Raw genomic sequence first — 55348 nt, forward strand, 5'->3', positions numbered from 1 at the left:
GAGGCGATTACTGGAGGAAGCCCGCCTCTTTGGCCGCGGTGCGGTAGGCGGCCTCGACGTCGGCCAGGGCCTGCTCGGCGCTTTCGGTGCCCTGCATGAAGTCCGACAGTTCGGCCCCGAGCGCAGTGTGCATCAGGCCCATGTAGGGCGACATCGGGTAGGGCTTGGCCCCCGCAGCGGCGGTGCCCAGCACACCCTGCGCGGAGGCGGGTGCGGCGAAGTCCTTCATCAGCCATGTCGCGGCGGAGGGGTTCTCCTGCGCGATTTCCGGGCGGATGCCGTGGACCATCGCGATGAAGGAGGCCTCTGCATCCTCGTCCGAGATGTTCCTGGCGATGGTGAAGCCGTCCCACCACAGCGCCGCCGCCGGGACCGAGCCGCCGCCGACGGTGGGCGCGGGGGCCAGCACGGTGGCTTCGCCGATCTCGGGGGCAGGGCCCGCGGGGTCGATATGTCCGTTCACCATGGAGCCCCACTGGGTCATGATCGCCACGTCGCCCGAGAGGTACATCGCCTTCATCTCGTCGGCGGTGAAGGTCATGTACTCGGGTTCCATGTACTCGGTCATGGCCTTCATCATCTCGAGCGTCTTGATGCCCGCCTCGCCGGAGATCGCCGGTTCCGCGCTGCCGGCGGCAAAGAACTCGCCGCCGTAGCCCAGGTAGGTGTTGACGAATTCATTGGCCAGGTACCAGCCCGCCTGATCGGCGGCGGCCAGCGGGTATTCCATGATGCCCTTCTCGCGGATGATCTTCGCCGCCTCGAGGATGCCCTCCATGGTCGTCGGCTGCTCCAGACCGGCCTCTTCCAGCACGTCGCCGCGGATGAAGAGGTGCTGGCCGTTGCCCATGAAGGCGATGGCCATGGTCTGCCCGTCGATCTTGATGAGCTGCGAGGGCTGGAGCGTGTCGCCGTATTTCTCGACGAGGTCGTCCAGCGGACGGATCAGGCCGTTGTTCAGCAGCGGCACGATCGAGTTGTTGGCCACGACCGCGACCGTGTACTGCGCCGGATCGACGGTGAGCGCGGGCACCTGAAGCGCCTTGTGTTCGGTCGTCATGTTGCTTTCGACGGTGACGCCGTCGCCGGCGCAGGTTGCGGCTTCGTCGATCACGATGCCGAGCGCGTCGAAGTCGTTGGCGAGGATGCGGACCGAACCGCTCTCGATGCCGCAACCCGCCTGAGCGGCTCCGGCAGCAAGGATCACGGCCAGCGCCGTGGAGGTCAGTGTTTTCATGGGCTCACTCCTTGTCGGGGTCCGGCGGCGTGTTGGTGCCGCCGCTCGGATGTGGTGCGTGGGGTCATCCCCACGCTTGTTTCAGTTGTCCAGCGCTTCTTCGGCGGATGGTTTGTCGGCAAGCTGCGCGATCCTGATCTGCGCGAGCAGGGCAAGCTCGTCGTAGACCGTCCATTCGTCGACGATCTTGCCGTCCTTGTAGTGGTAGTGGCTCATCCCCATGACCTGCACACGCTTGCCGGTGGGACCGCCCAGAGAGTCGAGCCCGCCGAAGCCCAGGTGATGGCCTTCCATGACCCAGCGCACGGCAACCTTGGTGCCGCCTTCGTTGCAGGGGGTGGAGCAGATGTGTTGTGGCGCGAACTGGGCATCGGGGAAGGCGCCGACCAGCGCAAGCGCCTGATGGGTGACAGAGGCCACGCCGTAGAGCTCCTTCATCAGCGGGCCGTGCCACATGACGGTGGGAGCATAGATGTCGCGATAGCAGCCGAACATCTTCCTGTTGAACGACTCGTGCAGCCAGGTCAGCGTGTGGCGTTCGAGGTCGGTGTGCGCGATCGACAGATCGGCTTTCTCGGCAGGCGGGTACTGTCCCAGCATCAGGCCGGTCTCGCCGATGTCGAGCGTTTTGAACCCCTGTGCCAGCCGGCCCTCGGCGATCTTCGTCGCGTAGGCGTCCACGTCGAGACCGAGCTGCCGAATGATCGCCATCTGGTCGGACACCACCCATTCGCGGTAGATCTTGTTGCGGTGGATCATGCAGTCGGCCACCGTCCGGCTGACGAAGGGACGGCCGTTCGCCGGGCCGTAGTGGCCGTTCTGCGTGTAGCGGCCCGACCCGGTGACGAGGTGCGAGGTGTAGAACCCGTCCTTGTCATTGCCGTTCCAGACGACCTGGGTGGCATTGCCGCGCCGCTCGGGCAGGGAGACGAGCCGCTGGATGGTGTCGCGCACCACGTCCTCGCGGTTGTAGATCGTCATCGTCGGCAGGTAGAGCACGATATTGTGGGTGTAATGGGTGTAGATCAGGCCCACGTCCCGCTCGTCCCAGATCTTGTGGGTGCAGCGGATGATGTAATCGACGATATCGCTGTAACAGGGATCGAAGCCCTCCATTCCCTGCACGGGCGCGCGGCCCTCAGGGACAAGGTCGGTGAAATCGGCGCGCTCGACATTCATCACGTTGCCATTGTGCGGGCCATCGTCGCGTTTGTCCCGCGTGGTGACGGATTTCGCCGATTTGGCAAGTGTTGCGCTGTCGTCGTGAGAAGCCATGTCGTCCTGTCCATTTCGCGGGATGTCCCGCGTCTTGCATACCTATTCAATCCAAGGTGACGCAGGTGCGGGCGGCAAGCAACAAGAAAATGAATACCTATGCAAAATATTCATCCGGCGGACAGGATAAGCGAACTGACGCTTGCGCACCGGCTGTTGAATACATATGCAAAATCAGGACGTACGCGGGTTTCGAAAGGGATCGGGATGACTGCCAGGGACTTTGCCGAATTGTTGCGCGCCGCCGGGATTGTGCTGTCCGAGCAGGAGGTTCAGGCCGCCTGGCCTTCGGCCCGCAAGCTGCTGGACCTCGCGAATCAGCTTCCCGGGCCGCGCGATGATTGACGCCCCGATCCGCGCGCAGGCCGCTGCCGTGGCTGACGGCACGATCAAGGCCACTGATCTCGCGCAGGCCACGCGCGACCGCATCGCCGCACGGGACACCATTCTGCGCAGCGTGGTGCATCGGGCCGACCCCGCGGCGCTGGACGGACCGCTGCACGGTGTGCCTTTCGGGGTGAAGGACATCATCGACGTGGCGGGGCAGCCGACGCGCTGTGGTTCGCACGCGCACGCCGAGACAGGGCCGGAGGCCACCGCCGTCACCCGGCTGCGCGCGGCGGGCATGGTGCCGATGGCGAAGCTCGCGACTTATGAATACGCGCTCACCGGCCCGGCATGGGACCAGCCGAACCCGCCCGCGCGCAACCCGCGGAACCCGGAGCACATCACCGGCGGATCGTCGTCCGGCTCTGCGGCGGCGGTGGCGGGGGGCCTGTTCCGCGTGGCGCTGGGGACCGACACCGGCGGCAGCATACGCGCCCCGGCGGCCTATTGCGGTATCGTCGGCCTGAAGCCGACGCATGGCGCGGTGCCGGAGGACGGATGTTTCCCTCTGTCCCCCAGCCTCGACGTGATCGGCCCGCTGGCCACCACGGTCGAGGACGCCGCTGTCGCGCTGGAGGTCATGGCGCCGGACACCCGTGCCGCGCAGGCGCTGGGTCAGGGGATCGACGGTCTGCACATCGGCTACGCGCGCGACTGGTTCGCCGAGGACCCGGCCTGCGCGCCCGAGGTGCTGCGTGCGCTGGACGACACAGCCGCCTTGTTGTCCCGCCTCGGCGCGCGGATCGAGCTGGTGTCATTGCCGGACTATCCGCAGCTTGAGGCCGCCGGGACCGTGATCCTGCAATACGAGGCGTGGCAGGTGCATCGGTCGCGGCTGGCCGGGCGCTGGGACCGTTACGGCGTGGACGCCCGGCGCAACCTCGTCACCGGCGCGGTGCTGACCGAAGACCATGTCGCACGGGCGCGCGCCGTGGCCGTGGCATTCAGGGCTGCCGTCGACACGCATTTGGCGCGCCACGCCGCGCTGCTGACGCCGACGACCCTGTCGCCGGCGCCCAGGTTCTCGGATTTCGAGGATGGGCCGGTCTGGACAGCGATGCGCACGTTGCCGTTCAACATGAGCGGGCATCCGGCGATCTCCGTGCCCTGCGGCTTTGCCGACAACGGGATGCCGCTTGGCGCACAGTTTGTCAGCGCACACGGGCAGGAGGCGCTGCTCTGCCGGATCGCCGCCGCCTTCGAAAGCGCCTGCGCCGCAACCGCCTGCAGGGCCATGCCCGCCGACCCCGTTGTGATCGGCGCATGAGGCGGGGCACAGCGTCGGGCGGGGATTGACGCAAGGGGCGGATACGGGTTCGCTGACGCGAAAAGGAGATCGCCCATGCCGGAAGAGATCTACGAAGGCGGTTGCCTCTGCGGGGCGTTGCGCATCACGGCGCGCGGACAACCGCAGCGCGTCGGTATCTGCCACTGCCTCGACTGCCGCAAGCACCATGGCGCGCTGTTCTATGCCGCCGCGCAGTACGCCCCCGAACAGGTCGCCGTGACCGGGCTTTCCCACAGCTTCAAGGGGCGTCACTTCTGCCCGACCTGCGGCGGTTCCGTCTTCGCGGAAAGCGACGGTGAGGTCGAGGTGCATCTGGGCGCACTGGACGAACCCGACCGGCTGACACCCGACTACGAGCTCTGGACCGTGCGCCGCGAAGGGTGGTTGCCGCCCTTCGCGGCGATGGCTCACTATGATCGGGATCGAGAGGAGCCGGGCGCGGCGACGGATGGCGCGCCCGGCTTCCCGTGACGGATCAGGCCTGAACCTGCATCCTGTCCAGCCGCAGTTGCGCGGCGCGGCGGTGACCTTCGAGCGTTTCCGAGGCCGCCTGACGTGCCGCCGGGGGCGCCACCTGCTTCACCCCCTCTTCGGTCAGCCACTGGTGGGTCACCGTCTTGATGTAGGTGCCGACCCACAGCCCGCCGGTGTAGCGACCGGCGCCCATGGTCGGCAGCGTGTGGTTCGTGCCGGAGCATTTGTCGGAATAGACCACAGAGGAGTTCGTCCCGATGAAGAGCGAGCCGTAGTGGCGCAGCCGTTTGCCCAGCCCGTGCGCATCCTCGGTGTGGACCTGCAGGTGCTCGGCGGCCACGATGTCGGAGTAGGCGATCATCGCCGCCTCGTTCTCGCAAACGACGATCTCGCCGTAGTCGCGCCACGCCTGACCCGCGGTCTCGGCGGTCGACAGGGTTTCGAGCTGGGCGTCGACTTCCTTCAGCACGGCATCTGCCAGCGCGGCATCGGTGGTGATCAGGCCGACACGGGTGCGGGTGTCATGCTCGGCCTGCGCGAGGAGGTCGGTGGCCAGCATCTCGGCATCGCCGGTGTGGTCGGCAAGGATGAAGATCTCGGACGGGCCGGCAAGCTGGTCGATGCCCACGGGACCGAAGACCTGGCGCTTGGCCTCGTTGACGAAGGCGTTGCCCGGCCCGACGATCTTGTCCACCGCCGGAACGGTTTCGGTGCCCAGTGCCATGGCGGCGATTGCCTGCGCGCCGCCGATGCGGAAGATCCGGTCGGCGCCGGACAGGTGGCAGCCGGCGATCATCGCCTCATGCGCGTTCGGCGGCAGGCAGGCGATGACCTCTTCACAGCCGGCGACCTTGGCGGGGACGATGGTCATGATCGGCGCCGACAGCAGCGGGTAGCGTCCGCCCGGTACGTAGCAGCCGACGCGCTCCAGCGGGATGTTGCGGTGGCCGAGGTGGACGCCCGGGCGCACCTCGATCTCGATCTCCGACAGCGACGCAAGCTGCGCCTCGGCAAAGGCGCGGACGTTGGCAATGGCGAACTCCGTGTCGGCGCGGGTCTGCGGGTCGAGGTTGGCCAGCGCCTGTTCGCGTTGCTCGGCAGTGACCTCGAAGCTCTCCAGCTCGGCCTTGTCGAAGCGGGCGGAGTAGTCGCGCACGGCGGCGTCGCCCTCTGCTTCGACCCGGGCGAGGATCTCGGCAACCAGCTTCTCGACCGGCGCGTTGTCGGCGACGGCGTCGCGGGCGGGGGATTTGACGAAGGTCAGGCCTTCGGGAAGGGGGAGACGGGGCATGTGTGTCCTCTGGCGTTACAGGTAGGGGCGGTCCGGAGGGCCGCCTCAGGTTCTGGCATTCTCGAAGGCGGTCCAGGCCGCCTCGAAGCTCTGGAAGTCGAAGTCGGGGGCGCCGGCCGCCTCCATCACGATGGATTCCGTCCGCTGCATCTTCGCGATGGCGGCGGGCAGTTCGGCAAGGTGCGTCTCGGGGATGACCAGCGCGCCGTGGCGGTCGGCATGGACCCAGTCATCGGGCCGGACGGTCAGACCGAAGACTGTCACCGGACCCGCGACCTCGACCACGTGGACGAAGGCGTGGGAGGGCCCGATGTGCCCGGCGACGACAGGGAAGCCCGGGGCCAGGTCGCCCAGGTCGCGCATCACGCCGTTGGTCAGCGCACCGCTCAGGCCGAAGCCCTTGTGCACGGTGGTGTTGAGTTCGCCCCAGTAGGCGCCGACCGGGTGCGGGTCGATGTCCTCGACCACGGCAACGCGCGGGCCCGCGCCGTCCGCCATGTGGCGGTAGTAGTCCATGCGGCGGGCGCGGATCGTCGCGGCGGGTTCGGAGGGGGGCGCGGCGGCGCTGATCCGCGCGGTACGCGCCCGGCCGACCATGACGCCTTCGGGATCGCTGGACAGCGGGGTGCCCCGGGTGAAGGCATCGAAGCCGCGCTTGCCGTCGATCACCTCGATGGCGTTGCAGACGGTCGGCGTGTCGACGCTGCGCAGCAGGGCGAGGATGTCGGTCAGGTCAGCCATTGGATCAGGGCCTCCGTTGTCGTGTCGGGTTGTTCGAGCGTGGGCAGATGGCCCGCCCCGTCGATCACGCGATAGGTGGCGTGAGGCATGCAGCGGTGCATCAGGTCGTGCCTGTCGCGCGGACAAAGCCTGTCCTCCGCTCCGGTGAGGATCAGCGCCGGTCCCTTGTAGGCGCGCAGCGTGTCGCATTGGTCGGGCCGGTCGCGCAGGGCGATGCTCTGTCGGGTGAAAACGTCTGGCCCAAGGTCCAGGGCCATGTCGAGGCAGGTCCGCTCGATCCCGGCATCGGGCGCGGCGAGGTAGCGGGGAATGAAGGTGTCGCGCATCATCGCCGCCAGTTCACCGGCCTGCGCACGGGCAATCTGGGGGCCGCGGCCAGCCTGAACCGCCGCCGTCTCAGGCAGGGGGTTGGTGTCCAGCAGGGCCAGCCGTGCGACGCGGTCGGGGGACTGGCGGACGACCTCCATCGCGACGATGCCGCCCATGGAAAGCCCCGCCAGGGCGAAGCGGTCGGGGGCGTCGGCCAGCACCCGGGTGGCCATCTCCTGCACCGTGTCGTCGCGCGACAGGTCCGCGCAGAGGGGAGCATGATCAGACATCGCGGCCATCTGCGGCGCAAAGAGCCGGTCGTCACACATCATGCCGGGCAGGAAGAGCAGCGGCAGCGTCATGCGGCGGTCCATCCGCCGTCCACCATCAGCGCGGTGCCGGTCACCAGCCGCGAGGCGTCGGAGGCGAGGTAAAGCGCGGCTCCCATCAGGTCCTCGACCTCGCCCACGCGGTCCAGGGCGATCTTGCTCATCACCCATGCGCGCTTGTCCGGGTCGTTGAAGGTCGGCTCCGTCAGCGGGGTGCGGACGAAGGTCGGGCACAGCGTGTTGATGCGCACGCCCGCCGCGCCCCATTCCAGCGCCATCGCCTTCACCATACCCTCCAGCGCGTGTTTCGAGGCGCAATAGACCGCGCGATCCGGCCCGCCGACATGACCCATCTGCGAGGAGACGTGGATGATCGACCCTGGCTTGCCCGCCGCGATCAGCGACCGCGCTGCATGCTGCGACAGGAAATACGCGGCGCGCAGGTTCACCGCCATCACGGCGTCGAAGTCCGCGCCGGTGGTGTCGAGGGCAGGGGAGTGCCGTGCCATGCCGGCCGCGTTGACCACCACGTCGAACGGCCGGTCGAAGAAGGCCGCTACCTGATCCGTATCGGCAATGTCGCAGGCCTGTTTCCGGACCGCCCATCCTTCGGCCTGCATGGCCTCGACCGCTTCGGTCAGAGGGGCGGGGCGGCGTGCGACGCAAGTGACCTCCGCCCCGGCCTCGGCCAGTGCCACGGCGCACCCCAGCCCGATCCCCGAAGAGGCCCCGGTCACGAGCGCGCGGCGCCCGTCCAGTCGGAAGGAAGGTGTACGGGGCAGCATCGTCGGGTCCTCGGCAGTCGTGTTGAATACGTTTGCAATATCGGTATCCGCGACGCCGCATTCCTGCAAGCGATTTTTGCATACGATTGCAAAATGAGATGGGACCCAGCTGCGCTTGTCGGTCTCATGAGCGTGAAGACCGGCGGGCAGGGCCCTTGGCAACAGTGAGGAAAGGCCCCCGGTCGGACGGTCGCACATCAGCGATACGCCATTGTTCGCAGGGCCGGGAGCACCGCCGACGAACCAACTGACCGGCGCCCGACGCATGCCGGGATGATGCGCCGGAGCGACATGTGTCACTTTCCTCGCCAAACCTTGATTGGCGTTTGAGGCAGGCTGTCGTTAGATCGGGTTGGTCCGACAACAACAGCAGGCAATCTCATGCGAAGGCTTCTCTCACTCGGGATGGCGATCTGGATCGGACTCGCCGGCAGCACGGCTGGCGCAGAAACCACCCATCCTGTTGTCGTGGAGTTGTTCACCTCGCAAGGTTGTTCATCCTGTCCTCCCGCCGACGAACTGCTGGCGGAACTCGCCGACCGCGAAGACGTGATCCCCCTTGCCCTGCATGTCGACTACTGGGATTACATCGGCTGGAAGGACGTGTTCGCGACGCCAAAGGCCACCAAGCGCCAGAAGGGTTACGCCCGCGCCAACGGCTGGAAGATGATCTACACGCCGCAGATCATCGTGAACGGGCGCGAGGACGTGGTCGGATCCCGTCCGGGCCAGGTCGCCGCGCTGATCGAGGAGCACCGCTCCGATGTCAGCCACGTCGAACTCTCGCTGGAGCGGATGGGCGACCGTGTGCTGATCCGCGCGACCGGCGACGGAACGGAACGCCCCTGTGACATCCACGTGGTGCGCTACCTGCCGTCCGAAGAGGTCTCGATCGGGCGGGGCGAGAATGCTGGCAAGACGATCACCTACACCCACATCGTGCGCGACTGGGACGTGGCGGCGCGCTGGGACGGGCTAGGCACTTTCGAGGGCGCGGTCCCGGTGCCTGCGGGCACACCGGTCGTGGTCATCCTGCAGGAGCCGAAGAACGGCGCGATCCTCGCGGCCCGTCGCCTGCGCTGAGGCGTGCAGGTCAGTCTGGCGGGGCGGTCTCTGCGGCGCGGTACTTCGCCACGCGCTTGGGTTTCCAGCGCCGATGCGTCCACATCCACTGGCCGGGATCCTCTTCGATCCGTGCCTCCAGCCGGGCCGTGACCTCCGTCATCATGGTGACCGGATCTGTGTGCGGCACCGGCTCCTCGAACACCGCGTCAAAGCCGTACCGGTCCGCGTGCCGGATGCCGAAGTAGGGCAGCAAGAGCGCGTTTGTCCTGAGCGCGATCTCGGCGGGCGACGTTGCGGTGGGCGCGGGCTGGCCGAGGAAGTCGATCAGTTCGCCCGAGGATTCGAAGACGTCGAAAAGCATCGCCGCCATGCCGCCGGCACGCAGGTACTTCATCAGCCCCAGCGTGCCGCGGCGTCCCTGCACAAAGACCTCTCCGCCGACGTCGCGATAGTTCTGCACGTAGCGCTCGTTCATGTAGGGGTTGGACATGGCCCTGAGGAACCCCGCCGTCTGGTAGCCGCGGGCCAAAAGGGCCGCACGGGGCAGGACGGGGCTGCCGTAATGGCCACTGATCAGCAGCACCGGGCGACCCGCGGCGCGCGCCTCTTCCAGCGCGGGCAGGCCCGGTCCGGTCAGCGGGTAGCGGCTGCCGCGGGCCAGCATCTCCTTGGGGTCGTAATTCTCGATCAGCGCGCGGGCGAGGTTGTCGATGGCCTGTTCCGCGATCTCGCGCCTGCGCTCGGGCGGGGTGTCCGGCCAGACGAATTCGAGGTTGGCGTCGGCCCGCTTGTACCATCCCAGCGGCGGCGCAAGGCATTTGCGCGTCGTCCACCCGGCGAGGGCCAGCCGCTGGCGGGCGGGGAGCAGCCGGATCGTTCTGATGAACACGCTGAAGGCGATGTCGGCGAGCCGCTCGCTGAACCGGCCTTCGGGCGCGTCCTTTGATGTGTCTTCGCCAGTCGCCAAGGTCTGCCTTCCCGCGTTTGGCGGTGTTTTAGGTCGGGCGCCGGGCAGCGGCAAGGGGGCGGGCGCAACCTGCCGCGTACAGGACGAAGCGGTCCGGACCGGTGCGCCAACCGGCTGGGATATCCCGGAGCGCGGCGGTACAACTGCTCGGGACAAGAGGGAGGCACAGGACAATGAAAAGCGCGATCACCGCGGGCGGCGCGATCTTCGGCAAGCTCAAGGCCTTGGGCATCGACTATGTCTTTGCCAACTCCGGCACGGATTTCCCGCCCGTGATCGAAGGGCTGGTGGAGGCGCGGCGTCAGGGGCTGGATCTGCCGATCCCGGTGACGGTGCCGCACGAGCACGCCGCCGTTTCGATGGCGCATGGCGCGTGGCAGGTCACGGGACGCCCGCAGGCGGTGCTGCTGCACACCAATGTCGGGTTGTCGAACGGGGCGACCGGGCTGATCAACGCCTGGTGCGACCAGGTGCCGATGATCGTGATGTCCGGGCGGACGCCGGTCACAGAACACACACGTTTCGGCGCCCGGACAGTGCCCATCGGCTGGGGGCAGGAGATGTTCGATCAGGAAGCGCTGATCCGCGAGACCACAAAGTGGCACTATGAACTGCGCTTCCCCGAGCAGATCTCCGACCTTCTGGACCGCGCCTGGGCGATTGCCAATTCAACGCCGAAGGGGCCGGTCTACCTCAGCCTCCCGCGCGAAGTGCTGTGCGAGCCCTGTCCGCCGGAAGGTCTGGACCGCCCGTCGCGGATTGCGCCCGTCGTCACCGCGCCCGAACCTGCCGCCGTTCAGCGGGCGGCCGAGGCGCTGGTCGGCGCGGAGCGGCCGCTGATCCTTTCCCAGCGCGGCGCCGGCAGCGCGGAGGGGTTCGCGGCCCTTTCTCAGTTGTGCGACGACTTTGCCCTGCCGCTTTCGCACTACTGGTCGAACCAGATCGCATTGCCCATCGCGCATCCCATGCAGGTCGGTAGCGATCCGGCGCCGTGGCTGGAAGAGGCCGACGTCGTGCTGGTGCTCGACGCGCTGGCGCCGTGGTTCCCGGACAAGGTGACCCTGCGCGACGATGTGACGGTGATCCAGGCGGGGCCGGACCCGTTGTTCTCGCGCACGCCGGTGCGGATGTTTCCGGCTGCCATCACCCTGTCCGGACCCGTGGACGGAACGGTTGCGGCGCTCGGGGCGGCGATGTGGGCGCTTCCGCCGGACGCCGCGCGGGTGGAGGCGCGGCGAACCGTTGTTGCACAGGCATCGGACGCGGCACGCACCGCTGTTCGGGCGCAGGCAGAGGCGGGCCGGGGCGCCCCCATGAGCAAGGAATGGGTGGCGCTGTGCCTGGGCGAGGTGGTGAAGGGGCGCAAGGCCACGGTCTTCCACGAGTTGGGCTGCCCCCTGCAATCGCTGATGCTGGACCAGCCCGACAGCTATTTCCAGGAGCCGCATTCCGGCGGGCTGGGTTGGGGGTTGCCTGCCGCCATGGGGGCAAAGCTTGCCGATCCGGAGCGGCTGGTCTTCGCCACGATCGGCGACGGCAGCTACATGTTCGCCAACCCGACGGCCTGCCATCTGGTGGCAGAGGCGCAGGGGATCGCGGTCGTCACGCTGGTCCTGAACAACGAGGAATGGGGTGCGGTCCGGCACTCGGTGGAGGGGCTCTACCCGGAAGGGCACGCGCGGGCGACGAACGAGGTGCCGCTGACCTCCCTCCGGCCCAGCCCCGACTTTGCGCTCACCGCCGCCGCCAGCCGTGCCTGGACGGAGACGGTGACGGATGGGGCCGATCTGCCCGCCGCGCTGGAGCGCGCGGTGGAGGCCGCCGATGCAGGACGGCAGGCGCTGCTGAACATCGCCATTGCGCGGGTGACTTAAGCTCCGGAGAGTCTCCGGGTGGCGGGGGTGACCGACGTGCAAATACCGGAGACCGCGGAACGGGCGCTTGGCTGGTTTCCCTGATGCACGCGATGGGCGGAGGGGCGCCAAGCGTCTCCTCTGAGAAAGAGGGTTGCCGTCCCGAGGGACCTCCGATCCAAGGCGGGCAATCCACCCCCGGCACGCAAAAGGCCCTCTATTCGTCGGCGTCGGGGTCCAGCAACTCGATCTCGCCAACCGAAACCAGGTCGCGGATGGCAGAGACGACCGCCGCCATGGCCTTTTCCCCGACCTTCGGCTTGACGGATCCCTTGTTGCCGGCCTCTTCGCGCAGGTTTTCCGCCAGGCGTTTCGACATGTTGGACAGCAGGAATTCCGCGGTGCGCCGGTCCTCGTCCGAGGTGGCGGCGGCGAGTGCCACAGCAAGCGTATCGGGCGGCACGTCGCGGGTGATCTTCGGCACGTCGATGGCATTCAGCCGCTCCGGGATGTTGGCGAAGGTGAAGATCGCCTTGCGCACCGCCTCCGCAAACTCGGCGTCTTCCTGTTCGAGCTGCTGGAGCAGTTCCTCGCGCACGGCGCTGTTGGAATAGTTGAGGATTGCGCCCAGCCGTTCGTCGGGGCGTTTGACGAAGGCCTTTTCCGGCTCCGCGTCGATCTGGGCGGCCAGCGACAGGCCGATCCGGTCAACCGCATCCGGCGTGACCCCGGTGGTCATCGACACCGCGTAGGAGATCCGGCGCGCCTTGTCGCCGGGCAGTTTTGCCAGCACCTGCGCGGCCTTGCCCACGTCGATCTTGGACATCATGACCGCCGCGACCTCGGTGCTTTCGGACAGCACGAGCGCCTCCAGCCGTTCTACGGCAAGATCGTTGATGCGGTCCCATGGATCGCCGGTCTGGCGCACGCCTGCTTCTTTCCTCAGGCGGGACGCGGTACGGGGATTGATCCGCCCGTCCAGCGCGGTCAGCGCACCGGCCATGTCGCCGGGGAACGACAGACCGACCGATTCCAGCTCGTCCGAGAATTCCGTCACCACCTGATTCAGGGTCTCGCGGTCGATGTAGCGCATGTTGCCGAGGAGCATGGTCAGCTCCTCCTGCAGGTCGTCGGGCAGCGAGGCGAGCGGCACATCGCTTTCCTCGTTCAACAGGAATTGCACGATGATCGCCGCCTTCGCCTTCCGTGAGAGGGGCAGTCTGCCACCGCCGAAGGACGGACTCGGCAGGGCGGCGAGCGCATGCATGTTGGTCATTTGCGATCTCCGGGATAGCAGTCCGGATCACTTGCTAGCGGCTCAAGGTTGCTGGCCCGTTAAGGACGGCGTCCGAGGGCACCGGATTCACGCGATCTCTGGAGAGTTCGAGACAAAGCCGCGTGGCTTCCCCCCGATCGCTTAAGACGGCGTTAGGGAGGCCCGGCACACGATGCGGCAAGGACCGGGATTTGATGTTCCGTGGGGCAAAGCGAGAGAGGTTTCAGATGCAACGGATTGCCCGAAAACTGGAGTTCCCCGAACCGCAGGCGGTCGCTACGCCGCGGACCCGTTGCCTTGTCGTGGACGACGATGTGTTCGACCGGGCGATGCTGGGCCGTTGTATCGGCAAGGGCGTGACAGAGGTGGAGGTGCTCGAGGCCGATTCCATCGCGGCGGCGCGCGCCCATCTGGACCGGGTACGGCCAGATATCGTGCTTGTCGATCACCGGCTGCCGGACGGGCATGGCACGGAGTTCGCCCGGGAACTGATGTCGGATGAGGCGTTTGCCGACGTGCTGATCTGCGTTGTCAGCAGCGTCGATCCCAGTCTTCTGGATCCCGCCGTCGCCACCTTGCCGAAAGACGCGCTGAGCCGTGTTGGCCTGACGCGCATGGTTGAGGAGTTCCTGGAGCGGCGGCGCCTTTCACGGGCATCCGCCGACGGCGCGCTCGTCGCGGATTTCGGCGCCCATGTGAGCGACAGCCTCGATGCCGCCGTGGCGCGGATGCTGCGGACATTGCGCCGCGCCAAGTCTGGGGCGCGCAGGACGATCCCGCGTAGCGCGATGAACGATCTCGATCAACTGGAGCAGATGCTTCTCGCGCTGTCCGACGTGCGGCAGCGAGTGCATTGAAGCGCGTGGACCGTACCGCGCAACGCCAGGGCGAGAGGGAAGAAGCCCCGGCGCCACCGCGATACGGGAAAGGGGTCAGCCGGTGACGACCTTGCAGCTATGGGTGTCGGCGTCGTAGGCGGAACCTTCAGCGCAGGTCATGGCCTGCTTCTCATGCCACTGGCAGGCAGAGCCCAGCACCGGGACAAGGGTCAGGGCGGCGGCAGTGAGAATCGTCGTGATCTTCATCGGGTCGTCCTCCTGTTGGGATGGACGAAAAGGTAGCACGCAAATGCAACTTCTCAAAACGCCGGAGCGGAGGAGGGCATCTCACCATTCCGTGATGGCGGGTCAGGGTGTTGAGATTGGGCAGTCCCAATGCGCGAGAAGTCCCAGAAACGACCAGAGGTCGGCCAACGGGCGGAACGACAAATTCTCGGTCGCGTCCGCCGGCACGTCGCTGGTTCACAAACGCCCGTCCGTTGCCAGCAAACCGGTCAAGGGCGCATGGCACGTCAGTAGGTGTAGGTCGTACCGGTGGTGATCGCGTCGCGGAGGGAGGCCTCGGCCCATGTGCCGCGCCCGCCGCGGGCGATGATCTCGTCGTACTGGCGCTTGGCACCGACCCAGTCACCTTCCAGCACGAGGCCCTGGCCCATGTAGCTGCGGGCGAGGAGGTTGTCGGGGTTCTGCGCCAGCGCGGCATCGTACCAGCGCTTCGCACCGTCCATGTCGCCCGACATCCGCGCGATGAAGCCGCGGTAGGTCAGCACGCCGTCCGCCTTCTGGTCGTCCATGGCGTCCAGAACCATCAGCGCGTCGGCGAACTTCCCCTCGTATGCATAGCCGCGCACCGCTTCCAGCCGCATCATGTCGTCGACGTGTCCGCTTTGGGGTTTGACGCACTTGTCCGACATCACGTCGTAGACGTAGCCGGCCTTGCAGGCGGATTTTGGCGGCGTGGAACTGTCGGTGCCTGCGGCGAAGGCGGCGACGGGCAGCAGGCTTGTCAGAAGGGCGAGGCAGCGCATGGCGTTTGTCCCTGTCGATTGCATCCTGCAACAGAGATTAGCATGCGCCTGCCGCTTTTCGAGTGGGGAATAGACGGGAGTATGGAATACCCCCGGCTTTCAATGTCCGCGGCGTTTCGGTGAAACCGCGCGCCCGATCAGGGCGCGAATGGCGCCTCAGTCCTCGTGGAAGACCCGGGCAAAGATCGTGTCGACGTGCTTCGTGTGGTAGCCGAGGTCGAACTTCTCGTTGATCTCGTCCTCGGACAGCGCGGCGCGCACCTCGGCGTCGCCCAGCAGTTCCTCGCGGAAGTCGGTGCGGTTGTCCCAGACCTTCATCGCGTTGCGCTGAACGAGGCGGTAGGCGTCCTCACGGCTGACACCGGCCTGGGTGAGCGCCAGAAGCACGCGCTGCGACATGACCAGCCCGGGGAACTTGTTCATGTTGTCGAGCATGTTCTGCGGGTAGACCAGCAGCTTGTCGATGACGCCGGTCAGACGGTGCAGGGCAAAGTCCAGCGTGATCGTGGTGTCGGGGCCGATGTTGCGCTCCACCGAGGAGTGGGAGATGTCCCGCTCGTGCCAGAGAGCCACGTTTTCCATTGCCGGTATCACGGCCATGCGGACAAGCCGCGCGAGGCCGGTGAGGTTCTCGGTCAGGACCGGGTTCTTCTTGTGCGGCATCGCCGAAGAACCCTTCTGCCCCATCGAGAAGAACTCCGCGGCTTCCAGCACCTCGGTGCGCTGCATGTGGCGGATCTCGATGGCGATGTTCTCGATCGAGGAGGCGATGACGCCGAGCGTCGCGAAGAAGGCGGCATGACGGTCGCGCGGGATCACCTGGGTCGAGATCGGCTCCGGCACGAGGCCCATCTTTTCGCAGACGTGTTCCTCGACCGCCGGATCGATGTTGGCGAAGGTGCCGACCGCGCCGGAAATCGCGCCGGTGGCGATCTCGGCCCGCGCATCGCGCATCCGGCTGAGGTTGCGGTCCATCTCGGCATAGAAGCGGGCGAAGGTCAGGCCCATTGTGGTGGGCTCGGCGTGGATGCCGTGGCTGCGGCCGATGCGGACAGTGTCCTTGTGCTCGTAGGCGCGTTTCTTCAGCGCGGCGAGCAGCGCCTTGAGGTCAGCAATCAGGATGTCGGAGGCGCGGACGAGCTGCACGTTGAAGCAGGTGTCGAGCACGTCGGAGGATGTCATCCCCTGGTGGACGAAGCGCGCCTCGTCAGACCCCACGTGTTCGGCCAGGTGGGTGAGGAAGGCGATGACGTCGTGCTTGGTCTCGCGCTCGATCTCGTCGATGCGGTCGATGTCGAACTCGACGTCCTTGGCCTTCCAGACGGCCTCGGCGTTTTCGCGGGGGATGACGCCCAGATCGGCCATGGCGTCGCAGGCGTGGGCCTCGATCTCGTACCAGATGCGGAACTTGGTTTCGGGCGACCAGATGGCGACCATGTCGGGGCGGGAATAACGGGGAATCATCTGGGCCTCCTGCGGATGTCGGACGCAGGCGGTTTAGGGGCGGCGGGCGCAGGTCTCAAGAGGGTGTGGGGACTTGCGACGAATGGCGGCGGGGCGGGGCCGTGCATGCGCGGGGGCGGCGTGCGAAACGGCGACACGTCTGCCGGACCGTGCTAGACAGGAAGACCAAGGCGGATGGAGGCGTCCATGGCAGTGAATTTGGCGGATTTCATCGGGTGCTGGCGGGTGGAACGCGAGATCGCCCACGGAGACGGTTCGCGCGGGCGGTTCACCGGGACTGCGGAATGGGTGTCGGGCGAGGAGGGTGCGGACTACGTGGAGCGCGGCGTGCTGGAAGTCGGCGGCGGCGCGTTCCAGGCGGAGCGAAGCTACCGCTGGGGGCCGGGGCTGGACGTCTATTTCGAGGACGGCCGGTTCTTTCACGCGGTGCCGCCGGAGGGCGGAGAGGCCGCGCATTGGTGCGATCCGGACCAGTATGATGTCACCTACGATTTCACCCGGTGGCCGGAGTGGACGGCGCGCTGGCAGGTCCGGGGGCCGCGCAAGGACTACGTGATGACAAGCCGCTATGCCCCGCTGGCCGGGTAAGGGCATGTTTTGCCGGGGTTTTCCCGCTACGCCGTCCGATACCATTGGCTGTATACCGTCGTATCCATGTAACGTGTTGAAATGCTTGCGGAAATGGCTTTACATTGATGCTGCGGCGCGGCATCAACGCGACCGACCCTTGGAGACCTGACATGCCGCCGATCACCGATCACCCGCTGCGGTACAAGCTTGCCAACGAGCTTCACGCGCGGCCGTTTCCGTCGCTGACGACGCCGTGCCGGGCGGTCTACCTCGCGGTGAAACAACCCAAGGACGCGGCGTCCCGGGACCGCGACGAGGACTTTGCCCACCTGATCGACCTGCTGGACCGTCACGGCACCGCGCACCCGTCGCCGGGGGCCACGCATTTCAGCGCGCGGATAGGTCAGAACACGGTGAAGTGGGAGCAACATACGGAGTTCGTGACTTATACGGTTTTCCTGCCGGGGCTGGGGGAACGGCCCTTCGACCCGGCGGATTTCGCGGTTTTCCCGCAGGACTGGCTGGACAAGGCGCCGGGCGTCCGCGTCACTTCCGCCATGATCCGGGTGGAGCGGCGGATGGACGACGAGGAAATCCGTGCCCGGCTTGAAGACTGGCTGGTGCCCGAGAGCATCGCGGTCAGCGAGGTCATCGACCGGGAGGCGGTGATCGCCGGGGACTTCCGCATCGACTCCGCCGGCCACCAGCGGTTCGCCGTCTTCACCAAGCCGTCGGTCGGCCAGCGGCGCGCCGGGCGGATCGTGCAGCGGCTGTGCGAGATCGAGACCTACAAGAGCATGTCCATGCTGGGGTTCACCCGGATGAAGGAGGTCTCGCCGCGCATGGGCGAGATCGACCGCCAGCTAACGCGCCTGATGCAGGTGATGACGGAAAGCGAGGGGCACGAGGAGGCTACGTTGAAGACCCTGCTGGCGTCCTCCGCGGAGCTCGAGAAGATCTCGGCACAGGTGTCCTTCCGGCTGGGTGCGACTGAGGCCTACGAGGCCATCGTCGGCCAGCGGATCGCGGTCCTGCGGGAAGAGCGGTTCCAGGGGCGGCAGACCTTCTCGGAGTTCATGATGCGCCGGTACGATCCTGCCATGCGCACGGTGAAATCCTCTGCCCGTCGGCTGGAGAGCATGACGGCCCGGGCCACCCGCGCGGCGGACCTGCTGCGCACGCGGGTCGAGGTCGGTCGCTCGGCGCAAAACCAGCGGCTCCTGGAGAGCATGGACCGGCGGGCGGAGCTGCAATTGCGGCTGCAGCACACGGTCGAAGGGTTGTCGGTGGTGGCGATCAGCTACTACGCGGTGTCGCTGGTGTCCTATCTGTTGTACCCGGTGGCCGAGGCTTTGGGGCTGTCCAAAGGCACGATGACAGCGGCAGCGGTGGTGCCGGTGGTGCTGGTGGTCTGGCTGATGATCCGGCGCATCCGTCATCACGTCGAACAGGCGGGTCCGGACCTCTGATCGGGTTGCCTTGCGGCGGTGATCATGCGGCCTGCGCCTGCGCGCAGACAGGAAAAGCCCGGGCTGTGCCCGGGCCGCAGGGGGCGCTGCCCCCGCCTTCGGCTCCCCCGAGGTAATTATGCCAAGATGAAGGCCAGGGTCACTCTGCCGGTGCCATGGCGTGGGCGCCGCGGGGGGCTGTCTTGAGAAGCGCGTTGGTGAGGAGCCCGCCCGCGGCGATGCTTCCGATGGCGAGCAGCGCCGCGAAGGAGAGGGTAGGGACGCCGGAGAGGCCCGCGCCCACCGTGCAGCCGCCCGCGAGAACGCCGCCAAAACCCATCAGCATGGCGCCGGTCAGATAACGGCCGGTCTCGCGGGGCGTGGAGAAGCTTTGCCACTGCAGGCGCCCTGCGGCCGCGGCGGAGAGGAAGCTGCCAAAAAGCACGCCGAGGACGAGGCCCACGCCGAACCCTGCCGGGACCGCCGTGGAAGCGATGACCCAGAAGAGCGTCTCGGACCAGGTGGAGGTGAAGGCGAGGCTCTGCATCACCACCGGATCGAAATCGTCGTAAAGGATGAAGCCGGTGCCCGCCCAGGCGGCGGGGACGAGGAGGCCCAGTACGGCCGCACCGATGAGCGACAGCGGGCTCGCCTTGGAACGGGCCACGATCAGCAGGGCCACGATGGCGAGGACGGCGGTCCAGAGCCATGCGCCCCCGGGCAGGCTGGCGAGGCCGGTCGTGGCGCCGAGGTCGACCGTCACGCTGCCGAGCGTGGTGCGGATCGGGGAGGCGATGCCCTTCAGCAGGGAATGAGCGGTGATCGCGAAGACCGCCAGAACGGTCAGCGCGCGCAGGTTGCCAGTGGCACTGAGCACCGTCAGGCGGGAGACGCAGCCCCGGGTCAGAACCATGCCTGCGCCGAAGGCCAGACCGCCCACAAGCACGGCCAGCCACGGCAGGTCGGAGGCCATGAAGCGGTGATCGTCGAAGGTGATCAGGCCTGCCGCCACGGCGGCCTGCGTGCCGATCAGCGCGGTGGCCAGCGCCATGAACCAGACGCCGGACGCGGCGCGGCGGTCTTCACCGACAAGCGCGCGGCGGAAACAGAACTTCGTACGTTCGGCGAGCACGCCGAAGAGGAGCCCGAGGCCCACGGCCAAGTAGACCGCGGCCTGCGGCGCGGTGAGATTTTCGAAGCCGAGAGATTCGTACATGGGGGCCTCCATCAGGAACAGCGTTCCATCTGGGGCAAAAGGACCGGGCAATCAACACTTCATACTATGTAGCGCGGTCGGAAAGCGGGGATGGCTTCCCGATTCCGTCCGGATTGATGAAATCGTGGTCTCTTGTGGACCGGCAGGGCCGGAGCGGCTTTTCCCAGGGACGGGATGGCGCCGCCGGGCGTTCTTATTTTTCAAGGGAGGCCGGAAATGCAAAAGGAGCGCCCCGCAGGGCACTCCTTCACCTTATGTGCGCAGCGCATGGAGACAGCCGGTCAGGCTCAGTCCATGGCTTTGAAGTTGAACTCGCCACCTTCCTTGATGCCGGAGAACCAGCGCGCGGTGACGGTCTTGGTCTTCGTGTAGAAGCGGAAGGCGTCGGGGCCGTACTGGTTCAGGTCGCCGAAGGCCGATTTCTTCCAGCCGCCGAAGGTGTGGTAGGAGAGCGGCACCGGGATCGGGAAGTTGATGCCGACCATGCCCACGTTCACCCGGTGCGCGAAGTCACGTGCGGTGTCGCCGTCGGCGGTGTAGATCGCCGTACCGTTGCCGTAGGGGTTGTCGATCACAAGGTTCAGCGCATCCTCGTAGCTCTCGGCGCGGACGGTCGACAGGACGGGGCCGAAGATCTCTTCCTTGTAGATGTCCATGTCCGGGGTGACGTTGTCGAACAGCGACGGGCCACAGAAAAAGCCGTTCTCGTAGCCCTGAAGCTCGAAGCCGCGGCCGTCGATTACCAGCTTGGCGCCCTGGTCCACGCCGGAGGAGATGAGCCCTTCGATGCGGGTCTTGGCCTGCGCGGTGATGACCGGGCCATAGTCCACGTCTGCGTCCGAGGTGTAGGGGCCGACCTTCAGTTTCTCGACGCGGGGGACAAGGGCGTCGATCAGCTTGTCGGCGGTTTCCTGGCCCACCGGAACGGCGACGGAGATCGCCATGCAGCGCTCGCCCGCGGCGCCGTAGCCCGCACCCACCAGAGCGTCCGCTGCCTTGTCGATGTCGGCGTCCGGCATGATGATCATGTGGTTCTTGGCGCCGCCGAAGCACTGGGCGCGCTTGCCGTTGGAGGCGGCGCGGCCATAGATGTACTGCGCGATGGGGGTCGAGCCGACGAAGCCCACGGCGGCGATGTCCTCGTTGTCGAGGATCGCGTCGACCACCTGCTTGTCGCCGTTCACCACCTGCAGGACACCGTCTGGCAGGCCGGCTTCCTTGATCAGTTCGGCAAGCCTCAGGGCGGTGGAGGGCACACGCTCGGACGGCTTGAGGATCATCGCGTTGCCGCAAGCCAGGGCCGGGGCCATCTTCCACAGCGGGATCATGGCGGGGAAGTTGAACGGCGTGATGCCGGCCACGACACCCAGCGGCTGGCGCATGGAGTAGAGGTCGATGCCCGGGCCGCCGTCATCGGTGAATTCGCCCTTCAGCATGTTGGGCGCGCCCATGCAGACCTCGACCACCTCGAGACCGCGCTGCACGTCGCCGCGCGCGTCGGGCAGGGTCTTGCCGTGTTCTTTCGAGACCAGTTCGGCCAGTTCGTCCATGTGCTCGTTGATGAGCTGGCCGAACTTCATCATCACGCGGGCGCGGCGCTGCGGGTTGGTGGCGCCCCAGGCCTTCTGAGCTTCCACGGCCTTGGCTACGGCATCGTTCAGCTCTTCCACGGTGGACAGCGGCGTCTTCGCCTGCACTTCGCCGGTGGCGGGATTGTAGACGTCCGAGGTGCGGCCCGACGTCGATTTGACGTGCTGGCCGTTGATCCAGTTGGTGAGTTCGGTCATGGCAGTCCTCCAGAGTTCGTTCTTGCGCGGACCCTACTCTTGCAATTTTGCGCAAGGAAGGGGCAGTTTGACAAATAGGTCTTGCAGGAGTGCAAAATGGACTGGGACGATCTGCGCGTTTTCCTTGCCGTTGCCCGGGGGGAAAGCCTGTCGGCGGCGGGGCGGGTGCTGCGCATGGACCCCGCGACGGTTGGGCGCCGGGTGGCACGGCTCGAACAGGGACTGGGCGCGCCACTCTTCGCGAAATCGCCGCAGGGTTACGCGCTGACGGAGGCCGGGGCGCGGCTGGTCGACCATGCGGAATCGGCGGAACAGGCGGCGCTGCTGGCGGCGGAGGCGGTCAAGGGCCGGTCGGAGGGGCTGTCGGGGCAGGTGCGGATCGGGGCGCCGGATGGCTGCGCCAATTACCTCCTGCCGCAGGTCTGCGCGGCGATTGCCGATCAGAACCCTGAACTTGAGGTGCAGATCGTCGCCCTGCCGCGCGTGGTCAACCTGTCCCGCCGCGAGGCCGACATGGCCATTGCCGTCTCTCCGCCGACGGCGGGGCGGCTCGTCGTGCAGAAGATTGCCGACTACCGGCTGCATCTTGCGGCAAGCGACGCCTATCTTGCGGCAAACGCCCCCATCAGGACGCTCGACGATCTGCGCGGCCACAGGATCGTCGGCTACATTCCTGACATGATCTTCGACAAGGAACTGGACTACCTCGCCGACCTGGGCATGAACCGGGTGGAGCTGGCGTCGAACTCCGTTGCTGTGCAGTTCCAGTGGATCAAGGGGGGCGCCGGGCTGGGCATCGTGCACGACTTTGCCCTGCCGCAGGCCGAAGGTGTCAAACGCCTGCTGACGGACGAGATGGAGTTGATACGGTCCTTCTACCTTGTTCGGCACGCCGACGACCGGCGGCTCGAGCGGATGAACCGGTTTGCCGAGGCGCTGGTTGCCGGGATGCGTGCCGAACTGGCCCGGCTGGAGGTGCAGGCCGGTCTGTAAATACGCCTTATGTCGGTGCCCGGGCCGGGGTTTCCGCCAAATGGCTGACTTGACAGGTTGTCGCACCTCGGTGACGCTGGGTGAAAGTCATCGCAGACGAGGAGCATCGCCATGCAGGTCCAGCAGATTCTGAAGAGCAAGGGCATCGACAGCGTGTATACGGTCAAACCGGGCACGAAGGTCGCCGATGCAGCCAAGATCCTTGCGGAAAAACGGATCGGGACGGTGGTGATTTCTTCGGATGGCGTGGTGGCAGAGGGCATCCTGTCCGAACGCGACATCGTGCGGGTGCTGGCCTCGAACGGGGCGGGCTGCCTATCGGACGCGGTCGACGACTACATGACGAAGAAACTGGTGACCTGCGCACGCGGCGACAACGCCGACGAGATCCTTTCCAAGATGACGGAGGGCCGGTTCCGCCACATGCCCGTGGTGGAGGACGGCAAGATGGTCGGGCTCATCACGCTGGGCGACGTGGTCAAGGCGAAGCTGAGCGAACTGGCGATGGAGAAGACGGCCCTCGAAGGCATGATCATGGGGCACTGACGCCTCTCTGGGACCCTCCAGGCGCCTGTTCCATACCCGGCCGCAGACGCGTCCGCCTGAGCTTGCCGCTGACAGCCGAAAACCACGTGCTGTCATCTTCGATCCCGAGGCGCGGACCGGGGGTCTCGGGTTTCCCCCTTGCATTCACTGGCGCAATATTGTTGCGTTTGCGCGCGGCGAGCAATACGGGGGAGCCTCAAAATGCGCATCGGCCTCTATCCAGGCACCTTCGATCCCATAACTCTGGGCCATATCGACATCATCCGCCGCGGGGCCACCTTGGTCGACCGGCTGGTGATCGGTGTCGCGATCAACCGGGACAAGGGGCCGCTGTTCACGCTGGAAGAGCGCGTGGCCATGGTCGAGGCCGAGTGCGTCGGCATCGCCGAAGAGACCGGCTGCGAGATCATCGCCCATCCGTTCGAGAACCTGCTGATCGACTGCGCCCGTGACGTCGGCGCCTCGGTCATCGTGCGCGGCCTGCGTGCCGTCGCGGATTTCGAATACGAATACCAGATGGTCGGCATGAACCGCTCGCTCGACGATTCGGTTGAGACGGTGTTCCTGATGGCGGAGGCGCGGCATCAGGCGATTGCCTCGAAACTGGTGAAGGAGATCGCCCGGCTGGGCGGGGACGTGTCGAAGTTCGTGACGCCGCCGGTGCGCGACGCGCTCGAGGCGCGCCTGGGGTGAGAGCGCGCCGCGCAGTCCTGCTGGCCGTGGCCGTTGGTGTCCTGCTGTACGCGGCTTACGCCGTGGCGGCGGTGTCGGTGCATACCCGTCTGGTCTATCCGTTTCACAACCAGACCGAACTGATGGAGCCGGGCTTCGACGCGCAGGACGTGCCGACCGACGCGGGCCCGTTGCGGGTCTACAAGCACGTGGGTGAGGCGGACGCGCCGGTCGTCATGTACTTCATGGGCAACGTCGGCGCGTTGACCGCCTTCGCCCCCATGCTGCGGCATCATGCGGAGGCCGGGCGCAGCGTCGTGGCCATGGGCTATCGCGGCGGCGGGGGCGTGCCCGGAACACCGTCCGAAGACCGCCTGAAGGCCGACGCACTGGCAGCGTATGACGCCCTGCCGCAACTGGTGGGCAAAGACGGCCCGGTCATTGTGCACGGCTATTCTTTGGGCACGGGCCTTGCGCTGCATGTCGCGGCAGAGCGGTCGGTGGACGGGCTCATCCTCGCGGCGCCCTACGCGCGGCTGTGCGAGCTGATGGCTGCGCGCTCCTTCCTGCCCGCCTGCCTGGTCCCCGGCGTCCAGAAGTGGCAAAGCCTGAACGACGCGCGCCGGGTGACGGCCCCTTCGCTGGTGTTGCACGGAACGGTGGACGGTCTGATCCCCTTCGGCCACGGCGAACGCGTGGCCGCCGCACTGGAAGCGGCCGGGAGCGACACGTCGCTGGTCCCGATCGAGCTGGGCGGTCATGACGACCTGTTCGGCAAGCCTGGTTACCTGACGGGCATCGACGCGTTCATCGACGGCATCGCCCGCTGAATTTCCATCCACTTCCACTCGCTTCTGGCGCGCCGGTTTGGTCCATGCCGAGGTGGTCCTGAGGCGTAAGATGTTGGCGGGTCTGCAGACACGCAGTTCGCGGCTCTTCCTGACATCGAAGTGATCGGCTCCGACCCGCGCAGTCAATGCTGCATGGCAGCGTTAAGATTGCCCTTAGGTTGCTTTGCATTCCGTGCATGGCGACCCGGCCCATACGACAATTGTGCTGCGCCGCAGCGTGACTATGTTGGCGGTAACGAAACGCAGACTGAAAGGAAACGACATGAGCTTCGTTAGCAACTTCCGCGGCCGGATGGCGAAACGCGCCGAGTACAAGCGCACCCTGTTCGAACTGACTTCCATGCCGGAAGACACCGCCCGCGACCTGAACATCGCACGCGCCGACATGCCGCGCATCGCCTACCAGGCGGTCTATGGTGGCTGAACCAGACGCGACCCGCGGACAGGACACCGCAGAATTCGAAAGGCGCCGCCCCTTGTGAGGACGGCGCCTTTTTCTTTGTGCCGGCATCAATGTGCCCGGCAGGGGCGGACGGGCCGCCCCGGGGCCAAATGCCTCAGATCAGCTTGCCCATGGCGACAGCAGTGTCCGACATGCGGTTGGAGAAGCCCCACTCGTTGTCATACCACGTCAGTATGCGGCACATCGTGCCGTCCATGACCTTGGTCTGGTCGGTGTGGAAGATCGACGAATGCGGGTCGTGGTTGAAGTCCGACGACACCAGCTTCTTGTCCGTGTAGCCGAGGATGCCCTTCAGCGGGCCGTTGGCTGCGGCGCGGATCGCGTCGTTGATTTCCTCGACCGTGGTCGGGCGCGCGGCCTCGAACGTCAGGTCGACGACAGAAACGTTGGGCGTGGGCACCCGGATCGCCACGCCGTCCAGCTTGCCGTTCAGTTCCGGCAGAACGAGACCCACGGCCTTGGCCGCGCCGGTCGAGGTCGGGATCATCGACAGCGCCGCGGCGCGGGCGCGGTAGAGGTCCTTGTGCATCGTGTCCAGCGTCGGCTGGTCGCCGGTGTAGGAGTGGATCGTGGTCATGAAGCCCTTCACGATGCCGATCTCGTCGTTCAGCACCTTGGCGACCGGCGACAGGCAGTTCGTTGTGCAGGACGCGTTCGAGACGATCAGGTCGTCCTTGGTCAGTTCGCCGTCGTTCACGCCGAAGACGATGGTCTTGTCGGCATCGGTGCCCGGAGCGGAGATCAGCACGCGCTTCGCACCGGTCGACAGGTGCGCCTGGCATTTCTCTTTCGAGGTGAAGATGCCGGTGCATTCCATGATGACGTCGACATCGCCCCAGGGCAGCTCGGCCGGGTTGCGGATCGCTGTGACCTTGATCGGGCCGCGGCCCACGTCGATGCTGTCGTCGGTGTGCGTCACCTCGACCGGGAAACGGCCGTGCACGCTGTCGTACTGCAGCAGGTGGGCATTGGTCTCGACCGGGCCGAGGTCGTTGATCGCGACCACTTCGATGTCGGTGCGGCCGGACTCGATGATGGCACGCAGCACGTTGCGGCCGATGCGGCCGAAACCGTTGATGGCGACTGTGACGGTCATGGGAGTGTCCTCTCTGTAGCAGTCTTCTGCAGCGAGCGTCCGCGGCGTGGCGCGCCCGGTCAAGTGATGTTAACGCTACCAAGCATCCGGCACCCGCGAAGTCAAGGGCGCGGCGGGTGCTGCGACGGCTCTGGCGGCAGTCCAACGGCACGCGCCAAGGGTCACGGCATGGTGTCGCCGGGATGGGCAGGGTCGGCGGTTCGGGATGCCCGGGCGTTCAGCGCCAGAAGGCAACGTAGTCGATCAGCCAGTAGAGCTTTTTGCCGAGGAACAGCAGGTTGGCCCCGTCGTACAGCGTCAGGTCCGCGGCGATCAGGACCGCGATTATCCCGCCGAGGATGAGGGCCAGTTTGTTGGTCATGCTGCGCTCCGCTTGCCTTTGCCGGTCATGCCAGAGCGCGGGGACGCTGTCACGCCTTTGCGCGGGCCGCGAGGATGAAGAGCACGGCGATCACCGCAGAGGCCACGATGTTCAGGTTCGCCATCGACAGGCCGAACATTTCCCACGGAATCTCGTCGCAGCGGATGACGGGCGCGTTCATGATCTGGTCGAACAGCTCGTCCGTGCTCAGGTTGCCGACCGGGCCGCCGGAACAGGTTGTCGGACCTTCCCACCAGCCACGCTCCACCCCGGTGTGATAGACCGCGATGCCGGAGGACGACCCCGCACCGGCGGCGCCGATCCACAGGAGCACCCGGGCCGGGACGAACAGCGCCACGACCCCGGCGGCGATCGCGGCAAAATGGCCGTAACGCTGCCAGTAGCACAGTTTGCAGGGATAAAGCCCGCCGATGTACTGGAAGCCGAGCGCCCCGAGGATCAGCGCGGCAGAACCGAGGGTGGCGAGCAGGGTCAGTGTCTTGCGGGTCATATGTATCTCAGCAACAGGAAGCCACCCACAAGAAGCGCGACGAACGCCGTGAACACAAGCCCCAGATACCTCTCGATGAAGTCACGAATGGGTGCGCCGAAGGCATATAGCAGACCGGCTACCACGAAGAAGCGGATCGCGCGGGCGATGAGGGCGGTGGTGAGGAAGGTGGCCAGCGGCATCGCGGTCCAGCCGGACATGATCGTGATGACCTTGAACGGGAAGGGCGTGACGCCCGCGATCAGGACCGCCCAGAACCCGGCGCCGTTGAAGGTGGCGTTGAACTCCACCATCTTGTCGGCCTTGCCGAAGAACTCGAGGATCGGCTGGCCCAGCGTTTCGAAGAAGAAGAAGCCGATGCCGTAGCCAAGGAGGCCACCCAGCACCGAGGACAAGGTGGCCACGAGGGCGATCAGCCAGGCGCGGGAAGGTGCCGCGAGGATCATCGGGATCATCAGCACGTCCGGCGGGATCGGAAAGATCGAGGCCTCGATGAAGGAGACAAGGGCAAGGACAAGCAACGCGTGCTGCCCACCTGCCTGCGCCATGGTCCAGTCGTAGATGCGGCGCATCGCGCACTCCTTTTCGCTGTCGCAGCGATTGAACATGGCGGGCCGGGGGCGTCAAGCTGTGCGGTTTGACACTTTACGACGCGGATCGGGGCCGCTAAATGTCGGGCCCGGGCCCAAGTGGCGGAATGGTAGACGCAGGGGATTCAAAATCCCCCGGCCGAAAGGTCATGTCGGTTCGAGTCCGACCTTGGGTACCAGCCTGAAAATCCTCAGACATTCCTGGATGACGTGACGCGGAACAGGGCCTGGTCCTGACGGACGAGGTGCGGGCATAGTGGTGGTCGCATCGGTCGACGATTGCCGTTCGGCGGCCAGCCGGCGCCACAGGTGCGCGGCCCAAAGGAGACACAACTGCGGCGTCCCGTGCGCACTTCGTAGGCGGAGGACGATGACGCCTTGCGGTCGGCGCCGGCCGAGCGTGGTGGCCGTGTCCCGGTTCCCGGCCGCTTTGAGGCGGGGCGGCGGTGTTTGGATCGTCCGCCAGGTGAAGCGGCCGGTTCGTACCTGGCAAGTCCGCCAAGACGACACAATTCAACCTAAGCGCAAGCTGAAACAAACAGAACGCACTTGCCACAATTGCGGTCAGTCAAGCGCAGAAGTCGCACGTATGTTGGCCGACATGATGGTTTCACACCTCGGCGGGCGTTGTTTCAGGCGAAATCTGGCCGAAAAGTGACCCCTTTACTTGCAGGCAAAGGTCTACTTAGGGTTGAATTGGGCGGAAGTGCCCAATTTGCCTCGAATGATTCGGGTGATTTACGCCTTCCTCGGCACGATCTGGTGACCAATTTGGCCCAGTCTGCGGAATTGGTTCGTCTGAAAGGACAAAACGACAAGACTTGTGGCAACCTGACGCTCACGACGCAGCCTAAATTGGGCCTCATTTCACTGTTTCCGTTTTGAGACATAATGTGGGGTGTGAGGCTCGCGTGCGCACAATATATGGTGCATTTTCCAGCCGGTGCGTCAATATCTGGCTTCACCTGTTGCAGCCTGAGATACAATTTCCAGCCAAACGCCCGCGATACTTGCCTTTTTTCGCCCGATTTGCGGCGCGGATGCGGCGAAGGCTGCCCGGATTGCGCCATTTTTCCTTTCCGACTGGGGCAGCTTCGCCGTATTAACGTTTCAAGCCCAACTGGGGGGTGAAGACATTGGCCACGGGGGCGGCCGCTGAACGGCTCGGGTTTCGATGACCCGGCGTGACGCGAGGGGGGAGAATCCTCCCGTGCCGCTAAGGTGTTCTTCGTCCACGAAAAAACGTGGGTAGAGGCAACACCCGACACGTCGGGATATCCAGAGCAGTGCAGATGAGGAAACGGGCAGTGCCGTGGGCATTGTCATGGCGCGCATACGCCAGGGGCATGCCCCCACGACGATATAGAGGGTCTATAGTATGGCTGACTTGGTTCTGGATTGGGGTCTTATCGGGGCCTTCGGCACAACACTGACCGACACCGACGTGTTGGGAGGCGGCGTGTCCGCAACGGTGGACACCGGCGGCGTGGCCGTCGACGTCACGTACGACGGTATCTCGCCCGGCGCACAGGCGATCACGTTCAACGCTCCGGCCTACTTGGCAGATGGCGAAACGTTCGATCCGCAGTCGCACCTGAAGCTCGTGGGCGAGGTCGAGGGGTTTGCCCAGGCGACCTCCACCACCACCCTGGATTTCCGGTCGACCGACTCCGCGCTCTATACCAACAGCGTGCAGAACGTGTCCTTCCGACTGAACGACATCGACACCGGCACAACCGGTGACAAGACGGGCGTCGCGGGCTCCTTCGAGGACATCGTGACGATCACCGCATACGACGCTGCGGGCAACCCGGTCCCGGTGACCATCACGCCGTCTGGCACGGCAGCGGTGAACGGCTCCACGATCGATGGCGAGACCCGGACCGACGATTTCGAAACGCCGGAAGGCTCCGCGCTGGTGGAAATCGAAGGTCCGATCAGCCAGATCGTCATCGAATACGCGAACGGCGGCGAGTCCGACCAGCGCATTCTGATCTCCGAAGTCGAGTTCTCCACCGTTGACGTGGCAGACAACCTGCCGCCGAGCGCCGTTGACGACAGCGCCAGCACCGACGACGATACGCCGGTCGTGGTGGACGTGACCGCGAACGACACCGATCCGGAAGGCGACACGCTGACCGTGACCTCTGTCGGTACCCCGGCCAACGGCACCGCCGAGATCGATCCGACCACGGGCGAGGTGATCTACACCCCGAACACCGGTTTCGTGGGCACCGACACTTTCACCTACACGGTGAACGACGGCACCCCGGGCAACGACTCCACCGCGACTGTCACCATCACCGTGACCGACGGCGGCACGCCGACCAACATCCCGCCGGTGGCAATGGACGACATCGTTTCCACCGACCCGGCGACCCCGGTGGTGATCGAGCCGCTGAGCAACGACACCGACGCTGATCCCGCCGACGTGCTGACCGTGACTTCCATCGGGACGCCGGCCAACGGTACCGCGACGCTGGACCCGACCACGGGCGAAGTGACCTACACGCCCAATGCCGGCTTCGTCGGCGTGGACCGCATCTCCTACACCATTTCCGATGGCAACGGCGGCACCGACTCGGCCGAGATGATCGTGGGCGTGGGCGTAGAGATCTCCGAAGGCCGCATCGACACCGACGTGTTCCCGGTTGCACCCGGCCTGCAGCCGTTCGACCCGCTCGACGGTTTCGACGAAGATCCGGACCCGTCCGACGACCTCGACTCCGAAACCGGCACCTCTGGCGCGGACCTGATCTCTACCGGTGACGACGACGACACCATCGTCGCGGGCGGCGGTGCGGACACCGTCCTTCCGGGTATCGACGACGACCTCGTCGACCTCGGCGGCGGCGACGACTACCTGTACGACGTGCAGGGCTCCGACACCATTTACGGCGGCCAGGGCCATGACACGATCATCGCGGGCACCGACACCTTCTCCGATTACGAGAACGACGATCCGGCCTTTGCACCGGGCAGCCCGCTGCGCGATGTCTTCGGTTTCACCAGCGACCCGAACCAGGAAGACGGCCGTGACTCCATCGACGGCGAAGGCGGCGACGACTACATCGAGACCGGCGACGACCGCGACACCATCACTGGCGGTGGCGGCAACGATACCATCGACGGCGGCATCGACGACGACCTGATCCGTGGCAACCAGGGCGACGACTCCCTGATCGGCGGCCATGGTTCCGACACCATCGACGGTGGCCAGGGCCATGACTACATCGACGGCTCCAACATCGCGACGCTGGAACTGACCGACGACATCGACGTCAACACCGAGAACGACCGTGACCTGCTGCAGGGTTTCCTCGGCAACGACACGATCTTTGGCGGCGATGACGACGACACGCTGCAGGGTGGTTCCGGCGACGACTACCTCGACGGTGGCATCGACGACGACGAGATCTCTGGCGGCGACGACAATGACACGCTGATCGGCGGGCAGGGCAACGACACGCTGAACGGCGGTGCCGGGGTCGACGACATTCAGGGCGGGTCCGACCGCGACGTGATCTTCGTGGACAGCGCGGCGCATGGCGCCGGCGACGTCGTGGACGGTGGCTCCGGCGGCTTTGTCGACGTGGCCGACCCGGCGGATGCGCCGAACCAGGACTACGACATCCTGAACCTGTCCGGCGTGGGCCAGCGCGATGTCGACTGGCGCCTGACCAACGTGACCACCGACTCCAACGGCAACGGCATCGACGGCACCGTCGAGTTCCTTGACGGCTCGGGCGCAGTGACCGGCACCATGGACTTCTTCGAGATCGAGGAAGTGGTGCCCTGCTTCACCCCCGGCACGCTGATCGCCACACCGCGCGGCGAGCGTCTGGTCGAGGACCTGAAGGTCGGCGACCGGGTCATCACCCGCGACAACGGGATCCAGGAGATCAAGTGGGTCGGCCGCAAGGACCTGACCGGGCATGAACTGGCGCGCAAGCCGCACCTGAGCCCGGTGCTGATCAAGCAGGGCTCGCTGGGCAACAACCTGCCGGAGCACGACACGCTGGTATCTCCGAACCACCGCGTGCTGGTGGCGAACGACAAGACCGCCCTCTACTTCGAAGAGCGCGAAGTCCTTGTCGCCGCCAAGCACCTGCTGGGTCTGGAGGGTGTCGAAGAAGTGGAAGTGGGTTCTGTCTCCTACATCCACATCATGTTCGACCAGCACGAAGTGGTGCTGTCGAACGGCGCATGGACCGAGAGCTTCCAGCCCGGCGACTACAGCCTTGCCGGCATCGGCAATGCCCAGCGTCAGGAAATTCTGGAACTGTTCCCGGAGCTGGCCGAAGCGGAAGGCATCAAGGCCTATGCCTCTGCCCGCCGCTCGCTGAAGAAGCACGAGGCCGCGCTGCTGACGCGCTGAACGGAATATGCAGCCATCGCCGCTTGATGCGGCGATGGGAAAAGGGCGGCCCCAAAGGTCGCCCTTTTTCTTTCCAAGAGTTTTAAGGGAAATCAATCAATTAACAGGATCGCAATCCTTGTGAGCCAAGATCGGGAAGGGCTGGAGATGGCTGGACCGATGGCGAAGACGGACAAACACTGCCTTATCGTGGACGATCAGGAATTCGACAGGCGCATGATGCGCCGTGTCTTTGCCAAGCAGTGCCCGAACGTACCGATGATCGTCGCCCGCGATCTGAAGGAAGCCCGCCAACGGCTGAAGGACGGACAGATCTCCATCGTCTTTCTGGACAACGCTTTGCCGGACGGCATGGGCGTAGACCTCGTTCAGGAAATGGCGAACGACAAGGCGTTGAAGGGCGTGCCGGTGGTCATCGTCAGCGACTTCCCGTCACCGTTCATGTACGCGAAGGCGAAGGCCGCCAATGTCTGCGAGGTTTGGGCAAAGCGGGATTTCGTCGGACCGTCCGTGCAGCGGGTCATGACCCGGCATGCGCGGCTGAACTGATCCAAAGGAATTAGTCGTTGTCCCGACTTACTCAGCCGGGACACTCAGCTTTTCCGGCGGACGCCCGCGCCATGCGTCCCATGCCTCGGGCGTGTCGAGGTCGACAAGCGCGCGTTCGTCGGCCAGCGCGATCCGGCGCAGCCGGTGCGCGTTCGCTTTCAGGATATCCCGCGCCCCTTGATCGCCCGTAAGCTGCAGGATGGCAGAGAAGCAATCGGCCGGGAACAGCACGGGATGACCCGGCGTGCCGTCCGCTGCGGTTGCCTGCTGAAGCATGGGGTAGGGCGTCGCGCGGAAGCCCTCGATCAGGCGGGAGATATCGTCCGTCTCGATCTCCGGCATGTCCGCGGGCAGCACGACGACCGCCTTCATGCCGCGCGGTAACATCGCGACGCCACGGCGGAGCGACGCCGACATGCCGAGATCCGCGTCAGGGACGCCCACAAGCTGCACAGGCAAACCGGCCAGTGCCCCCGCCCGAGGGTGATCGTAATCCGGCAAAGTCACGCAGACGTGCGCGCCGGTGGCCATGGCTGTCTGCGCCTGGCGGCGCAGCAAGGGCTCACCCGAAACGATCTCGGTGAGCTTGTCTCTGCCGCGCATTCGGGAACTTGTACCGGCGGCGGGAATCAGGATGGCGATGTCTTGCATGATGATGGATATAACGGCGAGCCATTTGAAAAGACAGAAAAATCGTCGCTGCACACGCACCGGTTGTGTGCTGCGGCGCAGAAAACAATGACGTTTACGGATCGACTGTGCGCCCATGCAGCGCCCTAAGGCCTTGATTTACCCGCGCAGTCGGGTGCCCTCAACGTCGAACAACGGCGCGGGTTGCAACCTTGCCGTGCATCTGCGCCCGAGGATCTCGATCTCTGCCACAAGGTCGTCGCGAACGTCGCTGCGCGGGATCAGGGCGTAAGCGATCGACTTTCCCAGCCAGTGCGAATAGCCGCCCGACGTGCAGAAGCCGCGCACCGCGCCGTCGATCCAGACCGGCTCATAGGCGGTGACATCGGCATCGTCGGCGTCGACCTCGAAGACCACAAGCTGCCGGTCCGGGGGAGAGGCGCGCTCTGCCTCCGCGGCGGCCTTGCCGATGAAGTCCTTGTCCCACCGGATGAACCGGTCCAGCCCCGTCTCGGCGGCGGTATAGTCCGGCCCGTATTCGCGCTCCCAGGAACCGAAGAACCGGTCCAGCCGAAGGCTCATCATGGCGCGCATCCCGAAGGGCTTCAGCCCGTGCGGCTGGCCCTCGGTCCAGAGCGTCCGCCACAACTGCCGCTGGTTCATAGGATCGCAGTAGATCTCGAACCCGAGGTCGCCGGTGTAGGAGACCCGCTGCACGAGGCAGTCGGTCATGCCCACCGTCATCCGCCGCACGTCGAGGAACCGCATGTCCGACAGGTCGGTGCGGGTGCAGGCCTGCAGGATGTCCCGCGCCTTGGGTCCGGCAAGCTGGAAGCCGGTGGAGGAATCGCTGATATTCTCGATGGTTACTCCGTCCTGTTGATGCTGCAGGAACCAGCGCATGTGATAGGCTTGGGCGCCGTAGGATGCGGTCAGGCGGAATTCCGTTTCCGACAGGCAGGCCACGGTGAAGTCGCCGATGATCCGCCCGGGAGGCGACAGCATCGGCGTCAGCGACAGGCGGCCCGGCTTCGGAATGCGGCCCGCCATGACATGATCCAGCCATGTGCGCGCGTTCGGGCCGGTCACCCGGTACTTGCCAAAGTTGTGCACCTCGTTGATGCCGCAGGCTTTGCGCACGGCACGGACCTCGCGCGCCGTGGCCTCCCACGCGTTGGAGCGGCGGAACGATGGAGTCTCGTACCGCGGCTCGTCCCCTTCGGCAAAGTAGTTCGCCACCTCCAGCCCGTATTGCGCCCCCCAGACCGCGCCCATGCCGTCGAAGATGTCGTACATCGGCGAGGTGCGCAGCGGACGTGCGGCGGGCAGTTCTTCGTTCGGGTAGCTGACGGAGAAGCGTTTCTGATAGTTTTCAATGACTTTTGGCAGGGTGTACCCGGGTGAAATCCAGTCTCCGAACCGCGCCACGTCCAAGGCCGACACGTCGCGTTCGCATTCGCCGTGGGTCATCCATTGCGCCAGCATCAGGCCGACGCCGCCGCCTTGGCTGAAGCCCGCCATGACGCCGCAGGCGGACCAGTAGCCGCGCATCCCCGGGATCGGGCCGACCAGCGGGTTGCCGTCGGGGGCGAAGGTGAAGGGGCCATGGATCACCGACTTGATCCCGGCGCGCTCCAGCACCGGGAACCGGCGGAAGGCGAAGCTGATCGAGTCCTCGATCTTGTCGAAATCGTCGGGCAGCAGTTCGTGGCCGAAGTCCCAGGGCGTGCCGTCGACGGCCCAGGGGCGGCAGGGCTGCTCGTAGAACCCGATGCACAGTCCGCGCCCTTCCTGCCGCAGGTAGCTTTCCCCGGCGGGGTCCATGACGTGCGGGTGTTCGCTGTCGCGCTCGTAGATCTCGGGGGTTTCCTCGGTCACGAGGTACTGGTGTTCCATCGGGTGCAGCGGCAGGTAGACGCCCGCCATCGCGCCGACCTCACGTGCCCATAGGCCTCCGGCGTTGACCACATGCTCGGTGTGGATCGTGCCCTTGTCGGTGACCACGTCCCATGTGCCATCCCGTCGAGGATTGGTCTCCAACACCTTGGTATGCAGGTGAATTTCGGCGCCACCCATGCGCGCGGCCCTGGCATAGGCATGGGTGGTGCCGGAGGGATCGAGGTGCCCGTCGAGCGGGTCGTAAAGCGCGCCGATTATCCCGTCGAGGTTCACGATGGGGGCGAGCTTTGCGATCTCCTCGGGCCCGACGATCTCCGTCTCAAGCCCCATGTAGCGGTGCTTCGCCCGTTCGGCGACCAGCATGTCGAAGCGGTCGCGGTTGTCGGCAAGGGTGATGCCGCCCACGTGGTGCAGTCCGCAGGACATGCCGGTCAGCTCTTCCAGTTCGCGATAAAGCCGGATCGTATAGCCCTGCAGCGCCGCCATGTTGGTGTCGCCGTTCAGCGTGTGGAAGCCGCCCGCCGCGTGCCAGGTGGAGCCCGAGGTGAGTTCCGACCGCTCCAGCAGCATGACGTCCGACCAGCCCAGCTTTGTCAGGTGGTAGAGGACGGAGCAGCCGACGACGCCGCCTCCGATCACGACGACGCGGGTGGTGGATTTCATGGCGGACTCCCTGTTCGTTGCACCCGAGCTTAAACGCGGCAGAAGCGGTGCCTAGCACGAATGCGACGCATGATGTCGCGACTACGGGGCTGGGCAACGCCCGTGGACGTGTTACGTCTGCGTGGATGAAATCCTTGTTCTCTCTTCCGAAAAAGGCGGTGCGCGTGCTGCGTGGCCACCTTCGGCGCCTCTGGGTGCGCGTCACCGCCTTCGGCCTCTTGGCGGTGGCGGTGATCCCGCTGTCGCAACTCGTGGAACGGGTCCTGCCGGAAGAGTGGCAAAGCCTGATCGCGGGGTCGTCCGTCGACCGGCTGCTGGACATCATCGCCGCGGCCATGCTGACGGTCACCACGTTCTCGCTGACGGTCATGGTGTCGACGAACCACGCCACCGCCTCGCAGTTCACGCCGCGGCTGCAGCAACTGATCCGGCAGGACACGGTCACGCAGAATACGCTGGCCACCTTTATCAGCAGTTACGTCTACGCACTGACCGCCATCGTGCTGCGCGAGGTCAGCTATATCGGCGACGAGAAGGCGCTGGTGATGTTTGTCGTCACGGTTTTCATGCTGGCGCTGATCGTCTGGTCTCTGATCCGCTGGATGCAGCACCTGCAGTCGCTGGGCAGTCTGATCAGCTCCGCCCGCCAGGTGGAGGACAAGACGGCGCTGCAGTTCCGCCAGCGGCTGGACACGCCGTGTCTGGGTGCCGTGCCGCTGACCGGAGACGTGCCGGAGGACGGGTTCGTCGTTGCCACGCCCGAGACCGGCTATATCCAGATGATCCATCCGGAGCCGCTGCAGAAACTGGCAGAAGAGTTGAAGTGCGACATCTATCTCCTTGCCGAGATTGGGGATTTCGCCTTCCTGCGGTCTCCGCTGGCGAAGGTCTGCGGGCTGGGTGATGCGGATGAGGAGACCCGCGAACGGCTGTCCGAGGCGCTGCACCTCAACATCATCATCGGGGACGAACGCACCTACGATCAGGACCCGCGATTCGGGCTGATGACCATGGCGCAGATCGGGTCGAAGGCGCTGTCGCCTGGGATCAACGATCCGGGGACGGCGATCGATGTGATCAACCGGTGTGGGCGGATCCTGTCGGCGTATCGGGATGAGACGGAGGGGGACGGCGAGGCGCTGCATCCCCGGCTGCATGCAAGGCCGCTGGATGCGGAGGTTCTGATCGGCGACGCCTTCGATTCGGTGGCGCGCGACGGGGCCGCAGTGCGGGAGGTGCAGGAGCGCCTGCAGAAGGTGCTGGGCGGTCTGATGCGCCATCCCGATCCGGAGCTTTGCGCCGCGGCGAAAGCGCGGGCGGACGAGTATCTTGAGCGGGCGAAACAGGCGCTGGACTGGGAGCAGGACCGCGTCCGGCTGGAGCGTGCGGCAGAGCGGCGTGAAGGGGGCTGAGGCATTATTCACGCGGAATAAACGCTAGCGCAGAAGACCTTACGTCAGGCGGGTGGTAATCTGTACAGGTCGCGGGGGACTGTTCCCGATGTGCATATTTCGTACTGATGTTACCACTTTCTTTCCCGTTTACCTCCCCCGCGACAAACCCTCAGGACGTACCCGAAAAAAGCCCGTCCGGCCGGATACCAGAGCCCGGTCGGACGGCACCCTGACGGTCGGGTGCCACCGCCGTCAGGGTGCATTTTGCGCGCCGAAATCCCGACAAAAACAGGCCCTGCGCACACCCCATGGGAAGGCCCGGTTAACCGGGCGCGCGGCAGGGCCAGGACAGATTGAAATCCGGTGAAGACCCGCCCCCGGGCAACCGTTCGTTCACCGAGGTTGACGCGCTGTAAGGGGTGAACCGGCCGTTTCGACCCCCTGAACCGGCCGGTTGTTAACCCTTTACGCCGCAGCGCAGCGGGAAACCCTTGCCAGCCGGTAAACGGCGCTTTTGCCGCAGCCGGACGGCGCGCCGGAGTGAAACTCCGGCCTACGGACCGTCGCGCCCCGTGGCTGTCAGAGCGGCATGATCTTCAGCTTGGTGATGCGGTTGTTCTCCCGCGCGAGGACCTCGAACCGGAAACCGTGGAAGCTGAACACCTGGCCGACGGTCGGGATCACCTGCGACTCGTAGATCACCAGACCGGCAACGGTGTTGGCCTCGTCGTCGGGCAGGGTGAAGTCGGTGGCGCGGTTGAAGTCGCGGATCGTCATGTTGCCGTCGACGAGGAATTGGCCGTCGTCGGTGCGCAGGATCTGGTGGTCGGCCTGCGGGTCGTGTTCGTCCGCGATCTCGCCCACGATCTCCTCGAGGATGTCCTCGAGCGTGATCAGACCCTGAAGCGAGCCGTATTCGTCCACCACCAGCGCGAAGTGGGTCCGGCGGCGCAGGAACTGGCGCATCTGTTCGTCGAGAGCGGTGGTGTCCGGCACGAAGTAGGGCTTCATCATCACATCGGTGATCTTGAAGCCTGCCAGCGCCTCGGCGATGTCCTTCTCGCCGGTGGTCAGCTTGTACATGGCGCGCAGCAGGTCCTTGGCGTGGATCATGCCGATGATGTTTTCCGGGTCGCCGCGGAAGACGGGCAGGCGGGTGTGGCTCGATTCGAGGCACTGCTGCAGGATGTCCTGCGGCGGCGTGTCGGCGTCGATCATCTCGATGTTGGACCGGTGGAGCATGATCTCCTCCACGGTGCGGTCGCCGAGGTCGAGCGCGCCGAGGATGCGGTCGCGGTCCTCCTTCTGCACCACGCCTTCGGAGTGGCCGAGGTGCAGGGCGCCGGCGATCTCCTCGCGGACGGCGAGGATCTGGCTGTCGGGATCGGTGCGCACGCCGAAGATGCGCAGCACGCCGCGGACCAGCAGGCGCACGGCGGCCACCACGGGCGAGAACAGCCGGATGACCACCGCGATGGGCGCGGCCACCCGGGCGGCGGCGGTTTCGGGGTTGGTGATGGCGTAGGTCTTGGGCAGCACCTCGGCGAAGATCAGCACGAGCAGCGTCATGAAGAGCGTGGCCCAGGCGACGCCGCTGTCGCCGAAGAGGTTGGTGAAGAGCGCGGTCGCCAGCGAGGTGGCGAGGATGTTCACGAGGTTGTTGCCCAGGAGGACGGAGCCGATCAGCCGTTCGTTGTCCTCGGTGATCCGCAGCGCGCGTTCGGCGCCCGAAGATCCCCTGTCGGATGCGGCGCGCAGTTTCCCGCGCGAGGCGGCGGTCAGCGCGGTTTCCGATCCGGAAAAGAAGGCGGACAGCATGATGAGGCCGAGGATCGCGCCGGAGGTGATCCAGAAGGCGGCGTCGAGGGTTCCGGTCTGCGGGTCCATGGGGGGTGTTCTCCTTGCTCTGGCCGGTTATGGGTGTGCTGGCGCGGCGGTTCAAGGGGCGCTGGCGGCGCGGGGCCGGAGAAGGAGCAAGACGTGACACGGTTTCTGTTCGATGGCGAGGCCGGGGCGCCGGTGACGGTGCTTCTGGCGCATGGCGCGGTGGCGGCGATGGACACGCCGTTCATGGAGGGACTGGCGGCGGCGCTGGCGGGCTGCGGCCTGCGCGTGGCGCGGTTCGAGTTCGCCTACATGGCGGCGCGGCGCACCGGCGGGCCGAAGCGGCCGCCGCGGAAGGTCGAGGTGCTGAGCGCGGAATACGCGGCGGCGCTGGCGGACCTGCCGGGTGCGGGCCGGGTGGTCATCGGCGGCAAGTCGATGGGCGGGCGCGTCGCCTCGCTGATCGCCGACGAGGCGTTTGCGGCGGGGCGGATCGCGGGGCTGGCCTGTTTCGGCTACCCGTTCCACCCGCAGGGCAAGCCGGAGAAGCTGCGCACCGAACATCTGGCAGGGCTCAGGACGCCCGCGCTGATCTGCCAGGGCACCCGCGACCCCTTCGGCACGCAAGAAGAGGTGGCGGGCTATGCGCTGTCGGAGCGGATGGCGCTGCACTGGCTGGAGGACGGCGACCACGATTTCGTGCCGCGCAAGCGGGTCACCGGCCTGACGCAGGCGGATCACCTGAGTGCCGCGGCGCGGGCCTGTGCCGGGTGGGCCCGGGGGCTATAGCGGCGTGCCTTGCCGGGGGCGGTCAGTCCTTCGCCATCGGATGGTGGTCCATCACGAGGTCGCGGAGGCGTTCCTCGAGGACATGGGTGTAGATCTCGGTCGTGGCGACGTCGGCGTGGCCCAGCAGGGTCTGGATCGCCCGCAGGTCCGCGCCGTTGGCCAGCAGGTGCGTGGCAAAGGCGTGGCGGAGCGTGTGGGGCGTCACCTCCGACGGGGGGACGCCCGCTTCGAGCGCGAATTCCTTGATCAGCATGTAGAAGGCGTGGCGCGTCAGGTGCCCGGCCTTGCCGTGCGAGGGGAAGAGGAAGGGCGAGGGGACGGCGCCGGTGGCGATGTGCGCCTCCGACGCGGCGGCGTCGCGGGCGGAGAGCCACGTGGCCAGCGCCTCACGCGCAGGGGGGGACAGGGGCACCATGCGTTCCTTGCCGCCCTTGCCGCGGATCAGCAGCATCCTCGGGTCGCCGCGCGCGGCGGAGACGGGGAGAGAGACCAGTTCGGTGACGCGCATGCCGGTGGCGTAGAGCACCTGCATCAGGCAGGCGTTGCGGGCGCGGTCGGCTTCGGTCCGGCCGTGGATGGCGGCGGCGTCGAGCAGCCGGTCCACCTGTTCGACGGAGAGCGTCTTGGGCAGGCGCTTCTCGCGGCCGGGGCCGGCGATCTGGACGGCGGGGTTGTCCTCGCGCAGGCCCTCCTCGAAGGCGAAGCGGTAGATCTGCTTGATCGCCGACAGGCGGCGGGCGCGGGTGGCGCGCGAAAGGCCCAGCGTGTCGCAGTCGACGAGGTAGGATTCGACGTCCTTCTTCTGCGCGGTGGCGAAGTCGAGCGCGTGGTCGGTGAGCCAGTCGGCGACATGGGTGAGGTCGCGCTGGTAGGCGGCGAGCGTGTTGGCGGCGGCGCCGCGCTCTGCCGCCATGGCTTCGAGGAAGAGCGGCAGCCAGCGGGACGGGGCGAGCGTCATTGCAGGGCACGCTCCGCGTCGAGGATCATCAGTTCGAGGGCGGCCCGGCGGGCGGTGTCCTCGAGCCCGAGCGCGCGGAAGGTGGCGATGGCGTCGGTCAGGTCCTGGCCGTTGCCCTCCGCGCCGGAGGCGAAGAGCGCCATGGCCCGCAGGATGACCTCTCCGAGGCGGCCGCTGTCGAGCTGGGTGGCCAGCACCTGCGGCATGGTCGCGCCCTCGGTGAAGCCGGCGGCCACGGCTTCGGCATGGGGCAGGGGCGGGAGTTCGTCCGGGGCGATGCCGCGGGCGATGTCGGTGAGGAAGCGCGCCTCGCGCCCGTCGTCGTCTTCGAGGGTGAGGGACAGGTCCTCGTACCCGGCGGTCAGGAAGCGGGCGCGGCGGGCCATCTGCTGCGCGCGCCCGTTCACGTCCACCTCGGCGATGTCCTCGGCGTAGAGGTCGGCGAAGGGGGAAAGCATCCGCGCATGGGCCATCTGCGGCCAGACCTGCACCAGCGCGCGGGCCACGCCCTCGGGGACGCCGCGTTCCAGCGCCGCCTCGAAATCCTGAAGCGCCTTCACCCGGTCCCAGATCCCGCCGGAGGCGGCGGGCCGCCGCAGCGTGTAGATCCCCAGAAGCCGGTTCGGCGGCAGGCTGCCGGCGCGGGCCAGCCGTTCTGCGGCCTCGATCTGGGTGCGCCAGCCGTTGTCGCCCGACAGGTCGAGCACAGCGAAGGGCAGGGGCAGCGGCGCCGTGGGCAGCGGTTCGCCCAGAGCCTCGAACAGGCGGAATTCCAGCGGCGAGGGTCGGACCGGCGGCAGGAGCGCGCGGCCGTCGCCCGCCTCCGGATCAAGGAAGCGGGTCAGCAGTTCGGCCCGCCGTCCGCTGATGTCGCCCAGCGTGCGGGCGCTTTGCAGGATCAGCGCGGCGCGTTCCCAGTCGCCCTTGCGCGCGGTGCAGAACACCCGGAGCGACAGGTCCGACGAGAGCCTCGGCTGCACTTCGAGCTTGTCGCAGACGGGTTCCGACTGTCCCAGCAGCAGCGAGAGGTCGACCCAATGGGCAAAGAGCCGCGGGTCGTCGACGCCGGTGATGTCGAGAAGGGCCAGCGCCTCTTCGACCGCGCCCTGAGAGGTCAGCCAGTTGAGCCGTCCGTCGAGGAAGGCCAGCCGCGCGTCGCCCGCGGGCGGTTCCGCCTCGGTGAGGATCAGCGTGCGCATCAGCCGCTGCATGGCGGGGACGGGCAGTTCCACCGCGGCGATCAGCACGGCGAGGTTCGCCGGGTCCGACGCCTTCCACAGGGTCACCGGCAGCCCGGTCGTGGCGGGCGACAAAAGGCCCGCGGCGCTCGGGTCCGCCTCTGACAGGGGCGACGTTTCCACCGAGGGCGGCAGTGCGCCCTGTGCCACGGGTTCGGTCTGGGCCACGGCGCCCGCTGCCAGGGCAATTCCCATGGCAAGCACGGCGGTCCCGCCGAGGGCCGCCCGCCGAATCCTGTTCGGGTTCATCGGCCCTCTGCCCATGTCATTCCTCTTCCAGTTCGACCGGCACCCGGATTTCCGCCTGTGGCGGGCTGAAGTCCGCACCGAAATACGGCCCGACATAGGCGTACGCCGTCAAAGCGATCACCCCCAGTACGAGCAGATAGAAAAGCCACTTTATCAGTCGGCCCATATGGGCACCCCCTGCCTCACCTTTTTTCGCGTTTATACCTAGCCTTTTTGTCCCGTTCACGTCATTCACGCAACAGGCAAGACATGGGCAAGGAATGGCCGAAGGCACCTTTCACAAGGGTTTGATCCTGCACAAGACCGTTGTTTTCGTCGGCATGATGGGCGCCGGCAAGACCGCTGTGGGACGGACCCTCGCGGCGCGGCTTGGCGTGAAATTCCGCGACTCGGACCACGAGATCGAGGTCGCGGCGCAGATGAACATAGCAGAGATCTTTGCCCGCGACGGCGAGGATTTCTTTCGTCGCAAGGAAAGCCAGATCATCGGGCGGCTTCTGGACGGTGCGCCCGGCGTGCTGTCGACCGGCGGCGGCGCCTTCATGTCGGAGGCCAATCGCAAGATGATCTCGGCGCGGGGCGTGTCCGTCTGGCTGAACGCCGACCTGGAGCTGTTGTGGGACCGGGTGCGTCAGAAGGACACCCGGCCGCTTCTGAAGACCGAAGATCCCAAGGGCACGCTGCGCGGGCTGTATGACCGGCGGGTGCCGATCTATGCACTGGCCGATCTGGCCGTGCGCTCGGAGCCCGGTATGTCGCTTGAGAAGATGGCGGCGCGCGTGGCGGATGCCCTGCTGGCAGAGCGCCCGGATGTACTGGAGGAACGCCCATGACCGAAACCGTAAGCGTGCCGCTGCCGGGGCGGGCCTATGACGTGCGCATCGGCGAAGGTTTGCTGGCGCGGGCCGGCGCAGAGATCGCGCCGCTGCTGAAACGGCCGCGCGTGGCCATCGTGACCGACGAAACCGTGGCTGCTGCGCATCTTTCGACGCTGGAAACGGCGCTGTCGGCCGAGGGAATCGCCAGCGTCGCGCTGACCCTGCCGCCGGGCGAGGCGACGAAGGGCTGGCCGCAGTTCACCCGCACGGTGGAATGGCTGCTGGAACAGAAGGTTGAGCGGCGCGACATCGTGATCGCGCTTGGCGGGGGGGTGATCGGCGACCTCGTGGGCTTTGCCGCCGCGGTGCTGCGGCGGGGCGTGCGCTTTGTGCAGATCCCGACCTCGCTTCTGGCGCAGGTGGACAGTTCGGTGGGCGGCAAGACCGGCATCAACGCGCCGCAGGGCAAGAACCTGATCGGCGCGTTCCACCAGCCGTCGCTGGTGCTGGCGGACATCGGTGTGCTGGACACGCTGACCCCGCGCGACTTCCGCGCCGGGATGGGCGAGGTGGTGAAATACGGGCTTCTCGGCGACGCCGCGTTCTTCGGCTGGCTGGAAGAGAACGCCGCGGCGGTGATCGGGGGCGACCGCGCGGCGCGGCAGCACGCGGTCAAACGCTCGGTCGAGATGAAGGCGGAGATCGTGCTGCGCGACGAGACGGAGCAGGGCGACCGCGCGCTGCTGAACCTCGGGCACACCTTCTGCCATGCGTTCGAATCGGCGACGGGCTATTCCGACCGGCTGCTGCACGGCGAGGGCGTGGCGATCGGCTGCGCGCTGGCCTTCGAGCTGTCCGCCCGGCTTGGCCTTTGCGCGCAGGAGGACCCGAGCCGGGCCCGCGCGCTGCTGGCGGAGGCGGGCATGAAGCGCGACCTGCGCGACATTCCCGGCGACCTGCCGGATGCAGAGGCGCTGCTGGACCTCATGGGCCAGGACAAGAAGGTGGTGGACGGGCGTTTGAACTTTATCCTCGCGCGCGGCATAGGCGCGGCCTTCGTCACCTCGGACGTGCCGCGCGACGCGGTGGCGGGGCTTCTGCAGGAGCAGCTTGCGGCGCGGTGAGCGTCATGGCTCAGCGCGGGCGGCGCAGCACCATCAGTTCGCCGACGTTCTCGGACGTGACGTAGCCCAGAACACGGCCATGCCGGTCGACGGCGGCCACGGCAGGGGCGGTCTGCAGGGCGTCCAGGACCTGCACCAGCGGTGCGGCCAGTCCCAGTTGCGGGATCTCGGAGGTCATGACCTCGGCCACGGGGCGGTTGGTGCTGCCCTCGGCCATGGCGGTGAAGAGCGCCTGCCGGGTCAGGAAGCCGAGGAGCGTGCCGTTGTCGTCCAGCACCGGGAATTCGTGCTGGGTGGTGCGGATCAGGGTCTGGCCCGCCATGCCCAGCGTGTCGCCGGGGCGGAGCCGTTCGAACTGGGTGATCATCGCGTCGCGCATGTAGAGGCCGCGGGCGATGTCGCGGGAAGAGACGTCCTGCGCCTCGCTCTCGGCGGCGAAGATCACGAAGGCGGCGATCAGCAGCAGGATCAGGTTGCCGGAGGTCAGGCCCCAGACCGCCAGCAGCAGCGCGAAGACCTGTCCTGCGCGGGCGGCGATGCGGGTGGCCCGCACCCGGTCGGTGCCAAGCGCCAGCGCCGCCCGCAGCACGCGGCCGCCGTCCATGGGGAAGGCGGGGATCATGTTGAAGAGCGCAAGCGCCATGTTCACCGCGGCGATGCGCCCGGCAAGGTTGCCGGTGGCGGTGGGGTCCGAGAGCGCGTCGACGCTGGTGTTGGCGCCGAGCGCGATCAGCACCGCCCAGATCACCACGTTGACCGCCGGGCCCGCCAGCGCCACGGCGATCTCCTGCGCGGGACGTTCGGGCATCCGGTCGAGCCGGGCCAGACCGCCGATGGGCAGGAGGGTGATGTCGGGGGTGCGGATGCCGAAGCGGCGCGCCATCAGCGCGTGGCCGTATTCATGCGCCACCACGCAGGCGAAGAGCAAGACGACGAAGCTCAGGCTGTCGAGCGCCGCCGCCGTGCCGCCGCTGCTGTAGGCCGAAAGCCCGATCCAGCCCAGGAGCAGGAAGAACGTGGCATGCACCCTGAGTTCGGAGCCGAGCAGTCGGCCGACGGGAAAAGACCAGGACATGGGCGCTCCGTTGTTGTGACGGTCCACACATAACCCGTGACGCAGGGGATTGCAGGGGGTTTGCCCGCGACATTCACGCAAGGCTGCCTTGCCCTGCGCGAACAGGGTTGCAGACCGGAGACGCACCGAGTGCCGGGATCAGCCGCCGGTGTGGCTCATGTGGCGGGATACGCGACCATCGACGGTCTGGCGGGAATAGTCGAAATCGTGGCCCTTGGGCTTCAGCCGGATGGCGTCGCGGATCGCGGCCTCTAGCGGCGCGTCGCTCTCGGGATGGTTGCGGAGGGCGGCGCGCAGGTCGGCGTTGTCCTCCTGACCCAGGCACATGAACAGCTCGCCCGTGCAGGTCAGGCGCACGCGGTTGCAGCTTTCGCAGAAATTGTGGGAGAGCGGCGTGATGAAGCCGATCTTCTGGCCGGTTTCCTCCAGCCGCACGTAGCGGGCCGGGCCGCCGGTGCTTTCGGGCAGGTCGGTCAGGGTGTACTGCTCGGCCAGCCGGGCGCGGAGGTCGGTCAGCTTCCAGTACTGGTCCAGACGGTCCTCGTTGCCGATATCGCCCATGGGCATGACCTCGATCCAGGTCAGGTCCATGTCGCGCTCGGCGCACCATTCGGTGATCCGGAAGAGCTCGTCCTCGTTGAAGCCCTTGAGCGCCACGGCGTTGATCTTGACCCGGAGGCCCGCGGCCTGCGCGGCGTCGATGCCCTTCAGCACCTGCGGCAGGCGGCCCCAGCGGGTGATCTCGGCAAACTTGGTCTCGTCCAGCGTGTCGAGCGAGACGTTCACCCGGCGCATCCCGGCATCGTAGAGGTCCTGCGCGAACCGCCCGAGCTGGGAGCCGTTGGTGGTCAGCGTCAGCTCCTTCAGCGCGCCGGCCTCGAGGTGCCGGGTCATGCCGCGGAAGAAGGTCAGGATGTCACGGCGCACCAGCGGTTCGCCCCCGGTGATGCGCAGCTTTTCCACGCCCAGCCGGATGAAGGTCGAACACATGCGGTCCAGTTCCTCCAGCGTCAGCAGTTCCTTCTTGGGCAGGAAGGTCATATTTTCCGACATGCAGTACACGCAGCGAAAATCGCAGCGGTCGGTGACGGAAACCCGAAGATAGGAAATCGGGCGCTGGAATGGATCGATCAGAGGTGTCGTCATGGTCCTGAACCTAGGCCTCGGCGAGAATATGAGCAAGGGCGCGCGCATGATTGTGTACCAAAGGCCAAGGCGTGTAAGACAGGATGCGGGCAGAAAAGGACTTTCCCAATGATGAATCGCGTGGCGATGGCAGGCGCACTGGCGCTTGGACTGGCGGGGTGCGGCGACGGAGCAGGCCTGTTCCAGCCGAAGACCCCGCAGAAATCCGCAACGGCAGAGGCGACCTCGGGCGGGTCGCGGCCGCAGGCACGTGGCGATGCGGCGGTGACCGCCGCGCCGAAGCCCCCGGCGAACGCCCGCACCGCGGCGCAGTTCGACACCACCTCGGCCGAGGAAAAGCAGGCGGCGGCGACCAAACCGGCGGACCCGGGCGGCGAGAAGCTTCTGGGCGATACCGTGGCCTCGTTGGGCGATCCGTCGCGGCCGGGGTTCTGGCTGGAAACGCCGCTGGTCTCGACGGCGCAGAAGGGCCGGGTGGAATACAAGGGCAAGAGCTCTCAGGTCGACCTGATCCCGATCGACGGGCCGTCCTCGGCGGGCAGCCGGCTGTCGCTTCCGGCGATGCAGCTGATCGGCGCGCCGCTGACTGATCTGCCGACGATCCAGGTCTACGCCGGGGGCTGATCCGGCCTTTTCCCATGGCTGTGCCCGCCGTGTGACGCGGCGGGCGGCCAGTTGCGGGCGGTCAGAGGTAATTCGACGCCTCGCGCACGGCGAAGGGTTTCATGGCAGCGGAATGCGTGTCCAGGAAGGTCCGGACCCTGTCGGCGTCGTGTTTGGACAGGTCGCGCAGCCACCATCCCACCGCCTTCTGGATGAACCACGCGCCGTCCTGCGTGTAACCGGCGGCCCAGCCGAGCACACGTTCGCGCGCGGCGATCTCCTCCGGTTTCGGAATGCTCAGGCGGGCCAGCGGCAGGGCGGCGACCAGCGCCGCGCGCTTTGTCCAGAGGTGATCGGAGGTGGTCCAGCCTTCGAGCGTGTCCAGCCGCGACAGGTCGGCCATGACCCGGCGCGACAGCGCGGAACAGGCGTGGTCGGCGATGGCCCAGCCGTCGAACTCCGGCACCCATGTCAGCATCAGGTCCCAGGCCGCGCTGTCCGAGGGGCGCATCCGCGCCTGCGTCAGCAGCTTGGCGGCGGCGATGCGGGCCTCGAACACGCCGGACTGCCAGAGCCCGTCGGCAAGTGCGGTGCGCTCGGGCAGGGAGAGGTCCTGCCGCCAGTCCTTTACCAGGTCATTGATCGCCGGGTTGGGCGTGCCGAGGCAGGGGCGGTCGGTCTTGTGATAGGCGGCCATGCCGGGCGTGCGCTCCGGATCGGACTGGGCGCGCAGGGCGGAAAGGGCGTCTTCGGGGGTCATGCGATGAAGGTCCTTCGCGCGCGGTCCGAGAGGAAGAGGTAGGGCGTCCAGATCAGCAGGCTGATGGCGAGGCTGGCGAAGGTCTGCACCGTTGCACCGTCGAACAGCGGAAGCTCCGGCAGCAGGTGGCGCACCGCCGCGATGTCCACGAGGTTCGCGGTCAGCGCCATCAGGTTGACGCCGAGGTAGAGCCGCGGGAAGGCCCATTTGCGCCGGAAGAACGAGGCCGCCAGCAGGACCGTCGCCAGAAGCATCATGACCTGGAAAGCCAGTTCGCCGACCAGCACCACCGGCCAGAGCGGGTCGTAGTCGGGGGAGGTGGTGTCGGACATGATGTCGAAGGCGCCGGAGGCGAAGACGTCCCGCCAGAGCGTGGTGAGGTTCAGAAGCACAAGGAAGGGCGCCAGAACGATACCCACCCCGAGAAGCACGAGCCAGCCGCCGATCGTCAGGGGGGCGGCGCGGGCCGGGGCATCGGTCATTCGGAGGCGAGGGGGGCTGTGTCCACGGGCGCGGCCGTCCCGGTGGGGAAGCCGTCGATGGTGGTCGCGTTCTTCTCGGCCCAGTAGGCGCGCACGCCGTCGCGGCCCTTGCGGTCCGCCCAGTCGTGCAGCACGTCCCGTTCGCCCGCGTAGTCGAAGAAGGGCACCGCGTAGCCGCAGGAGGTCTGGGCCATGTCCACCGCCATGTCGAAGACCTGCCGCGCGCCGGTTTCCTCGGGGAAGAGGCCGTTGAGCTCGGACCAGTCGGCGTCGCCTTCCTGCACGGTGCGGGCGGTGCCGTAGGCGCGCAGGATCATCGGCTGCTTTTCGAACCCGCACCACATGAGCGTCATGCGGTTGACCCGTTTCAGGTGGCCCGCCGTCTCGTTCCCCGACCCGGTCAGGTTGCGCCAGAGTATGCGGTTCGGCCCCATGATGCGCAGCGAATCCATCCCCTTGGGCGAGAGGTTCACGCGGCCCGTTTCCGCTGCCGTGGCCACGAAGACGATGTGCTGCGCGGCGATGAAGCGGCGGATCGGGTCGGTCAGGTGGTCGAATTGCTTGGCCATGGCGGCGGTCCTTCCGGGGTCACTCCACCGTCACAGATTTCGCCAGATTGCGCGGCTGGTCAACGTCCGTGCCCTTCGCGATGGCGGTGTGGTACGCCAGAAGCTGCGCCGGCAGGGCGTAGAGGATGGGTGTCAGGATCTCCGGCACCTCGGGCATCTGGATGACCTTCCACACGTCGTTGCCGGCAATGGCCGCGCCCGCGCTGTCGGTCACCAGAAGGACCTGGCCGCCGCGGGCCATGACCTCCTGCATGTTCGAGACGGTCTTTTCGAAGAGGCTGTCCTTCGGCGCCAGAACCACCACCGGCACGTTCTTGTCGATCAGCGCGATGGGACCGTGCTTCAGTTCGCCCGACGCATAAGCCTCGGCGTGTATGTAGCTGATTTCCTTCAGTTTCAGCGCGCCTTCGTGGGCGAGCGGATACATCAGGCCACGGCCGAGGAAGAGGATGTCGCGCGCTTCCGCCAGGCGGCGGGCGGCCTGGGCTATGACCTCGTCCCGGCCAAGGGCGGCGTTGAAGGTGCCGGGCAGCGCGCGCAGCGCGGTCAGGATGTCGTCGCGCCGCTCGGGCGTCAGCCGCCCGCGATCCTCCGCCGCCTTCAGCGCCAGCAGCAGCAGCACCGTAAGCTGGCAGGTGAAGGCCTTGGTGGAGGCGACACCGATCTCGATCCCGGCATGAATGGGCAGGGCCAGGTCGCTTTCCCGCGCGATGGAGCTTTCGGGCACGTTGACCACCGACCAGATGGCCGAAGCCTTGTCGCGGCAGTAGCGCAGCGCGGCCAGCGTGTCGGCGGTCTCGCCCGACTGGGAGATGAAGAGCGCCGCGGTCTTCGGCGGGATCGGCGGCTCGCGGTAGCGGAATTCGGAGGCGATATCGACGTCCACCGGCAGGCCCGCGATCTGCTCGAACCAGTATTTCGCCGTGAAACCCGCAAGGTAGGCGGTGCCGCAGGCAGATATGGTCAGCCGGTCGATGGCGGTGAAATCGATGCCCGGATCGGGCAGGGCGACGCCGCTTTCGGTCAAATAGGCGGACAGGCAGGCGGACAGGACCGAGGGCTGCTCGGCGATTTCCTTTGCCATGAAGTGCTTGTAGCCGCCCTTGTCGACGCGGGCGGCGTCCATGTTGATGGTGCGCGCCTCGCGGTTGACGCGGCGGCCCATGCGGTCGCGGATCTCGATCGTGTCGCGGGTCAGGATCGCGCGGTCGCCTTCCTCGAGATAGGTGATGCGGTTGGTCAGCGGGGCGAGCGCGATGGCATCGGAGCCCACGTAGTTCTCGCCCTCGCCATGGCCCACGGCCAGCGGGCTGCCCTTGCGCGCGGCGACCATCAGGTCTTCCTCGCCGTCGAACAGGAAGGCCAGCGCAAAGGCGCCCTCCAGCTCGTCGACGGTGGCCAGGGCGGCGTCGACCGGCGACTTGCCCTGCGTCATGTGGAGCTGTGTCAGCATGGCGACGGTTTCGGTGTCGGTCTCCGTCTCGGGCATCAGGCCCGCTTCGGACAGCTTCTCGCGCAGTTCCTTGTAGTTCTCGATGATGCCGTTGTGCACCACCGCCACCGGGCCGCACTTGTGCGGGTGGGCGTTCAGCTCCGAGGGGGCGCCGTGGGTGGCCCAGCGGGTGTGGCCGATGCCCGACTTGCCGCGCAGCGGATCGTGGACCAGCGCGTCCGACAGGTTGATCAGCTTGCCCACGGCGCGGCGGCGGTCGAGATGCCCGCCGTTCACCGTGGCGATGCCCGCGCTGTCGTAGCCGCGGTATTCGAGCCGCTTGAGCGCCTCGACGAGGATGGGCGCGACCTCATGGGTCCCGAGAACGCCGACGATTCCGCACATGGGAGGTGTCCTTCTCAGTTCCGCTGCTTGGCCTTGCGGGCCTTCAGCATGTTGAACATCTTGGTGGCGAAGCCGTCCTTGATCGTCATCTCGGCACGTTCGATGGCCATGGCGCCCGCGGGCACGTCCTTCGTGATGGTGGAGCCGGAGGCGGTCATCGCCCCGTCGCCCACCGTCACCGGGGCCACCAGCATGGTGTCGGAGCCGATGAAGGCGTTCTTGCCGATCACCGTGCGGTGCTTGAAGACACCATCGTAGTTGCAGGTGATGGTGCCCGCGCCGATGTTGGTCTTCTCGCCGATCTCGGCGTCGCCGATGTAGGTCAGGTGGTTGGCCTTCACGCCCTCGTGCAGCACGGCGTTCTTCACCTCGACGAAGTTGCCGACATGCACGTCCTCTGCCAGTTCGGCCCCGGGCCGCAGGCGGGCATAGGGGCCGACGACCGCGCCGCGCGACACATGCGCGCCCTCTAGGTGGCTGAAGGCGCGGATGCGGGCGCCGGTCTCTACCGTGACGCCGGGGCCGAAGACGACGTTCTGCTCGACCTCCGCATCGCGGCCGATCACCGTGTCCCACGCGAAGAAGACGGTTTCGGGCGCGGCCAGCGTCACGCCGTCCTCCATCGCCTGCGCGCGCATGTAGGCCTGGAAGGCGGCCTCTGCCTGCGCGAGATCGGCGCGGGAGTTGACGCCCAGCGTCTCAGCCTCCGGGCAGCGGACGACGGTGGCGGTCAGGCCGCGCGCCCGGGCGAGGCCCACGATGTCGGTCAGGTAGAATTCGCCGGAGGCATTGTCGTTGCCCACCTCGGCGATCAGCGAGGCCAGGGTGGCCCGGTCGGCGGCCACGACACCGGAATTACATAGCGTGATGGCGCGCTCGTCCTCCGTGGCGTCCTTGTACTCGACGATCTTCAGGAGGTCGTCGCCGTCGGTCACCAGCCGGCCGTAGCGGGCGGGATCGGCGGCCTCGAAGCCCAGCACCACCACGTCATGCGTGCGCCGCGCCTCCGTCATGGCGTGCAGCGTCTCTTCGGAGATGAAGGGCGTGTCGCCATATAGCACGATCACGTCGCCGTCGAAGACCTCGAGCAGGGGCAGCGCCTGTCCGACCGCATGGGCGGTGCCCAGCTGTTCGGTCTGCAGGACGATGTGGGCATCGGGGTCGTAATCCTTCGCCGCCGCCTCCACCGCGTCGGCGCCGTGACCGGCCACGACGATGGTGTGGTCGGGGGCCAGGCGGTACCCGGCGCGCATGGCGTGCCACAGCATGGGCGCCTGGGCGATGCGGTGCAGGACCTTCGGCAGGTCGGACTCCATCCGGGTGCCTTTCCCGGCGGCGAGGACGATCAGGGCTAGGGGCATGGGGCTCGATCTGGTTTGTTCTTCTCTGCCCGCCGTTTTATAGGCTTCACGGGCCATGACAAGCCGGGGCAGGGTCACGCTTGGTTGCGGGATGTGACACCGGCCGCCGATCCCGGCGGGCCACCACGGACGAACAACGGACAAGAGGGCAGGACCATGACGCGCTGTGTGATCTTCGATCTGGACGGAACGCTTGCGGACACCAGCGCCGACCTCGTCGCCGCCGCCAACGCCTGTTTCGAGCGGATGGGCCTCGACCAGCGGCTCGACCCGGTGGCCGATGCGGGCGTGGCGCTGAGGGGCGGCAAGCGGATGCTGACCGTCGGGCTGGAGCGCGCGGGGCAGTATTCCGTGGACGCGGTGGACCGCTGGTACCAGCCGCTGCTTGAGGCCTATGCCGCGGCGCTCGACACCCACACGACGCTCTACCCGGGCGTGGTGGACCAGATCGAGGCGCTGCGCCGCGACGGCTACGCGGTGGGCATCTGCACCAACAAGCCCGCCGCCATGGCCGAGAAACTGATGACATCGCTGGGCGTGCGCGACCTCTTCGGCTCGCTCGTCGGCGCCGACACGCTGCCCACCCGGAAACCCGACGTGGCGCCCTACTGGGCGGCGGTCGACCGCTGCGGCGGGCTGCGCGGAACCTCGCTGCTGGTGGGCGACAGCGACACCGACCGCAAGACGGCGAAGGCCGCGGGCGTGCCCTGCATCCTCGTCACCTTCGCCCCCGAAGGCGAAGCGGTCCGCGACCTCAACCCCGAAGGGCTGATCGCGCATTTCGACGAACTGCCCGCGGAAGTCCGCCGCCTGATCGGCTGACCGTCCCCTTCATCTTGGCCGAAATACCTCGGAGGGGGCCCGGGGGAGGCAGCGCCTCCCCCGCGGATCGCCTGCCGCAGGGCAGGCGAAACCCATTGACCCCGCGGCGCGTCTCGGCGCAGATGACGCCATGACAGAACGCTTCACCGGCTCATTCACCCAGCAGGAACCGATCCCCGACGAAGGCATCGCCGCGGCGCTCGCCGTGCTGCGCCACGGGCGCCTGCACCGCTACAACACCGCCCCCGGCGAGCTGTCGGAAACGGCCCTTCTGGAACAGGAATTCGCGGGCTTCACCGGCGCGGCCTATGCGCTGGCGGTGGCCTCCGGCGGATATGCGCTGGGGTGCGCGTTGCGGGCAGTCGGCGTGTGCCCCGGCGACAAGGTGCTGACCAATGCCTTCACGCTGGCGCCGGTGCCGGGGGCCATCGCGGCGCTGGGGGCCGTGCCGGTCTTCGTCGGCGTGACGGAGCGGCTGGTGATCGACCTCGACGATCTCGCGCTCAAGGTGCAGTCGAGCGGCGCGAAGGTGCTGATGCTCAGCCACATGCGGGGCCACATCTGCGACATGGACGCGCTCATGGCGATCTGCGATGCGGCGGACGTCACGGTGATCGAGGATTGCGCCCACACCATGGGGGCCTCGTGGAACGGCGTGCCCTCGGGGCGGCACGGCGCGGTCGGCTGCTATTCGACCCAGACCTACAAGCACATGAACTCGGGCGAGGGTGGTTTCCTCGTCACCGACGACGCGGAGATCGCGGCGCGGGCGGTGATGCTCTCGGGCTCCTACATGCTTTACGAACGCCACCTTGCCGCGCCGCCGCCCGAAGCCTTCGCCGAGGTGAAGTACATGACGCCCAACGTCTCGGGGCGGATGGACAACCTGCGGGCGGCGATCCTGCGGCCGCAGCTGGCCTCCCTCGGGGCGCAGGTGGCGCGCTGGAACGCGCGCTACGCGGTGGTGGAGGCGGGGCTGGCGGACACGCCGGGCCTGACGCTGGTTGCGCGCGATCCGAAGGAGGTGCCGGTCGGCTCATCCTTCCAGTTCCTGCTGCTCGACTGGAGCGACGAGGCCATCGCCGAGGTGCTCCGCCGCTGCGCCGCACGCGGGGTCGAGCTGAAGTGGTTCGGCGGGGCGGAGCCCACGGGCTTCACCTCGCGCTACGACAGCTGGCGCTACGTGGAGGCCGAGCGGATGCCCGCCTCCGACCGCATCCTGAAGGGCATCGTCGACATGCGCCTGCCGCTGACCTTCTCGGAAGAGGACTGCGCCCTGATCGCGCGGATCGTCCGGGCCGAGGTCTGCGCGGTCTATCAGGCCGGCTGAGCCAGCAGCCCGCGGGTGTCCAGCGCGTGGCGCAGCGGGGCGAGGTGTTCGGCATAAGCCTGCCACGCGCCGTCGCTGCCGGTGTAGATGCCGTCGCGGACCTGCAGCGAACTGGCGGTGGCGACAACCCGGTCGGACCCGCCGAAGGACAGGCAGGCATCGTCCCAGGGCAGCCCCAGCGCATCGAGCAGGGCCGCGACCGTGTCGCGCGGGGCCTCGGTCAGCGCGCTGTAGGACAGGCGGTGGATCGGCACGCCCTCTGCCTGCCAGTGGTCCAGCGTCTCGCGGTAGAGCGCCATGGCCCCGGCGATGTCGTCGAAATCATAGGCAAAGCCGTTGCCGGTCTTCACGAAACACTGCCGGAAAAGCGACCAGCCGAGCGCCATGGGATCGCGGTCGAGGGCCACGATCCGCGCCTCGGGGATCAGCGCGTGCACCAGCCCGAGCAGCGGGAAGTTGAGCGGCATCTTGTCGACCACGAAGGCCTTGTCCCCGCCACGCTCGGCCAGCGCCCGGCGGTAGCCGTCGCGCAGCCGGGCGAGGGTTGCGGGATCGGGGGCGCCCTTGTCCGGCGTGCCGGTCATCATCGCGGGCAAGAGATTCGCGCGCAGGAAGGTGCATTCCCCCGCCGTGCCGACCTGCGGGTGGGCCGACAGGATCGTTTCCGTCAGCGTGGTGCCGGAGCGGGGAAGCCCCACGACGAGGATCGGCACCGGCGCGCCGGGCGCGGGCTCCGGCAGGACGGGGAGGTCCTTGAGCCGCGCGACCTCTGCCGTGTAGGGCGCCAGCGACAGGCCGTGCGCCTTCTTCTTCTGGGCATTGCCGAGGGCATAGTGGCGAAAGGCCTCGCGCGGGCGGCTGAGGTCGTCGAAGGCCTTCCCGAGCGCAAAGTTGAGTTCGTAGAGCTCCGCCTCGGTCAGCTTGCCGGAGGCGGCGAGCTTCTTCATCTTCGCCAGGTGCGGGTCGCTGCGGGAGGTGTAGCGGCTGGTTTCCGCCAGCGCCCGGTGTGCGGCGCCGTTGGTGGGCTGGAGCCGGGTGAGCACGGCAAAGCGCGCCCGGGCCGTTTCCCGCGCGCCGTTCACATGGGCCGCGACGGCGGCCAGCCGCACCGCATGCGGGTCGTCGGGCAGGGCGTCGG

Annotated in this window: 53 protein-coding genes and 1 tRNA gene (1 of these 54 only partly in view); 23 read left to right on the top strand and 31 right to left on the bottom strand. The window is 66.9% G+C overall.

Annotated features, from left to right (window positions below; genetic code table 11):
* Positions 1 to 7: 7 nt before the first annotated feature.
* Together CDO87_RS18515 and CDO87_RS18520 are read right to left on the bottom strand one after the other, a co-directional pair.
* On the bottom strand, positions 8 to 1237 hold the full coding sequence (locus CDO87_RS18515; protein WP_100930150.1) for an ABC transporter substrate-binding protein: 1230 nt from the start codon (positions 1235 to 1237) through the stop codon (positions 8 to 10).
* An 81-nt stretch (positions 1238 to 1318) separates the two neighbouring features.
* Positions 1319 to 2512: an ester cyclase gene (locus CDO87_RS18520; protein WP_100930151.1), complete on the bottom strand. Its 1194-nt coding sequence runs from the start codon at positions 2510 to 2512 to the stop codon at positions 1319 to 1321.
* Positions 2513 to 2611: 99 nt separating this feature from the next.
* On the opposite strand from CDO87_RS18520, the gene CDO87_RS26850 reads away from it, so the two are divergent.
* The 3 genes from CDO87_RS26850 (at position 2612) to CDO87_RS18530 (ending at position 4658) form a co-directional block, all read left to right on the top strand.
* Positions 2612 to 2857 carry a hypothetical protein gene (locus tag CDO87_RS26850; RefSeq protein ID WP_157815042.1) on the top strand — a complete coding sequence of 82 codons (246 nt, stop codon included), beginning with the start codon at positions 2612 to 2614 and terminating at the stop codon, positions 2855 to 2857.
* Positions 2850 to 4166 carry an amidase gene (locus CDO87_RS18525; RefSeq protein WP_100930152.1) on the top strand — a complete coding sequence of 439 codons (1317 nt, stop codon included), beginning with the start codon at positions 2850 to 2852 and terminating at the stop codon, positions 4164 to 4166. The genes CDO87_RS26850 and CDO87_RS18525 overlap by 8 nt, the downstream gene beginning before the upstream one ends.
* Positions 4167 to 4241: 75 nt before the next feature.
* A complete protein-coding gene (locus tag CDO87_RS18530) occupies positions 4242 to 4658 on the top strand; it encodes a GFA family protein (protein ID WP_100930153.1) in 417 nt (138 codons plus the stop codon).
* A gap of 4 nt (positions 4659 to 4662) precedes the next feature.
* Here the strand turns inward: CDO87_RS18530 and hisD are convergent, their stop codons facing one another.
* The 4 genes from hisD to CDO87_RS18550 are packed head-to-tail and all read right to left on the bottom strand — an operon-like array spanning position 4663 to position 8116.
* Positions 4663 to 5952 (bottom strand): histidinol dehydrogenase, encoded by a 1290-nt coding sequence (gene hisD, locus CDO87_RS18535; protein WP_100930154.1) that lies wholly within the window; start codon positions 5950 to 5952, stop codon positions 4663 to 4665.
* A 45-nt stretch (positions 5953 to 5997) separates the two neighbouring features.
* Positions 5998 to 6693, bottom strand: coding sequence for an RraA family protein (locus CDO87_RS18540; protein ID WP_198521750.1), 696 nt, complete (start codon positions 6691 to 6693; stop codon positions 5998 to 6000).
* Positions 6681 to 7364, bottom strand: coding sequence for an alpha/beta fold hydrolase (locus CDO87_RS18545; protein ID WP_100931034.1), 684 nt, complete (start codon positions 7362 to 7364; stop codon positions 6681 to 6683). Before CDO87_RS18545 ends, CDO87_RS18540 begins: the two co-directional genes overlap by 13 nt.
* A complete protein-coding gene (locus CDO87_RS18550; protein ID WP_100930155.1) occupies positions 7361 to 8116 on the bottom strand; it encodes an SDR family NAD(P)-dependent oxidoreductase in 756 nt (251 codons plus the stop codon). The genes CDO87_RS18545 and CDO87_RS18550 overlap by 4 nt, the downstream gene beginning before the upstream one ends.
* A gap of 381 nt (positions 8117 to 8497) precedes the next feature.
* Here CDO87_RS18550 and CDO87_RS18555 point away from each other — a divergent pair, with 381 nt between their 5' ends.
* A complete protein-coding gene (locus CDO87_RS18555; protein ID WP_254698207.1) occupies positions 8498 to 9199 on the top strand; it encodes a thioredoxin family protein in 702 nt (233 codons plus the stop codon).
* A 10-nt stretch (positions 9200 to 9209) separates the two neighbouring features.
* On the opposite strand, the gene CDO87_RS18560 is transcribed toward CDO87_RS18555, so the two are convergent.
* Positions 9210 to 10148 (bottom strand): lysophospholipid acyltransferase family protein, encoded by a 939-nt coding sequence (locus tag CDO87_RS18560; RefSeq protein ID WP_100930157.1) that lies wholly within the window; start codon positions 10146 to 10148, stop codon positions 9210 to 9212.
* Between the two features lie 173 nt (positions 10149 to 10321).
* Between CDO87_RS18560 and CDO87_RS18565 the strand changes: the two genes are divergently transcribed.
* Complete coding sequence (locus CDO87_RS18565) at positions 10322 to 12022, top strand: thiamine pyrophosphate-requiring protein (protein ID WP_100930158.1); 1701 nt, start codon at positions 10322 to 10324, stop codon at positions 12020 to 12022.
* Between the two features lie 196 nt (positions 12023 to 12218).
* Here CDO87_RS18565 and CDO87_RS18570 read toward each other — a convergent pair whose 3' ends face one another.
* Complete coding sequence (locus CDO87_RS18570; protein WP_100930159.1) at positions 12219 to 13277, bottom strand: FliG C-terminal domain-containing protein; 1059 nt, start codon at positions 13275 to 13277, stop codon at positions 12219 to 12221.
* 227 nt (positions 13278 to 13504) lie between these two features.
* Here CDO87_RS18570 and CDO87_RS18575 point away from each other — a divergent pair, with 227 nt between their 5' ends.
* Entirely contained in the window at positions 13505 to 14134 is a 630-nt protein-coding gene (locus CDO87_RS18575; protein WP_157815043.1) for a response regulator, read from the top strand.
* 75 nt (positions 14135 to 14209) lie between these two features.
* Here CDO87_RS18575 and CDO87_RS18580 read toward each other — a convergent pair whose 3' ends face one another.
* The 3 genes from CDO87_RS18580 to purB all read right to left on the bottom strand — a co-directional run bounded on the left by CDO87_RS18580 (position 14210) and on the right by purB (position 16608).
* Complete coding sequence (locus tag CDO87_RS18580; protein ID WP_100930161.1) at positions 14210 to 14362, bottom strand: adenylosuccinate lyase; 153 nt, start codon at positions 14360 to 14362, stop codon at positions 14210 to 14212.
* A gap of 266 nt (positions 14363 to 14628) precedes the next feature.
* Positions 14629 to 15144, bottom strand: coding sequence for a hypothetical protein (locus tag CDO87_RS18585; protein ID WP_100930162.1), 516 nt, complete (start codon positions 15142 to 15144; stop codon positions 14629 to 14631).
* A 156-nt stretch (positions 15145 to 15300) separates the two neighbouring features.
* Positions 15301 to 16608, bottom strand: a complete 1308-nt coding sequence (purB, locus tag CDO87_RS18590) for an adenylosuccinate lyase (protein WP_100930163.1) — start codon at positions 16606 to 16608, stop codon at positions 15301 to 15303.
* Positions 16609 to 16794: 186 nt separating this feature from the next.
* On the opposite strand from purB, the gene CDO87_RS18595 reads away from it, so the two are divergent.
* Complete coding sequence (locus CDO87_RS18595; RefSeq protein ID WP_254698208.1) at positions 16795 to 17196, top strand: DUF6314 family protein; 402 nt, start codon at positions 16795 to 16797, stop codon at positions 17194 to 17196.
* Between the two features lie 152 nt (positions 17197 to 17348).
* Positions 17349 to 18647: a DUF3422 family protein gene (locus CDO87_RS18600; RefSeq protein ID WP_100931035.1), complete on the top strand. Its 1299-nt coding sequence runs from the start codon at positions 17349 to 17351 to the stop codon at positions 18645 to 18647.
* 139 nt (positions 18648 to 18786) lie between these two features.
* Here the strand turns inward: CDO87_RS18600 and CDO87_RS18605 are convergent, their stop codons facing one another.
* Together CDO87_RS18605 and CDO87_RS18610 are read right to left on the bottom strand one after the other, a co-directional pair.
* Complete coding sequence (locus CDO87_RS18605) at positions 18787 to 19842, bottom strand: YeeE/YedE family protein (protein ID WP_100930165.1); 1056 nt, start codon at positions 19840 to 19842, stop codon at positions 18787 to 18789.
* A gap of 287 nt (positions 19843 to 20129) precedes the next feature.
* The gene (locus CDO87_RS18610) at positions 20130 to 21629 is read right to left on the bottom strand and encodes a CoA-acylating methylmalonate-semialdehyde dehydrogenase (RefSeq protein WP_100930166.1); all 1500 of its coding nucleotides are present in this window, start codon (positions 21627 to 21629) and stop codon (positions 20130 to 20132) included.
* Positions 21630 to 21725: 96 nt separating this feature from the next.
* Between CDO87_RS18610 and CDO87_RS18615 the strand changes: the two genes are divergently transcribed.
* From CDO87_RS18615 to CDO87_RS27055, 5 genes are all read left to right on the top strand, one after another.
* Positions 21726 to 22622, top strand: coding sequence for a LysR family transcriptional regulator (locus CDO87_RS18615; protein WP_100930167.1), 897 nt, complete (start codon positions 21726 to 21728; stop codon positions 22620 to 22622).
* A 111-nt stretch (positions 22623 to 22733) separates the two neighbouring features.
* Positions 22734 to 23168, top strand: coding sequence for a CBS domain-containing protein (locus tag CDO87_RS18620; RefSeq protein WP_100930168.1), 435 nt, complete (start codon positions 22734 to 22736; stop codon positions 23166 to 23168).
* Positions 23169 to 23369: 201 nt separating this feature from the next.
* A complete protein-coding gene (gene coaD / locus CDO87_RS18625; RefSeq protein WP_100930169.1) occupies positions 23370 to 23861 on the top strand; it encodes a pantetheine-phosphate adenylyltransferase in 492 nt (163 codons plus the stop codon).
* Positions 23858 to 24670: an alpha/beta hydrolase gene (locus tag CDO87_RS18630; protein WP_100930170.1), complete on the top strand. Its 813-nt coding sequence runs from the start codon at positions 23858 to 23860 to the stop codon at positions 24668 to 24670. The genes coaD and CDO87_RS18630 overlap by 4 nt, the downstream gene beginning before the upstream one ends.
* A 283-nt stretch (positions 24671 to 24953) precedes the next feature.
* Positions 24954 to 25115, top strand: coding sequence for a hypothetical protein (locus CDO87_RS27055; protein ID WP_198521751.1), 162 nt, complete (start codon positions 24954 to 24956; stop codon positions 25113 to 25115).
* Positions 25116 to 25248: 133 nt separating this feature from the next.
* On the opposite strand, the gene gap is transcribed toward CDO87_RS27055, so the two are convergent.
* The 4 genes from gap to CDO87_RS18645 all read right to left on the bottom strand — a co-directional run bounded on the left by gap (position 25249) and on the right by CDO87_RS18645 (position 27694).
* A complete protein-coding gene (gene gap / locus CDO87_RS18635; RefSeq protein ID WP_100930171.1) occupies positions 25249 to 26250 on the bottom strand; it encodes a type I glyceraldehyde-3-phosphate dehydrogenase in 1002 nt (333 codons plus the stop codon).
* A gap of 217 nt (positions 26251 to 26467) precedes the next feature.
* Entirely contained in the window at positions 26468 to 26611 is a 144-nt protein-coding gene (locus CDO87_RS27060) for a hypothetical protein (protein WP_198521752.1), read from the bottom strand.
* Positions 26612 to 26660: 49 nt separating this feature from the next.
* Positions 26661 to 27122 (bottom strand): disulfide bond formation protein B, encoded by a 462-nt coding sequence (locus tag CDO87_RS18640; RefSeq protein ID WP_100930172.1) that lies wholly within the window; start codon positions 27120 to 27122, stop codon positions 26661 to 26663.
* Entirely contained in the window at positions 27119 to 27694 is a 576-nt protein-coding gene (locus CDO87_RS18645) for a YqaA family protein (RefSeq protein ID WP_100930173.1), read from the bottom strand. The genes CDO87_RS18640 and CDO87_RS18645 overlap by 4 nt, the downstream gene beginning before the upstream one ends.
* Before the next feature lie 111 nt (positions 27695 to 27805).
* Here CDO87_RS18645 and CDO87_RS18650 point away from each other — a divergent pair.
* The 3 genes from CDO87_RS18650 to CDO87_RS18660 all read left to right on the top strand — a co-directional run bounded on the left by CDO87_RS18650 (position 27806) and on the right by CDO87_RS18660 (position 32639).
* Positions 27806 to 27891 (top strand) — tRNA-Leu (locus CDO87_RS18650).
* A 1199-nt stretch (positions 27892 to 29090) separates the two neighbouring features.
* Positions 29091 to 32090, top strand: coding sequence for a Hint domain-containing protein (locus CDO87_RS18655; RefSeq protein WP_100930174.1), 3000 nt, complete (start codon positions 29091 to 29093; stop codon positions 32088 to 32090).
* Between the two features lie 147 nt (positions 32091 to 32237).
* Complete coding sequence (locus tag CDO87_RS18660) at positions 32238 to 32639, top strand: response regulator (protein ID WP_254698209.1); 402 nt, start codon at positions 32238 to 32240, stop codon at positions 32637 to 32639.
* A 27-nt stretch (positions 32640 to 32666) separates the two neighbouring features.
* On the opposite strand, the gene CDO87_RS18665 is transcribed toward CDO87_RS18660, so the two are convergent.
* Both CDO87_RS18665 and CDO87_RS18670 read right to left on the bottom strand, forming a co-directional pair.
* Complete coding sequence (locus CDO87_RS18665) at positions 32667 to 33407, bottom strand: nucleotidyltransferase family protein (protein ID WP_308213903.1); 741 nt, start codon at positions 33405 to 33407, stop codon at positions 32667 to 32669.
* Between the two features lie 21 nt (positions 33408 to 33428).
* Positions 33429 to 35831, bottom strand: a complete 2403-nt coding sequence (locus CDO87_RS18670; RefSeq protein WP_100930177.1) for an FAD-dependent oxidoreductase — start codon at positions 35829 to 35831, stop codon at positions 33429 to 33431.
* 134 nt (positions 35832 to 35965) lie between these two features.
* On the opposite strand from CDO87_RS18670, the gene CDO87_RS18675 reads away from it, so the two are divergent.
* Positions 35966 to 37243, top strand: coding sequence for a DUF2254 domain-containing protein (locus CDO87_RS18675; RefSeq protein ID WP_254698210.1), 1278 nt, complete (start codon positions 35966 to 35968; stop codon positions 37241 to 37243).
* 561 nt (positions 37244 to 37804) lie between these two features.
* On the opposite strand, the gene CDO87_RS18680 is transcribed toward CDO87_RS18675, so the two are convergent.
* Entirely contained in the window at positions 37805 to 39112 is a 1308-nt protein-coding gene (locus CDO87_RS18680) for an HlyC/CorC family transporter (RefSeq protein ID WP_100930178.1), read from the bottom strand.
* Between the two features lie 93 nt (positions 39113 to 39205).
* Between CDO87_RS18680 and CDO87_RS18685 the strand changes: the two genes are divergently transcribed.
* Positions 39206 to 39838, top strand: coding sequence for an alpha/beta family hydrolase (locus CDO87_RS18685; protein WP_100930179.1), 633 nt, complete (start codon positions 39206 to 39208; stop codon positions 39836 to 39838).
* Between the two features lie 22 nt (positions 39839 to 39860).
* On the opposite strand, the gene CDO87_RS18690 is transcribed toward CDO87_RS18685, so the two are convergent.
* From CDO87_RS18690 to CDO87_RS27065, 3 genes are read right to left on the bottom strand one after another with little or no spacing between them, the layout of a single operon-like run.
* The gene (locus CDO87_RS18690) at positions 39861 to 40796 is read right to left on the bottom strand and encodes a site-specific tyrosine recombinase XerD (RefSeq protein ID WP_100930180.1); all 936 of its coding nucleotides are present in this window, start codon (positions 40794 to 40796) and stop codon (positions 39861 to 39863) included.
* Complete coding sequence (locus CDO87_RS18695) at positions 40793 to 42298, bottom strand: hypothetical protein (RefSeq protein WP_100930181.1); 1506 nt, start codon at positions 42296 to 42298, stop codon at positions 40793 to 40795. The genes CDO87_RS18690 and CDO87_RS18695 overlap by 4 nt, the downstream gene beginning before the upstream one ends.
* Before the next feature lies 1 nt (position 42299).
* Positions 42300 to 42449: a hypothetical protein gene (locus tag CDO87_RS27065; RefSeq protein WP_198521754.1), complete on the bottom strand. Its 150-nt coding sequence runs from the start codon at positions 42447 to 42449 to the stop codon at positions 42300 to 42302.
* A 94-nt stretch (positions 42450 to 42543) separates the two neighbouring features.
* Here CDO87_RS27065 and CDO87_RS18700 point away from each other — a divergent pair, with 94 nt between their 5' ends.
* Positions 42544 to 43116 (top strand): shikimate kinase, encoded by a 573-nt coding sequence (locus CDO87_RS18700; protein ID WP_100930182.1) that lies wholly within the window; start codon positions 42544 to 42546, stop codon positions 43114 to 43116.
* Complete coding sequence (gene aroB, locus CDO87_RS18705) at positions 43113 to 44225, top strand: 3-dehydroquinate synthase (protein ID WP_100930183.1); 1113 nt, start codon at positions 43113 to 43115, stop codon at positions 44223 to 44225. The genes CDO87_RS18700 and aroB overlap by 4 nt, the downstream gene beginning before the upstream one ends.
* 10 nt (positions 44226 to 44235) lie before the next feature.
* Here the strand turns inward: aroB and CDO87_RS18710 are convergent, their stop codons facing one another.
* Positions 44236 to 45300, bottom strand: coding sequence for a site-2 protease family protein (locus CDO87_RS18710; RefSeq protein WP_100930184.1), 1065 nt, complete (start codon positions 45298 to 45300; stop codon positions 44236 to 44238).
* A 138-nt stretch (positions 45301 to 45438) separates the two neighbouring features.
* Positions 45439 to 46446 (bottom strand): GTP 3',8-cyclase MoaA, encoded by a 1008-nt coding sequence (gene moaA, locus CDO87_RS18715; protein WP_100930185.1) that lies wholly within the window; start codon positions 46444 to 46446, stop codon positions 45439 to 45441.
* Between the two features lie 108 nt (positions 46447 to 46554).
* Between moaA and CDO87_RS18720 the strand changes: the two genes are divergently transcribed.
* Entirely contained in the window at positions 46555 to 47070 is a 516-nt protein-coding gene (locus CDO87_RS18720) for a hypothetical protein (protein WP_100930186.1), read from the top strand.
* Between the two features lie 61 nt (positions 47071 to 47131).
* Here the strand turns inward: CDO87_RS18720 and CDO87_RS18725 are convergent, their stop codons facing one another.
* From CDO87_RS18725 to glmU, 5 genes are read right to left on the bottom strand one after another with little or no spacing between them, the layout of a single operon-like run.
* Complete coding sequence (locus tag CDO87_RS18725) at positions 47132 to 47809, bottom strand: DNA alkylation repair protein (protein WP_100930187.1); 678 nt, start codon at positions 47807 to 47809, stop codon at positions 47132 to 47134.
* Positions 47806 to 48291, bottom strand: a complete 486-nt coding sequence (locus CDO87_RS18730) for a DUF2569 domain-containing protein (RefSeq protein WP_100930188.1) — start codon at positions 48289 to 48291, stop codon at positions 47806 to 47808. Before CDO87_RS18730 ends, CDO87_RS18725 begins: the two co-directional genes overlap by 4 nt.
* Entirely contained in the window at positions 48288 to 48860 is a 573-nt protein-coding gene (locus tag CDO87_RS18735) for a pyridoxamine 5'-phosphate oxidase family protein (RefSeq protein ID WP_100930189.1), read from the bottom strand. Before CDO87_RS18735 ends, CDO87_RS18730 begins: the two co-directional genes overlap by 4 nt.
* A gap of 19 nt (positions 48861 to 48879) precedes the next feature.
* Entirely contained in the window at positions 48880 to 50697 is a 1818-nt protein-coding gene (glmS, locus tag CDO87_RS18740; RefSeq protein ID WP_100930190.1) for a glutamine--fructose-6-phosphate transaminase (isomerizing), read from the bottom strand.
* Between the two features lie 14 nt (positions 50698 to 50711).
* Positions 50712 to 52058, bottom strand: coding sequence for a bifunctional UDP-N-acetylglucosamine diphosphorylase/glucosamine-1-phosphate N-acetyltransferase GlmU (gene glmU, locus CDO87_RS18745; RefSeq protein ID WP_100930191.1), 1347 nt, complete (start codon positions 52056 to 52058; stop codon positions 50712 to 50714).
* 156 nt (positions 52059 to 52214) lie between these two features.
* On the opposite strand from glmU, the gene CDO87_RS18750 reads away from it, so the two are divergent.
* Together CDO87_RS18750 and CDO87_RS18755 are read left to right on the top strand one after the other, a co-directional pair.
* Complete coding sequence (locus tag CDO87_RS18750; protein WP_100930192.1) at positions 52215 to 52880, top strand: HAD hydrolase-like protein; 666 nt, start codon at positions 52215 to 52217, stop codon at positions 52878 to 52880.
* 130 nt (positions 52881 to 53010) lie between these two features.
* Positions 53011 to 54210 carry a DegT/DnrJ/EryC1/StrS aminotransferase family protein gene (locus tag CDO87_RS18755; protein ID WP_100930193.1) on the top strand — a complete coding sequence of 400 codons (1200 nt, stop codon included), beginning with the start codon at positions 53011 to 53013 and terminating at the stop codon, positions 54208 to 54210.
* Here CDO87_RS18755 and CDO87_RS18760 read toward each other — a convergent pair.
* Positions 54198 to 55348: the 3' portion of a sulfotransferase gene (locus tag CDO87_RS18760; RefSeq protein WP_100930194.1), read on the bottom strand. It continues 454 nt past the right edge of the window; 1151 of the gene's 1605 nt are visible here — the last part of the coding sequence; its start codon lies beyond the right edge, outside the window; the stop codon is at positions 54198 to 54200. The two genes, CDO87_RS18755 and CDO87_RS18760, sit on opposite strands and share 13 nt — an antisense overlap.

The organism is Sagittula sp. P11 (assembly GCF_002814095.1).
GTDB lineage: Bacteria > Pseudomonadota > Alphaproteobacteria > Rhodobacterales > Rhodobacteraceae > Sagittula.

Bases quoted from the DNA above. Each gene is read 5' to 3' on its own strand.
- CDO87_RS18545 (WP_100931034.1), bottom strand. From the start codon at position 7,364: ATGACGCTGCCGCTGCTCTTCCTGCCCGGCATGATGTGTGACGACCGG.
- CDO87_RS18595 (WP_254698208.1), top strand. From the start codon at position 16,795: ATGGCAGTGAATTTGGCGGATTTCATCGGGTGCTGGCGGGTGGAACGC.
- CDO87_RS18750 (WP_100930192.1), top strand. From the start codon at position 52,215: ATGACGCGCTGTGTGATCTTCGATCTGGACGGAACGCTTGCGGACACC.
- CDO87_RS18615 (WP_100930167.1), top strand. From the start codon at position 21,726: ATGGACTGGGACGATCTGCGCGTTTTCCTTGCCGTTGCCCGGGGGGAA.
- CDO87_RS18520 (WP_100930151.1), bottom strand. From the start codon at position 2,512: ATGGCTTCTCACGACGACAGCGCAACACTTGCCAAATCGGCGAAATCC.
- CDO87_RS27055 (WP_198521751.1), top strand. From the start codon at position 24,954: ATGAGCTTCGTTAGCAACTTCCGCGGCCGGATGGCGAAACGCGCCGAG.
- CDO87_RS18660 (WP_254698209.1), top strand. From the start codon at position 32,238: ATGGCTGGACCGATGGCGAAGACGGACAAACACTGCCTTATCGTGGAC.
- CDO87_RS18525 (WP_100930152.1), top strand. From the start codon at position 2,850: ATGATTGACGCCCCGATCCGCGCGCAGGCCGCTGCCGTGGCTGACGGC.
- CDO87_RS18540 (WP_198521750.1), bottom strand. From the start codon at position 6,693: ATGGCTGACCTGACCGACATCCTCGCCCTGCTGCGCAGCGTCGACACG.
- CDO87_RS18670 (WP_100930177.1), bottom strand. From the start codon at position 35,831: ATGAAATCCACCACCCGCGTCGTCGTGATCGGAGGCGGCGTCGTCGGC.
- CDO87_RS18610 (WP_100930166.1), bottom strand. From the start codon at position 21,629: ATGACCGAACTCACCAACTGGATCAACGGCCAGCACGTCAAATCGACG.
- CDO87_RS18530 (WP_100930153.1), top strand. From the start codon at position 4,242: ATGCCGGAAGAGATCTACGAAGGCGGTTGCCTCTGCGGGGCGTTGCGC.
- aroB (WP_100930183.1), top strand. From the start codon at position 43,113: ATGACCGAAACCGTAAGCGTGCCGCTGCCGGGGCGGGCCTATGACGTG.
- CDO87_RS18720 (WP_100930186.1), top strand. From the start codon at position 46,555: ATGATGAATCGCGTGGCGATGGCAGGCGCACTGGCGCTTGGACTGGCG.
- CDO87_RS18570 (WP_100930159.1), bottom strand. From the start codon at position 13,277: ATGACCAACATGCATGCGCTCGCCGCCCTGCCGAGTCCGTCCTTCGGC.
- CDO87_RS18710 (WP_100930184.1), bottom strand. From the start codon at position 45,300: ATGTCCTGGTCTTTTCCCGTCGGCCGACTGCTCGGCTCCGAACTCAGG.
- gap (WP_100930171.1), bottom strand. From the start codon at position 26,250: ATGACCGTCACAGTCGCCATCAACGGTTTCGGCCGCATCGGCCGCAAC.
- CDO87_RS18605 (WP_100930165.1), bottom strand. From the start codon at position 19,842: ATGTACGAATCTCTCGGCTTCGAAAATCTCACCGCGCCGCAGGCCGCG.
- CDO87_RS18515 (WP_100930150.1), bottom strand. From the start codon at position 1,237: ATGAAAACACTGACCTCCACGGCGCTGGCCGTGATCCTTGCTGCCGGA.
- CDO87_RS27060 (WP_198521752.1), bottom strand. From the start codon at position 26,611: ATGACCAACAAACTGGCCCTCATCCTCGGCGGGATAATCGCGGTCCTG.
- glmU (WP_100930191.1), bottom strand. From the start codon at position 52,058: ATGCCCCTAGCCCTGATCGTCCTCGCCGCCGGGAAAGGCACCCGGATG.
- CDO87_RS18620 (WP_100930168.1), top strand. From the start codon at position 22,734: ATGCAGGTCCAGCAGATTCTGAAGAGCAAGGGCATCGACAGCGTGTAT.
- purB (WP_100930163.1), bottom strand. From the start codon at position 16,608: ATGATTCCCCGTTATTCCCGCCCCGACATGGTCGCCATCTGGTCGCCC.
- CDO87_RS18725 (WP_100930187.1), bottom strand. From the start codon at position 47,809: ATGACCCCCGAAGACGCCCTTTCCGCCCTGCGCGCCCAGTCCGATCCG.
- CDO87_RS18555 (WP_254698207.1), top strand. From the start codon at position 8,498: ATGCGAAGGCTTCTCTCACTCGGGATGGCGATCTGGATCGGACTCGCC.
- CDO87_RS18655 (WP_100930174.1), top strand. From the start codon at position 29,091: ATGGCTGACTTGGTTCTGGATTGGGGTCTTATCGGGGCCTTCGGCACA.
- CDO87_RS18690 (WP_100930180.1), bottom strand. From the start codon at position 40,796: ATGACGCTCGCCCCGTCCCGCTGGCTGCCGCTCTTCCTCGAAGCCATG.
- CDO87_RS18735 (WP_100930189.1), bottom strand. From the start codon at position 48,860: ATGGCCAAGCAATTCGACCACCTGACCGACCCGATCCGCCGCTTCATC.
- CDO87_RS18575 (WP_157815043.1), top strand. From the start codon at position 13,505: ATGCAACGGATTGCCCGAAAACTGGAGTTCCCCGAACCGCAGGCGGTC.
- CDO87_RS18600 (WP_100931035.1), top strand. From the start codon at position 17,349: ATGCCGCCGATCACCGATCACCCGCTGCGGTACAAGCTTGCCAACGAG.
- CDO87_RS18550 (WP_100930155.1), bottom strand. From the start codon at position 8,116: ATGCTGCCCCGTACACCTTCCTTCCGACTGGACGGGCGCCGCGCGCTC.
- coaD (WP_100930169.1), top strand. From the start codon at position 23,370: ATGCGCATCGGCCTCTATCCAGGCACCTTCGATCCCATAACTCTGGGC.
- CDO87_RS18585 (WP_100930162.1), bottom strand. From the start codon at position 15,144: ATGCGCTGCCTCGCCCTTCTGACAAGCCTGCTGCCCGTCGCCGCCTTC.
- CDO87_RS18640 (WP_100930172.1), bottom strand. From the start codon at position 27,122: ATGACCCGCAAGACACTGACCCTGCTCGCCACCCTCGGTTCTGCCGCG.
- CDO87_RS27065 (WP_198521754.1), bottom strand. From the start codon at position 42,449: ATGGGCCGACTGATAAAGTGGCTTTTCTATCTGCTCGTACTGGGGGTG.
- glmS (WP_100930190.1), bottom strand. From the start codon at position 50,697: ATGTGCGGAATCGTCGGCGTTCTCGGGACCCATGAGGTCGCGCCCATC.
- CDO87_RS18755 (WP_100930193.1), top strand. From the start codon at position 53,011: ATGACAGAACGCTTCACCGGCTCATTCACCCAGCAGGAACCGATCCCC.
- hisD (WP_100930154.1), bottom strand. From the start codon at position 5,952: ATGCCCCGTCTCCCCCTTCCCGAAGGCCTGACCTTCGTCAAATCCCCC.
- CDO87_RS18730 (WP_100930188.1), bottom strand. From the start codon at position 48,291: ATGACCGATGCCCCGGCCCGCGCCGCCCCCCTGACGATCGGCGGCTGG.
- CDO87_RS18680 (WP_100930178.1), bottom strand. From the start codon at position 39,112: ATGGACCCGCAGACCGGAACCCTCGACGCCGCCTTCTGGATCACCTCC.
- CDO87_RS26850 (WP_157815042.1), top strand. From the start codon at position 2,612: ATGCAAAATATTCATCCGGCGGACAGGATAAGCGAACTGACGCTTGCG.
- CDO87_RS18665 (WP_308213903.1), bottom strand. From the start codon at position 33,407: ATGGGCGCACAGTCGATCCGTAAACGTCATTGTTTTCTGCGCCGCAGC.
- CDO87_RS18700 (WP_100930182.1), top strand. From the start codon at position 42,544: ATGGCCGAAGGCACCTTTCACAAGGGTTTGATCCTGCACAAGACCGTT.
- CDO87_RS18580 (WP_100930161.1), bottom strand. From the start codon at position 14,362: ATGAAGATCACGACGATTCTCACTGCCGCCGCCCTGACCCTTGTCCCG.
- CDO87_RS18695 (WP_100930181.1), bottom strand. From the start codon at position 42,298: ATGGGCAGAGGGCCGATGAACCCGAACAGGATTCGGCGGGCGGCCCTC.
- CDO87_RS18645 (WP_100930173.1), bottom strand. From the start codon at position 27,694: ATGCGCCGCATCTACGACTGGACCATGGCGCAGGCAGGTGGGCAGCAC.
- moaA (WP_100930185.1), bottom strand. From the start codon at position 46,446: ATGACGACACCTCTGATCGATCCATTCCAGCGCCCGATTTCCTATCTT.
- CDO87_RS18565 (WP_100930158.1), top strand. From the start codon at position 10,322: ATGAAAAGCGCGATCACCGCGGGCGGCGCGATCTTCGGCAAGCTCAAG.